The sequence below is a fragment of the Kamptonema sp. PCC 6506 genome (assembly GCF_000180455.1).
In the GTDB taxonomy this organism is placed as follows: domain Bacteria; phylum Cyanobacteriota; class Cyanobacteriia; order Cyanobacteriales; family Microcoleaceae; genus Kamptonema; species Kamptonema formosum.
Genome location: NZ_CACA01000313.1, coordinates 1 through 57,671, shown reverse-complemented (window position 1 = coordinate 57,671; position 57,671 = coordinate 1). Strand labels below are relative to the sequence as shown.

Genomic DNA, 57,671 nt, shown 5'->3' with positions numbered 1-57,671 from the left:
TTTATTATTCTCGCATACTCGAAGCTGTGCGGCACTAGGGAATGATAATTAAATAATTTATATGACTTACGTAAATTGTTTGTAACGCCGCCCTCTGGGCGGTAATTTACCACCCAGAGGGCGTTACGTAAACTATGCGTAAGTCTTATAATTAGTAAAATAGCTTTTATAGCAACTGCCAAGGTAATTATGGAGCTAAAATATTTCTGAATTTGTAGGGAGATTTAGGCAATAAATTTTATCCTAAACCACCCCTTACATAGTCTCGATTCAGATTCACAACACCCAAACCCCCCACGATCGCACCGAATTTCCTAACTTCCATTTAATTTTGAAACACCTCATCGGAAAACATTTCAGTTAGCGTCCGTAGATATGGTAAAAATACCATGACATCTTCAGGAGGTAAGCGGTCGTGGATTTCCCACAACAAAACTAGCAGCATATCCTGCACTAATTTCCAACTTACGTGCAGTCTGGGATATAACATCACGCAGAGGGGAAATAGTTCTTGCTGTGCTGGCCGAATGCTATCTTCTAGGGCACACAAACATAAGTAGCTTTGAAAAATTTCTACATCCCGAATGCTAGAAAGTTTTACCATTGTATCGCTCAGATAGCCGCTACTGCTGCGATAGCCTTGATGCTGAGAACTGACGCGATCCTGTACAACACTAGCAATCTGAGTCGTGTTTTGCAACAAATGCTGCACTGCTACCAAAGCTTTTGAGTTGCGATCGTGATTCCCTGCGGCTGCTTGGATTTCTCCGAACGGTATGTGCAGGTAATCATCGATAATTTTTAAGTAAGGTACTAACTGCAATTGCTCTGTCTGGGAAAGACTTTCTAATAAGAATTGCCCCAGATAATGAAACTCCATCGTGACAAATCCCAGGACTAGCGGATCTGCGTGGGAGTATTTGCTTCGTATTTCAATTATATCTCTGCCCACTACTACTGATAGGCGAGCAGGAGATTCTTCTTCTGCATAGGCATCAATTGCTTTGGCGTATAATTTACGAGCATCGGCAATAATTTGGGAAGGATTAATTAAGTCGGGACTGATGGCGTGACGTTCTATATCTTGACCTAGAAGAGTTTGCACTTTACCCCAAGCTATGTCGCTGGCTACTTTTAGGGTATCCGTCAGCTTGTCAACTATTCTAGCCCGATTTCCCTCAAATTCCGGTAATTGCTGAGTTTGAGGAGCTTTGAGCTGCGATCGCTTCTCGTGAGAGGCAACTGTAGTGTAATATTTTTTGGCCCAGTTAACTGCTATGGAAGAAACGTTCGACTCAGAGGATTGGTCGTTGGCAGTTATTTCGGGACGGTTGATGAGTTGAGGATGCGGTACTAAAGTTGTTATTAGCTCCCTATCTACATCATCTTTAGGTACGGATAATTTAGATTGTGAGATGTTAGTCATTAAAACCCTCGATTTTTTGTGTAAAGGAAATCCTCGACCGACTAGCTCACCCTTTAAGTTTCTTAACTTCTATTGTTTCACATTTCTTTAAGAATTTTCACCCGCCATCTTGCTACAAGTCATCGGCCATTTGGCTTATCATCGGCCATTTGGCTTATCATCTGCCATTTGGCTTAAGTGTGAATGTATTTGAAAATACAAAAAATTCTTACCTCTGCACCCTTCCGAATCTATTTACAAGTCTGAAACCGGGTTGAAGCAAACTTTGTCACTTACTCTAAGTTATAATTTTTATATCCAGCAATATCTTAAGCAAGATATTAGGATCGGATAGTTTTGGGAGATGTGTGCGTTATCGGCTGAAGATTGGAAGCCAAATTAGTAGGACTTGCTGAAATTTTTGGTAGGCAATTAAAGTTTATCGACTCGTATACTTTATAAAAGTTAACACAACTGCGGCTCAATTGTAAATAAAAAATAAAAGTTATATTTTGAGAAAAATTCTATAATAAATACCTCTGAAGATAGATCCACTGATGCGTTATATCTGAATTACTTCTAACTAATCGTAAAAGCATATCTTCAGGCTAACATCTTCAATGTCTACCTCCCACAAGGATAATTTCCTCTGAGTGAGAGTAAAAAGTCCGCCAGCTACCTCCCTAATTGCTAAGCTTCTTGTACCATTAACAAAGCGAGCGAGAGGGAGTGGTAAAGATGAGTGTGAGTAGGAATACTAAAAGCAATATTAGATTCGGGACTGACGGGTGGCGGGGGATTATTGCCGAGGACTTTACCTTCGCCAACGTGCGGAAGGTGACGCGGGCGATCGCCAGCTATCTAGAAAGTGCTTATACTAAAGATCGCCCAGTTTTAATCGGCTACGATACCCGCTTTCTTGCTGACCAGTTTGCTCGCACTGCCGCTGAAGTCCTAGCAGAGTTAGGATGGAATATCAAGGTGGCGGAGCGAGATTGTCCTACGCCAGTCATTGCTTACAGCGCCAAATATTTAAACTCTGCTGGGGCCTTAATGTTCACGGCAAGTCATAACCCTGCACCCTACTGTGGTATTAAGTATATTCCTGACTACGCAGGCCCCGCGACACCAGAAATTACCGATACGATTTCGGTGCATATTGCGGAGGCTGCTGATGGAGAGCCTTTAGGCAAAATTAGCGATAAAATCTCTACCTTTGACCCGAAACCAGATTATTTAAAATTTCTTTACACGCTGATAGATATAGAGCAAATTCGTTCTGCTAACTTGAAAGTGAAGTATGATGCTCTCTACTCAACTTCTCGCGGTTATTTGGATACAGTTTTGGAACACTGCGGGTGTGAAATCGAGACTTTCCATTGCTGGCGAGATGTGCTATTTGGCGGTGGGATGCCGGAAGCAAAGGGAGAGCAATTAGAATGCTTAGTAGAGGCTGTAAAGAAAGATGCAGCGGATTTGGGTTTGGCGACAGATGGAGATAGCGATCGCTTTGGTATAGTTGATGAGAAGGGAAATATCCTCGCTCCGAACTCAGTATTACTGCTACTAGCACGGCACTTAATTAAGAATAGGGGCAAAACGGGCGCGATCGTTCGTACAGTTGCAACTACCCACCTGCTAGACAATTTCGCTGCTAAGTACGATTTAGAAATTTACGAAACGCCAGTAGGTTTCAAATACATCGGCGCTAAAATGCGGGAAACAGCCGTACTCATTGGCGGCGAAGAATCTGGAGGTTTGAGCGTATTGGGTCATATTCCTGAGAAAGATGGCATCTTAGCTGGTATGCTGGTAGCAGAAGCGATCGCGATCGAAGGCAAACCCTTATCTCAGCTAGTAGAAGAAGCTGTCACAGAAGCAGGTGGCCCCTTATACGAAAAGCGGATCGATTTTCACCTCAATGACGCTTACAAAGCCGCAATTATCCAATACTTCACACGCAATCCCCCGACAGACATCGCCGGAGTTAAAGTTAAAAAAGTAGGATATAAAGACGGGATTAAACTGTATTTGGAAGATGGCGGGTGGGTGCTGATGCGCCCTTCCGGGACTGAACCTCTCTGGCGAGTTTATCTAGAAACCGAATCTGTGGAAAAACAAGCGCAAATTGTCCAAGAGATAGAAAATATTATCAACCAATTAGAACCAACATGAGTTTTGAGATCGAGTTATGAGTCCTGTAATTCTAAGTGTAAGATAAGTTTTTAGTATCAACTCAAAGCTGTAGAATATTCCAATTTACAAAGCAAGATCAAAACTCAAACTTCAAAACTTTATTAACCCTTTTTTATGAAAACTATTCCCCATCTTCTCATTAGTGTAGTTGTAGCTACCTCAGTAAGCGCGATCGCAATTTTATCAGTGCAGAATGCCACCCCAGTATCCTTAAACTTCCTCTTTTTCCAATCAATTGAAATTCCGGTAGGAGTAGTATTAGCTTTGAGCGCGACAGCAGGAATATTAGGCGGCGCAATCCTCCAACCTATGTGGAGCATCCCTGGGGGGAGCGGGGGAGCAGGGGGGCAGGGGAGCAGGGGAGCAGGGGAGCGGGGGAGATGGGGATAGGGGTAATTAGCAATTAGCCATTAGCAATTAGCCATTAGCAATTAGCAATTAGCAGTTACCCATTAGCAATTAGCCATTAGCCATTAGCAATTAGCCATTAGCCATATTAGCAGGCAACTTGACACTAAAAGTAGAGCCGATACCAATCTGACTTTCAACTGCAATTTTGCCCCCCATCATCTGACAAAAGCAGTGGCTAATTGCTAATCCTAAACCAGTGCCGCCGTATTTACGAGTAGTAGAAGCATCTCCTTGAGTAAAAGGTTGGAAAATCTGCTGCAATTGTTCAGAAGTCATGCCGATACCAGTGTCAGTACAATTAAAAATCAAACATTCAAAATTAGAAATTGCGGATGAATTATTATTATTGATATTCGATTGATTATCTATTATTACTTCTGCTGTCGTCATACTTTCTTCCGCATCAATAGCCGCTATTTCCCTACTCACTGCTAGAGTAATCTTGCCATTGTGGGTAAACTTGGCAGCGTTGCTCAGTAAGTTTAATAAAATTTGGCGTACTTTGGTAATATCAGCGTGCATTGTGTCGATATCGCTGTTTTTTATCACCTCTAAAATATTTCCATTTTTCTCGGCTAGCGGTTTAGCAGTAGCAGCAACATCATCAATTAAATCATCGACACTAAAAGTTTCTAAGTAAAGATCCATGCGACCGGCTTCTATTTTAGAAATATCAAGAATGTCGTTGATTAGTGAGAGTAAATGTTTACCAGAAATGTGGATTTTATGGAGATCGGGGGTGAGTTCTTGGTAGCCTAAATCTTCCGTTTCCTCTTGGAGCATTTCGCTATAACCGATGATTGCATTTAGGGGGGTTCGTAGTTCGTGGCTCATGTTGGCGAGAAAGGAACTCTTTGCCATCGAAGCTGCTTCCGCTGCTTCTTTTGCTAACTGCAAAACTGACTCAAAGTGTTTGCGATCGCTAATATCTTCAATACTGCCTTCGTAATAAAGCACGTTCCCATCTCGATCTAAGACCGATCGCACATTCTCCGAAATCCAAATAATACTACCATCAGCACGGTAAACCTGAGACTCAAACCCTGATACTGCACCTCTTTGGATTATTAGCCGGGTGAGTTCATCTCGTCTGTGGGGATCTACATAAACTTGGCTTTTGATGTCGCTGACAAGCTCTCGCAGTTCCTCTGGGGAAGAATAACCGTAAATCCTGGCGAGAGCAGGATTTGCGCTCAGAAAGTGTCCTTCTAAACTCGTTTGAAATAGACCTTCGGCTGTGTTCTCAAAAATACTGCGATATTTTTCTTCAGCACTGCGAAGAGCGGTTTCGGTACGCAGGCGATCGCTAGCTTCGATCGCTAAAGATACTAAATCTGCAATAGAAGCCGCAAAATTTTGCTCTTCCTGCGTCCAATATCGGGTTTGTTCCACTTCTTCCAAACAGAGAACTCCCATTACCACACCACCAACTCGGATCGGTGCGTCAAGCATAGAAGCAGTACCAGTAATCGCAAAGTAAGAATTAGCAAAATCCTTAGTCCGGCGATCGCTGAAGGGATCTCCGGGTGCAATTATCCGATCTTCTTCCAAAGCTTGAAAATATGCCGGGTTATCCGCTGCTACTAATGGCTCGCCGGACTTATGTAAGCCACTGCTGCGCTCAAATCGGTCAAAACATTCCATCTGCGATCGGCTTTCATTGTACAGCCATACGCTTGCTAGTTCGAGTTCAAGAGTGCAGGCAGTAGTTTCGGTAATTTCTTTGATAGCAGCATTCAAATCTCCTCGGTATAAAGCTTTATTTCGTGCTAGTTCTACCAAGGCCGAGTTTTGCCGGAGTAACTGTTTTTCTGTCTGTTGTCGTGCTGATTCTGCCAGTTTGCGATCGCTGATATCCCGCGCTACCCAAATTACTGATTCCTGTGAAAGTGGGGAAATACTAGCTGCAAACCAGACTTCGCGATCGCCGATCGTCAAGTTGTACTCAACATTGACAGTCTGCTGAGAATCTAAGCTATTCTGGATATAGCCGACAAAAGTATCAGCAAGTGCTGGTGGAAAAACTTCACCAATCGTTTTATCAACTAAATCTTCCATCGGTTTGTACGTCAGTGCTTGATTTGTCGGCGCGATTTTTAAATAGCGGCCATTCCTATCCAAAACTAGAATTAATTCGCTCATCCCTGCAAACAGCGCCCGCAGTTCCGCTTCCGCAGATTGGAGTTTAGCTGTACGTTCTATAACTCGCTGTTCTAGATCTACATTTGTCGCTTCCATAGCTGCAAATGACGAGCGTAACTGTTTAGCCATCAAGTTGAAAGACTCAGCTAATATCCCCAGTTCTTCAGCAATTGGCACCTCAACCTTTTGGTTTAATTCCCCCTGTGCCATTGCTTTTGTGGCTGCACTTAAGCGTCGAATTGGGTTAGTAATCCAGCGGGAAGTGTAAATTGAAAGCACGATTGCCACCGCCAAAGCTGCCACACAGAACAAGAAAGTAGTACGGTTATTAGCATTGATGCCGTCCATAAAATCGGCTTCGGGAATTGCCACGACGATCAGCCAATCAATTCCTTTACCATCAGCTAGGGGAGCCACAGTTAAAAATTGATTGCGAGAGTCAACATTAAATGTTATATGAATCGGTTCCTGAATCCGGTCTAAATTGCCAAATTGTTGATACAGAGACTCCGCCGCTGAACGAATCAATAGGTTATTACTGTTAGTTGCTTTTAAGCGTTTTTGTCCCTCAGCAGTCTTGACAAAAGGCAACTCTGTTGTCGAACTAGCAACAATATCACCACTGCGCTCGATAATAAAAGCTTGTCCCGATTTGCCAATTTTTAAGCCTCTGAGAAAATTGCTAATTTGCTCTAAGGTTAAGTCGATTGCCAGCACACCTTGCAATTCGTCATTTTTATTGTAGATTGGGGTGGCTGGCGTGATCCCCAGAACAGGCATCGCGGTAAATTGATAGATAGGCGACCAAGTAGATTGACGCGATCGCACGGCAGCTTTGTACCAAGGCCGAGTCCGAGGATCGTAATTGTCTGTTTTCACCAACTCAACGCGATTTCCTTGACTATCGAGGCGGTAAATTTTCCTGGCAAAATCTGTAGACTCGTCTTTAATATAGACAAGAGGAGGATTTTCTCTCTTAAGCAGTAGAAATTCGCCCGAAACACTACCATAATAGATCGTGGTCACGCGATCGCTCACTTGAGTCTGATGCCAGAAATAGCGTTCTAAGCTAGGAAAATCTTCTGGATCTAAATTTCCGGCTCGAATTGCCGCCGTATTCAATTCCAGAAATAAGTTAGATGCGTCTGCAAAGCTTTGAAAATGCTCTTGAGTGCGACCAGTAACTTCTAAACTCAAATTGGCCGCTAAATCATTAACTGCCTTCTGTCCGTTGCGAAAAGACAGCCATCCCGTCAACCCTACTGCTGCCGAGATTTGCAGCACTAGGGGCACTAAGAACACAAGACGCAGCGGCACCTTGAGCGATTTAGAAGAAATCCGACTGGTTAGAGCTTTCAAGAACATTTGTTTACAAATACCTACCGGCTTCTATATCACATTATTGCTCAGCATCAGGTTCCCATGTCAAACAATTAAAATTTGCGGTCTGTGTCAGCTTAGGTAACGCAACTTGCACGTTTTGGAGATAGCACTATCTCTCATTGTTGAGAGCGGTCAAAACTTACTTTTTCAATAGGATTTTTAATGAAGTCCAAAAATAATTTACCCACATCTGTAATGCGATCAACTTTAGCGGATTTACTGCTATTATCGCAATAATATTTACCCTCTTTGATAAATTTATCAATATTTTCAACTCGCTTGAAAACCACTATATTTGTATCTTTATAAGGATCTCGATAGCCTAAATCCATCAAATTTGTAGAAGGCAGTGGAATAGGATTGGGAAACTGTCTTTCGTATTCTTTATTCTTTTCTTTGGCTACATATACCTCTTTCAAATATATTAAACCTTTGGCTTGTAAATCTTGTAGTACCTGATTATAAAAAGGGCGTTTTACCTCAAGACCTTCTTCAATAACTTGTATGTCATTAGCATTATATTCCTGTAAATACCTGAGTAACATTAAATGCCAACTTGTAAATTCATCTAGCCAATTTAGAAACATTCTCTGTATATCTGCCTCCGGTGCATTTGGTAGTCCAGCATTTAAAACTGTGTTCCTCAATGCAGCTAATTCCTGTTCTTGGTGGTGACGCATTGCCATCTCAAAAGCCGATATTAATGTAGTCTGAAAGCTAGGACTGTTTACAGGAAAATTTTCGATTTTAGCGTTTATTTCGCTTTTTGAATCTGCCATATCGATTCCTCAAAGTGATTCAGGGTTGTGGACGCATCCATCAAACTTAATTTAACTTAACTCTTCTTTTATTGCCATTGCTGGATTTTCGTAGCGATCGCCCTCCCTTCCCTCATCCATTCAATCCAACTCAAGCGCCACTCTGGCACAAGCTATATTAAAATCTATAGTTCCACAAGCGCCACGCCTTCCAACCAGCTAAACGCCCCCAAACTAACATCGTAGTAAATCAAAAAATGACAGTCAGAGTTCGCATCGCCCCCTCTCCCACCGGCAATCTACACATCGGTACCGCCAGAACCGCCGTATTTAACTGGCTATACGCCCGCAACACTGGCGGTAAATTCATCCTGCGGATAGAAGACACAGACTTAGAGCGATCGCGCCCAGAATACACCGAGAACATCCAAACAGGCCTCACCTGGCTCGGCCTCACCTGGGATGAAGGCCCCAGTTTCCAATCCCAGCGTCTAGACTTATACCGTCAAGCAGTCCAAACCCTCTTAGACAAAGGACTGGCCTACCGCTGCTACACCAGCGCCGCAGAACTCGACCAAATGCGGGAAGAACAGAAAGCTAAAAAACAAGCCCCCCGCTACGACAATCGCCACCGTCACCTAACCCCCGAACAGCAAAGCGCCTTTGAAGCCGAAGGCAGACAACCCGTAATCCGCTTCATCATCGACGACGATCGCACCATATCCTGGCATGACATGGTACGCGGAACCGTCACCTGGAAAGGCAGCGACCTCGGCGGCGACATGGTAATCGCTAGAGCTTCCAGCGGCGGTAACATCGGTCAACCCCTTTACAACCTCGCCGTTGTCGTCGATGACATCGACATGAACATCACCCACGTCATCCGAGGCGAAGATCACATCGGCAATACTCCCAAACAAATTTTGCTCTATGAAGCCTTGGGAACCGCACTCCCCGAATTTGCCCACACGCCCCTAATTTTAAATAAAGAAGGACAAAAACTTTCTAAACGCGACGGCGTAACCTCTATTTCCGACTTTAAAGACATGGGTTACATCCCAGAAGCATTAGTCAATTACATGACGCTTCTAGGTTGGACACCCCCCGATTCCACCCAAGAAATCTTTACACTCTCAGAAGCAGCTCAACATTTTAGCTGCGATCGCGTCAACAAAGCAGGGGCGAAATTTGACTGGGACAAGCTCAACTGGCTCAACAGTCAATATCTACACAAAATGGCAGTGCCGCAACTGACAAATTTATTGATACCCTATTGGCAGTCAGCGGGGTATGACTTCGATCCAGTGAGCGATCGCCCTTGGCTCGAACAAATTACCGCTCTGATTGGCCCTAGTCTCGTCCGTCTCAAAGATGCCGTCGATATGAGCAAATTATTCTTTACCCCAACCTTGGAGTACGAAGAAGAAGCCACTGCTCAATTGCAGCAACCAGACGCAGCAGACGCATTGCAAGCGATTTTAGAAGCACTATCAAGCTGTCCGCAGTTAACATCAGCCCAAGCTCAAGAAATTACCAAAAAGGTGAGCAAAGAGAAAAACCTCAAAAAAGGGCTAATCATGCGAACTCTCCGGGCAGCTTTGACAGGGGCAATGCACGGCCCCGACCTGATAGAATCGTGGGTAATCCTTCACCAACGGGAAATGGATATCACCCGCTTGCAAGAGGGCATTAAAAGTTAAATTTTCAAGAGGCTGGTGTCGTGGCTGAAATTCCTAACCCAGAAAAACCGGAAACAGAAGTAGTTGCCGAAACTGCTACTCCCGAACAACCAGAAACAGAAGTAGTTGTCCTAACTGCTAGTCCAGAACAACCAGCAGAAGTAGTTGCCGAAACTCCTACTTCAGAACAACCAACAGAAGTTACAGCCGAAACTGCTAGCCCAGAACCGCCAGCAGTAAATTACCTCCAAACACCTGCGGCAAATCCGTTTGAAACGATTGCCAGTGCTGAAATAACTACCCCAAATCAACCTGAACAACCTGTTATAGTAGCAAAAATGTCAACCTCAAATCCACCTGAAACTGTTATCATCGTCGAAGATACTGCCGCAGACAAATCAACAACCCAGTCAACAAGCCAGTCGCAGCAGATTAAAGAACAAATCCTCTCAATTTTGTCCCACCTCCCAGATTACATCAGCGGCTTTTATCAAGAGTACAAAAGCCAGCTCACTCTTCTAGGTTTGATAATAGCCTCAATTATCGCCTTCAAAATATTTCTGGGCGTAGTGGACGCGCTAAACGATATCCCCTTCCTAGAGCCAACTTTTGAGCTAATTGGAATTGGATACTCAAGCTGGTTTATCTACCGCTATTTACTGAAGTCCTCCAATCGCCAAGAATTATCTCAAAACATCCAAATTCTCAAAGAACAAGTTTTAGGACGAAAATCCTAAATAGTTAACGGTTAACGGTTAACTGTTAACTGTTAACCGTTAACAAATACCTAATTGCTGCTACATCCCACCCATGACCAATCGGAAAAGACACAAAGGAGTATTAGTTTTAGCACTAGCAATAGCTGTGTTTATTCTGCTGAACAATGTCTTAGCGATCGCTCAAGAAAAGAACTCAACACCTATCTTTGAAGATGTCACTCTCAGCCTAGATTTTTCTCCAGATCCGATGACAATTAGAGGTCTTAGCGGTGGATTTGTAGTAGCTCAAGAAACAGCAGGCCGACAAGAAACCGTTACAGGGCCTTGCATTGGTTTTATAGATGGAAAGCCAGACCATAAGTTAGTTTTAAGGAATTTTTTCGAGTATCTGAGCATTCAAGTGAAAAGTTCTGAAGATACCACCTTAATAGTACGCGGGCCTGGTGGAACTTGGTGCAATGATGACTATGAAGGCAAAAACCCTGGTCTTGTCGGTCAATGGCTTTCTGGTAATTATGATATTTGGGTTGGTTCTTATGAAAGACATAAATATTCTCCTTACATCATCAGAATTTCTCAGAAGAATATGCAGTAGCAATGCTATTAGTTCGTCAAAAAACCCGGTTTCTTTGGTTGGGTGCGTAAGTCCTGATTAGCAACTATCCCAACAAATTTCCTACTTAGTAATAATCTCAGTAACTACCTGGCCACCATTTGCATCCCCTTGCACAACCACAGTTTCATTTTTAAGTTGTCCCGCAGCCTTGGGCCCAGTCAAATTAAACTCAGGGTCTAATTGACGATAAACCACATTTCCTATAGCATCAAAAGTCTGAGTTTTTAAATACCAAATAAAATTATCTGTATTCAATTGAGCATTACGTTTCTCCCCAATTCCAACAACATTGCCAGTTAAATAAAAGACATCTTTTTCTAAATCTCCCCGACCTTGATTCCCCCTCATCGTCACTTTTTCTTTGAGTTGAATAACAGTCACAGGCCCCGGCGAAACCACAAGTTCAGCGGGAAAATTCCAACTCATAATATTACTAGATATCTGCAACGGCGGGTCTGAAGGCAGTAATTGAGCATTTTTTGTCAAGTTAGCAATTTTGAGTTTTAAATCAACATCAGCTTGGTCAGCATAAGCTCGATCTGTAATTATTTTATTTTTGTAGCGATCGATTTGTACTGGGCGATCCCCGATCATCTTTTGCCGATCTAACAGCCAAATTAAATGCTCAGTTCGTAACTGTAAAACAGGATCTTTAATATTAGCAACCACAGACCCGAATAACTCCATCCGCTTAGCGCGACTAAAAACTCGCGCCTCCTTAGCTGAAGCTATTGCCTGTTTATGATCTCCCGTTAAATTATTACGAACAATCAGTAAATCTTCCTTTGGTCGCCACTCTAACTCATTCCCCCGTAGCACTATACCATTGCGGGGATCGGTAGCTACAATCTTGCCTTTAAGTATAATTTGATTGCTATCTTGGCGTACCTCGCCAGTCTGAGCCTCAATTTGATAAACTTCTTTGCCATCTTGAAAGAGTTTACCAGTGGGATTTTTAACATTAACTACTTTTTGGTCTTTACTGTAAGTAGCTTGCTGGGATTTTACCGTCCATAGTCGTTCCCCTTTTTCATTAGCCTGTTCGAGAGTAACATCGCTCAAAGTTAACGTGCTATTTAACTTTTCAGCAGAAGTAATATCTTCGGCTAATTTGTTTTTCTGGGTTGCTTCTTCAGTTCCACAAGCGACTATTCCCAAAAGCAAAGTAACTAAAGCTAGTGGTAGTGTTCTGGGAAATTTTGAACTTGGGATTTTAGATTTTGGATGAATCATTGTTAATTGGTAGTTGCTAGTGGTTAGTCGTTAATTGTTAGTTGTTAAGTTGTCTTTTCCACTAACTACTAACCACTAACCACTAACAATTATTATCTATCTTCATGATCGTCCATCAAGCTAATGCCAGACAAGGGACGATAAGCATAATTCGGGCGATTAGTTTTTTGGATATCTTCCTTAATCGATTCCAAATCAATATAGCGGTCTGCTACATTAATTAAACTGTCGCTCGTCATCGATCGCAAACTCACTACCTCAACTCTGACTCCGCGATAGCTGACAGCATCCACAGCATAAGCTAGATCCCCGTCACCGCTGACTAAAACTGCTGTATCGTAAGAACCCACCAAAGCCATCATATCTACAGCAATTTCTACATCCAAGTTAGCTTTTTTTGAGCCGTCTGGAAGTTGCACTAAATCCTTAGAAATCACGCGATATCCATTGCGGCGCATCCACAGTAAAAATCCTTGCTGTTTCTCATTTGTGCGGTCTACACCTGTGTAGAAAAAAGAGCGCAACAACCGCGAACCAGCAGTTAAACGGCACAACAGCTTAGTGTAATCGATTTCAATTCCTAATTGTAAAGCAGCATAAAATAGGTTAGAGCCATCGATAAAAATTGCTACTCGACCTCTATTTTCTAGAACCTGTTCTGGAGTGAAAAGGTCGTGATTGTCTAGTTTACTCAACATGATTATATGCCTCAATTTTTATGAAAGATTTAGGTAAGAGAGTGATTGGTAATGGTAATGATGATGACGTTACTCACACCGATGATAGATCCCAACTATGAAGAAACTGATTGTAAGACTTCAATGCGTTTAAAAACTGGCTGAGGTTGCCTTAAAGCTTGATTTGCTGGCAAAGCACCCCAGATAGCTTGGGTCGCAAAGGTTGCTGAATTATTAATTGCAACCTGGTCGTTAAAATCAATTGCAAAACCTAGCTGCTGATAGATAGCACTGCTGATATTGGGAATAATGGGTGATAAAAGGTAAGCTGCTAGTCTAACAGATTCCAAAACAGGATAGAGAACTTTTTCAACTGCTTCTAGTTTTCCTTGTTTGTACAGGCTCCAAGGTGCGCTAAAGTCAATAAACTTGTTCCCAGCTTGCACTAAAGCAAGTATGGCTTCGCAAGCTTGACTAAAGGCTAAATTTTCGTAAGCTTGAGCTGTGCGATCGCTCAAAGTTAGACCTATTTCCTTGAGTGGATTATCTGGTGCAATATCTTCAGCATTAACATTCGGAATCAGGCCGCCGCAATATTTGTGAGCCATGCTCAAGGTACGGTTGACCAAATTACCCAAGTCATTTGCCAAATCTGCATTCAAAGTGTCAATAAACCGAGCTTCATTAAAATCACCATCCTCTCCAAATTCAATTTCTTTTAGAAAGTAATAGCGGACTGCATCTGAACCATACTGATTGACTAATGCCACAGGATCGATGATGTTACCATCAGTTTTCCCCATTTTTCTACCATCTTTGGTCAAAAATCCGTGTCCGAATATACGACCAGGCATTGGTAAATTTGCGGACATCAGCATTGCTGGCCAGTAAACTGCATGAAAGCGCAGAATATCTTTGCCAATTAGGTGCAGATCGATCGGCCACCATTTTGATAGAGCATTCTCTAAGGTAGGTTCGCTATCAGGATCGAGCAGAGCCGTAATATACCCCAAGAGCGCATCAAACCAAACATATATAGTATGGCGATCGTCGGCAGGAACGGGTAAACCCCAGTCAAGATTTATCCTAGAAATTGAAAAGTCTTGCAATCCCGTGCTGACAAATTTCAGCACTTCGTTGCGTCGGCTTTTGGGTTGGATGAAGTCTGGTCGCTGTTCGTAAAGCTCTTGAAGTTGAGCTTGATAGCGGGAAAGGCGGAAGAAGTAATTTTCCTCGTCGCGCCACTCGACTTCTTTGCTGGTATGGATAGGACACCTTTTACCAGGAAGTAGGTCGCGTTCTTCTTTGAACTCTTCGCAAGAGACGCAATACCATCCCTGTTGCTGGCTCAAATAGATGTCGCCTGCTTCCCAAACACGCTGGAAAAATTCTTTAACTATGAACTGATGGCGGGGCGCTGTAGTGCGGCTAAAGCGGTTATATTGGATATTTAGCTGCTCCCACAGAGACTCGAAGCCAGCGGCAATTAGGTCGCAGTGAGCTTGAGGCGATCGCCCCACACTCTCAGCCGTGCGCTGAATCTTCTGACCATGTTCGTCTGTTCCCGTAATCAGCAAAACAGATTTTCCCCGCAGTCGCTCAAACCTAGCTGCTGCATCCGCTGCCATCGTTGTATAAGCGCTGCCAACGTGAGGTAAATCATTTACATAGTAAAGAGGTGTTGTTAAAGCAAAGGTGTCTTTAGTTATATCGGTCGATTTCATTGAATGCTAAAGAAGTTTCCTAAATCTCGTTTGGATCATAACTCACTATTTCCATTATACTCTAGTTGTTTTTTGTACCAGGTTGGCTGAAATTCAGAAAAAATACCCAAACCCTGTTTTTACAAAAAGATAATTATCTCTAATTTCAACTTTAATGTTTGTTCAATCTTTTTGGCTAATTCTAAAACAAATTTTAAGATTCTCGCTTCAGTGGGTCTTCGAGACTCTTGAAGTCAACCCAGGGATATTGCCTCTAGTCTTCCTCAGTGCTGAGCAATTTCTTGATCCTGAATGCTGTTTGAGTCAGTCAGCAAATAAATGCGGAATACAGCGATATAGCAACCTTCTTGGTAGTTAGGACATTCTAGTTTCCTCAAACCCTTAATTCTATTCCCTTCTCCCCCATCCTCCCCATCTCCCCCATCCTCCCCATCCCCTCCTCTCTTCCCCTAGCCCCTAGCCCCTAGCCCCTCTTATTCCCCCAGATTTCTACTTTATGACTGAGACAAGATTTGGTAAAGTAATGTTAACCTGCATGGGGATCGGATAAATCCTTATAGCGCCAGAACTGCCTTTTACCCATGTTTTTAGATAGCACGTTGCAAATTTCGCACTGGTTATTGGCTGCGTTGGGAACCCAGAGGTTTCTGTACCACGAAGACCGCATTCCGCGATCTGGTGCAGTATTGGTAGTGAGCAACCACCGTAGTTTCCTTGACCCAGTGCTGCTGACGGCCGCGATCGGTCGTCCGATTCGCTTTGCTTGCCATCACTACATGGGTCAAGTCCCGGTGATGAGGGAGGTGGTGACAACATTTGGGGCTTTCCCTTTGGAGGAGCCAACCCATCGCCAGCAGCATTTTTTTAAACAAGCTACAACTCTGCTGCAAGCTGGGGAGATGGTGGGGGTGTTTCCAGAGGGAGCAGAGCCGATGGTGAAATTTACCCCGCCAAATAAATTAGGCAAGTTTCAGCGAGGATTTGCTCACTTAGCACTGCGGGCTCCGGTGCAGGATTTGGCAGTTTTGCCAGTGGCGATCGCTTCTTACCAAGAGCAGTCTATCCGCTCAACAGTACCGCTGAGGCTTTTGAGCCTGTTCGATCCTTCAGAACCCCTGTTTAATCAATCAGGCTGGCATCCACTGATAATTTACCAGCGAACTAACGTTTTAATCGGTCGGCCTTACTGGATCACCCCTTCTGTGCAGCAGCAATACCAGGGAAAACAGGCGAAAAAAGTTGTTACTGAACTAACAGAACACTGTCAAGGAGAAATAGCACACTTACTAAGCAGAGGTTGTTTGTAAATGGCTAATTGCTAATGGCTAATTGCTAATTGCTAATGGCTAATTGCTAATTGCTAATGGCTAATTGCTAATTGCTAATTGCTAATTGCTAATTGCTAATTACCCATCTTCCCCGCTCCCCTGCCCCCCATCTCCCCTGCCCCCCTGCTCCCCCGCTCCCCTGCTCCCCCGCTCCCCTGCCCCCCATCTCCCCTGCTCCCCTGCTCCCATCTCCCCCGCTCCTTCATTTGAGTTTAATCATGCTAGATGCGAAGAACCACATTCGTCTCCTTACGCCGAAACTGCCTAGAGTTGAGTATCCATTGTTTGTATTTCTGCCCGGAATGGATGGTAGCGGTCAATTGCTGCGATCGCAAATTCCCAAATTAGTAGAGGGCTTTGACATCCGTTGTCTAGCCATCCCCCCTACTGACATGGCGAGTTGGGACGTACTTGTGAGCGAGACCATAGCCTTGATTGAAGCAGAAAAGGCAGCGGGAAATCATCGGTCTGTTTACCTGTGTGGTGAGTCATTTGGGGGGTGCTTGGCGATGAAAGTCATATTAGAGGCTCCTCACCTTTTTGAGCGGCTAATTTTAGTTAATCCCGCGTCTTCATTTAGACAGCAGCCTTGGATGGAGTGGGGCTCGTACCTGACCCAGTGGTTGCCCGCAAACATTTATCCTTTATCGATATTAGGGCTGCTGCCAGTTTTAGCATCTTTAGGAAAGATTGGGAGGAGCGAGCGCCAAGCCTTGCTAGAAGCGATGCAGGCAGTGCCTCAGAGAACGACTATTTGGCGACTGGCTTTAGTGCGATCGTTCGATGTAGGGGAAAACCAGTTACGTAGTATTAAACAACCAACGCTGGTAATTGCTAGCGGAGCCGACCGACTTTTGCCATCTTTAGCAGAAGCGAAACTTTTAGTCAAACGAATACCAAATGCCGAGATGATCGTGCTGCCAATGAGCGGACACGCCTGCTTGCTGGAAACCGACGTTGACCTCTACGCCATTATTAAAGAACACAATTTGCTGTTACAGCGGGACGAAGAACAACTGGCAGCAGTTGGTAGTTGAAGGAAGAAGGAAGAGGGAAGAAGGAAGGAAAAAGAATTTTGAATTGTCTTCTACTCAAGACTTAAAACTTCAAACTCAAAACTTTTATCTTCTCCTTCCCCTGGTGCTAATTTCGTTTCAGCCACTTTTGAGCGTTGAGCCGCTGGACAACGCCGAACACCATCAAGTCCAACGTAATCTTACGTTCGTCAATTAAGAAAGGTTCCAAGGTACTGGTTTTAGTGCCGTTTTCCGCACAAGAAAAAGCTCTTTGAGCTTGGATATCTTCTTTAGGGAAATAGAGATTGAATTGCCGCTGACCTCCTTGGAACTTGCCAATAATTTGCCAGCATTCTTCTGCTGCATTCAAACCTGCGATCGCAAATTTTTGCTTAGCGAAAGTCAGGTCTAAATCCTTAACTCCCTGTTTGTCCAAAGCGGTCTGTAAAGCTGGCAAATAGTCTTGCTGAATAAAATCTGCAAAAGGCTTATCTTCCAAAGCAGGAGCCTTCTCCTTCTTCGGAGGCTTAGCTGCGGCGGCTTTATCAGCCGCAGGTTTAGCGGCTGGCTTTTTCGCCTCTGTATTTTTCGCCTCTGGCTGAGGCTTGTCGGTACTGGGAATGTCACTTGTCTCTGGTTGGTCAGAACTCGGAGCGTGTTCTTGAGCAATTTCAGGAGTCCCCGCTTCCCCAGCGTTAGGATTTTTTACTTCTTCTGCCATTGATGCTACCTATCAAAGAATTCCGTTTTCAACAATAATTCTGGGTTCTCTTTTGCAGAGGTACGAGCGATCGCACCTCTACATTTTAAAGCTGCTTGGGCTATTTTAAATCTCAGCTACAGCGCGTTCAATCAAGCGGCGAGCAAGAGTTTGGACACCAGTGTGTTCGTAGTAGTTAGTAGTCATATCCAGGAAAGCACCCACATAGTCTACCTTGTCATCAGAAATTTCTACAAAAGTCTGCAAATGACCGAGTACGTTTTGGGGAGTCAAACCGCGTTCGTTCACAAAATTGCTCATCCAGCCAGAAACCGAGGAGAAGCTTTCGCCAATAAAACCTAGCTTGCCTGCGGGAGAACCCCCTGGAATCATATCGCCCATTTGCTTAAAGGCTTGATTTTCTGCTAAATCCTTGGGTGAGAGCCTTTCAATCCAGGACTGAGTGGCCATGATAAAGTTGGGGCCTAGAGGAATTAAACCATCAAAGCAAACCAAAGCTGCCATTCGCATCAGAGACTCGCCACCGTAGTCACCTAAAGAGCCGACAAAATCGCCGATGCTATCGCCAGGGATGCCGTTAATTTGGCAGAAAGCCAAAAGTTCGGTGACTAATTTTAAGGATAGGTCAATAGTTTGGGCTTTTTCAGGTTTGGGGGTGAGGTTGCCAAGCAATCCCAAGAAAGGAACATTTTGGGAAACTTTATTTGCTAAGGCTGCTGCACCCAGCGCACTACCTGCACTGTCGATAGTTTGGTAGAGCCATAGAGCCCGTTGGTATCCCTGGGATTTGTCGTTATAAAGGTAGATGGCGCGATCGCCTATTTGCTGGATTAGTTCTTCGTCAGTTTCGCCTGTGACTGTGCGGATTGTGTTTTCAAAGCCAACTAAATTATCCCATTGACCAGGAACCACAAAGTCAAGCGCTCGCAGCGCTTTAACGGTCATGTTGTCTTTGGGAAGTTGATCTACTAATTCAAAGATGGTTTTGCTCATAACAGACAGGCTCCTTATTTTTGAGCGGATTTAACACTCTCACCCCACTCAGGCTGTGCCGCAAGTTCTGCCAAAGGGAAATGAGATTCTTGAGAGATAGGCGAACAAGGCGCAATGGCGCAAGCCTTAAAGCCTTTAGGCACTTGCCAGAAATCCAGGTTGTAATTACTTATGAAATGAATAGTAGATGAGTAAGCCTCAGAAGGCTCAGTTTCAAAGGGTTGGAGGTTTTGCCAACCTGTATCTCATTAGTGTGTCAATATCAAATGTAGAGACTGCGATCGCCCTTCTACAAGGTAGGCAGCCTTATTTGAGGTTGGCAAGGCCGCTGAGATTGAATTTTTCGAGCCAATCTTCGCGATCGCTAGCACTAAAAGAGGGAGTTTTGGACTGAACTTTCACCTGGTAGCGGTTGGCTACTAGGACAGCGGTAGTCGTAGATCCTTGTTTAACAGCAGGATAGCCGCCTATTTTCTGGGTACTCTTCTCAAATTTGGTTGCCGCACTGGGATTGCCAGCGATGTCATTAATAGACAGCATTGCCACATCTTTGCCACCTTGTTTCAACTTCGCTTCAGCAAAACCTGCTTTTTCCTGAGCGAAAGTGCGAGTGTAGCCACCGCCGTTAGGGGGGAAGAAGCGATTTAATTTGCCTCCAGCTACGGGTTTGTTGGGAAGTTTCTGGGCATTAGTTGTTTGAGTAGGTTGTTGGGCTTTTGTCTGCGTTGTTTTAGGTTTTTGGGTACTTTCTTGCTGAGCTTTGTCCCAGCGGGTGGGGGCTTTATCCCCGCACGCCGTCACAAACAGCATCATCGCGATTAGAAAGGGAGCTAGGATTCTACGCATAGGGGGGAATTTCATCGTTATTTCCTCAAGAATTGAGTTTATGGTAACAATTGTGACTTAATAGTTGCTTATCTGTCCTCTACAGCCGATTTCTAAGTCATTCCCAGCTAAGGGAGGAAGCTTAGTAGGCAACTTCACGGCAGTAAAGTTCGATTACGCAATTATTTCCCGTTTTGTTGGTGGGCGGCGACTCGGAGCTGGCGCGATCGCACAAGAGAGGATATTTTCTTTAGCTAAGGGCAAGATTAGCGGCGATCGACTCGTACCAAATCCGGGTTAGTCATCCCCTTTATTAGTAATAATCCGTCATTGCGAGCGAAGCGAAGCAATCGCAGAGGCTAGGCGATTGCTTCGCTTCGCTCGCAATGACAATAAAGGGGGTAGTAAAGCCGGATTTGTTATCAGAAGGGGAAAAGTCTGCTGGTATCGCGCCCTCTCAACTCGAAAACTTCCTCTACCTTAGCTTTCCAGAAAAAAATCCCCCGCTTGTAACAGAGGATTTTTTTCAAAAGATGAGTTAAAGCTGAGCGGATTTTAACTCTAAGATGCTTACGAGGATTATGCCTCGCTTTCTATGTAGATAAAAAGTAGACCCATAGCTACCAATGGAAAAAGCCAAGTGATTGCTGGAATCAAGATCCAAGGTAAGAAAGAAGCTGCGTAGGAACCTGTCATGTTTAATTCTCCAAATCTAAAGTATTACAGTCTGGGAACAGGGATATTACTTAGAAGTCAGTAAAAGCTCTCACTGCTCAAAATTCTTAACAAAAGTCGGGATTGGAGAGTAATAATTCCTGCCCCAACCCCACCATTGTGAGGCAAAGGGTTTAGTTAACCAAGCCCCGGAAGATGGCATCTACGCCCTTGAAATTTTCCAGAAGGAAGTAGGCTACGAAAGCGCCGGCTGCACCACCGATGAAAAACCCAGCGGTTAGTTGGCTCCAGCCTTCAGCATTTTTTAAGGCTTCAGGAGTTTGAGGATTAGCGCTTGGGTAGCCACTGTCCTCTTTGAAAGAGACTAAGCCGTAGGCAGACATACCGGCAGTGCCTAGCAGCACTAGGACGAGGGCTGTAATTAATCCGCCCAAATTAGCTGCTTCTGGATAATCCCGCAAAGGGCCGAAGACGATCTCCGGGCCCACGAGGAAGTAACCGTGTGCCAAACCAATCTCTAGACCCCGAACGATGGGGGAGAGATTTTTGCGGTAGGCGGGTAGGTTGCCGATGAAAGTTTTGGTGAAATCAGAAGCACTGATGGGGGTGGCTAGATGACCCACGAATGGATCGCCGTTAAAGGGTTTAATGAGCTCTGCGTCTCTGGGATCGGCCATACTTTTTTTTCCTCACTTATTCAAAATTGCGATCGCAACTTAAGGTCATATTTTAAGCAGGGAGGGGTTGCGTAATTGCAGAATTGGCTGCCAGCTTTAGAAAAGTTCACTTTTGGTTGTCAGCCACAGCATTTTTATGGTTTTGACGATACCAGGATGCGAGGCGGTCTGGCGACACTCCCAAGAAATAGGCAATTATGACGATCTGGTTAATGAGGGTGGTTTTGAGAATGCCGAGTTTTTGCCAGCGACGGGCGGAGGTGAGAACATGGAGGGGAGAGAGCGCAATTTTTCCTTGGTGCTGTAATCGTCGGATCAGTTCAAAGTCTTCCATTATTGGCTGGTTGGGAAAGCCGCCGAGTTGTTGAAAGGTAGTGGTTTTAAGAAAAATAGCTTGGTCGCCGTAGGGCATTTGGAAGTAGCGCGATCGCAGATTTACCATTTTTTCAACCAGTCGCAGACCCGGAGTTTTGCCATCTATTTTCAATTGGAAGGCCCCGGCAATGATTCCAGGTTGGGCTAGGATTTGTCTTACCCAAGTATCGAACCCAACAGGTAAAAGAGTATCGGCGTGGAGAAATAGTAGGATGTCGCCGTTAGCGGTGGCTGCACCGGCATTCATTTGAATGGCGCGGCCTACTGGGGCGGAGATAATTTTAACACCGGAGGCTGCCTCAATACTGCTGTCTGTGCTCCCGCCGTCTACGACGATGATTTCTATGTCAACTGCATTTTGAGCAGATTTGATGGTTTGCGCGATCGCTTTGGCTTCATTTAATACTGGGATGATGATAGAAATTTTTACAGGTGGTGAATCTGGCATGGCTCTCCCAGATGCTTGGAGTCAAGAGTAGTGGTTGATACAAATTTAGTGGATAACAAAGGCTGAAAACCTTGATGCGGCTAGATTATAACCTTGTATTATCGCTACAATTACGGTAGCGCCTCGATTTTGACATTATTTACAAAAATATTACTATAGATATAATGAAGATAGTAGGAAAGGTAAAGGTAAATTGATTCTTGATGAAGTTAAACGAATAGCTGTTTTTCAAGCGATTGCGAGAGTTAGAGAGCAAATCATTTGGAAACCTGGAAAAGCAACTCGTCATCTGAGCAAAAGGATTAGCCGAGGTCATTTGCCCGATGATACTACCCTTGAGCAATATAATACCATTATCACTTTTGTTGCTAACAATTCTAATACTAATGTTTATATCTATGTGTATGGAGAAACAATTTATCCGACCCTGGTAGCTAATGTGGAGAATATAATTTGGTTAGTAATGATTGGCTTGGATGGAGTTTTAGAAACTGCCTTTCCTCCCCGTAACCCCGAAGGCCATTTAGCTAAATCAGAGTTTGTTTATTTAGGTTCAGTTAAGGAGTTAGAAATATGAATTCTCTCTTAAAAAGTTATTGCGTGAGTGTCGAGTTTCCTGATGTTAGTGGTGCGGAGCATTTAGAAATGCTGGAAATTCGCGATCGCCTGACAGAAATTGAATCTCGACTCAGTGATGAAGAAAAAACATTACTGGCAAAAGCAGATAGCCAATTAGTTGAGAAAGCCTATGATTTTTATCAAGAATTATCGCGCTTTGTCAATTTAACAGAGAAACGAAAAGCTCAACTTATTTCTCCTCAACGTTGGTGGTGGTATTTAGATGTTATTCAGGCTGTGAAAAGATTTTTGGCAAGCGATTATCCGGCCGCCGTGTGGGTGCGAGAAAGTCATAGTCCTTTAGCTGTTAAAGTGCAACAGCGACTAGAAACTGAGGGATTACCTCAGATTGTGGCACATTTAGAACAATGCTTGAGCATTACCGATGGAGATGTCAGGATTGGTACTGCACGAAATTTTTTGGCTGGTGGTGTAACTACTGCCAATAATCGCGATTTAAGTGACAATAATGATGCAATTGAGTTACTGGATTTGACAGAAAGCTTGTTAGAGAAATTAGAAGAGTTTCATCAATCAAATTTTTAATCTGGGGACAAAGTAGTATACAAATTATTTTTAATTTTCCGATCGTTTTTTGAGGGTATAATTTATATGGGAAAAGGATTTGGCGATTTCAATAAAAAACACGGCAAAAATTACCAAAAATTTTTAGATAAATTATTACAAATCGTAATCGATAGCAAAAGCAACCCAGGAGCAGTTAACTCTTTTTTAAAAGCAAACTTGGATAAATTAGATGATAACTTTGCTTTTTTATTGCAAAAATGGGAAAAGAAAAAGTTGTCCTTTGTACCCTCAGAAATGGCACGAGATGTGGCAGTATATATTGTCAATATCAGTAACTTAATTAAAGATTTTCCTCTAGGCAACAAGACACTTAAATTAAAAATAGCAAAGGCAGGCTATGAGATAGCTTCGACTGTTCTTACCCGTGAAGCTTTCCCACAAGAATGGGCTGTAACCGAAAGGAATTTAGGCACTGTTTACCTCGACCATATTAGTAGTGAACGAGCACAAAATTTAGAGAGGGCAATTGCTTGCTTCAAAAATGCTCTGGATGTTGAAGTATGCGAGACGTTTCCAGAAGAATGGGCCGCAACTCAAATTAATTTGGGAGCTACCTATAGAAAGCGAATTTACGGCGACCGAGCAAATAACATGGAGCAAGCAATCATAGCTTGTCAAAATGCTTTACAAGTCCTAACTAAAGATACGTTTCCTCGATATTGGGCATTAGCTCATAATAATTTGGGTAATGCCTATTCCAACCGGATTAGCGGCAGCCGTAACAAAAACTTAAAGTTGGCAATTGTATCTTACGAATCTGCTTTGCAAGTTTTCACTGTTGAGGCATACCCTGAAGATTGGGCGATGACTCAAAATAATCTGTCTCTTGTTTACAATGAGTGGACTGAAGGCAACCGCGCTGAGAACCTAGAAGTCGCAATTACTGGTTATCAATCAGCCTTGCAAATCTACACCTATGAAGAATTTCCTGTAGATTGGGCTATGCTGCAAAATAATTTAGGTAATGCTTACTGCGACAGAGTTAGTGGCGATAAATTAGAACATTTAGAACAGGCAATAGCTGCTTATCAATCAACCTTGCAAGTTTATACTCGTGAAGCATTCCCTAAAGATTGGGCTGAGACTCAAAACAATCTAGCTACAGTTTACACTACTAAGGGTCAGATTAATAAGGCTATTAAATCTTACCGCCTAGCTTTAGAAATAGATACTCCAACCGCTTTTCCTGTAGAATGCTTCAGAGACGGATGTAATCTGGGCATTACAGCATTTATTTTTGGGTTCTGGGAACAAGCAATTGAAGGCTATTCTGCTGCGATCGAAGCACTAGAAATTAGTCGTAGTTGGACAACTTCTGATTCCCGTCGTCAAGAAATAGTAGCAGAAGCAATTGATATCTATGAAAAAATGGTGCAAGCCTGCATCAATGCTGCTCAAATGGATAAAGCGATTGAAACTGTCGAACGCTCTCGTTCCAAACGTATCGTAGATTTGATGGCAAGTAATGACCTCTACTCTGGCGGCGAAATCCCTTCGGAAGTGCAAGAATTATTGCAGCAATATGAAGCTTTACAAAAGCAAATTGACTCTGAACGATTCCGTAATGGTTCTGAGAGCAACCGAGAATTAATGGAATCGGGAAGCCTTACCAAGAATCGCGCTGCTTTTCAAGCTTACAATGAAGCGATCGCTATCCTAGAAACCCAAAAAGATCAAGTCTTTGAACAAATCAGAGGGTTAGACCCCGTACTCGCTGGCGAAATTCAAGTTAGCCCCCTTGAATTCGCCAAGATGCAGAAACTTATCGATCGACCAACCACTGCTATCCTGAGTTTCTACACAACTACCGACAACACTTATATCTTTGTCCTACGACAAAATCAGTCAACTCCCTCTCTCCATACCTGTATGGGAGAAGGAATAGAAATATTGCAAAACTGGATTGAGCAAAACTGGTTGCAGCCATATCTTAACGATAAAGGCACTTGGCAGTCTCAGCTTAATGATTTCTTGGCTGAACTAGCTCAACGTTTACAAATCAATAACCTGATTGACCAATATCTCCAAGGCATCGAAGAACTGATTTTAGTACCTCACTTGCTGTTGCACCAAATTCCTCTTGCAGCTTTACCGATTCAAGACACTGAACACTCCTATTTGGGTGACAAATTTCTGATTCGCTATGCCCCCAGTTGCCAAGTTTTAGAATTCTGCCAAGAACGCGAAAACCGACACCCAAGTGGAGATTCTCTCAACTACGGTATCGTTGAAGATGCCACAGAAGACTTAGCCTGCGCCAGTTTTGAAGCAGAGCAAATTGCTAATCTATTCAATATCCCTGAAAGTCAGCGTTTGAAAGGTCGCAGCCAAGCTACAAAAAGCAACTACCGTCAGTTAGCTTTACAAGTTCAGTTACTTCACTCCTGCCACCATGCCCAATCTCGTCTTGATAAACCACTAGAATCAAAACTGATACTGGCAGATGAGACATTGACACTGGGAGAACTGCTGACTCCAGGTTGGCGACTTCCGAACCTCTGGGATGTATTTCTCTCCTGTTGCGAGACAAATTTGGGAGTTCCTGAATCTTTGGCTGATGAAATTCTGACCCTATCGACAGGCTTTTTGTGTGCGGGTGCGAGAAGTGTTATCAGTACGCTGTGGTCAGTGAATGACTTGGCTACAGCCCTGTTTTCTATTTTCTACTATCAGGAACGACAACAAGGTAGAAGCCGCCCAGAAGCTTTGCAACAAGCACAGAAAAAATTGCGATCGCTCACCCAAGAAGATATCAAACCATTATCCTTAGAGGTACAAGCGAAGCGCCAAGCTGCTAGAAAACAGCGCAATCAATACCCGCCTAGTTCAGCAGACTATTTAAAATGGGATGGTGAATACCGCAAGTACGCCGGAGTAACACTTCAAATTGAGGAAGTCAGAAATTCTATCGACGCTCAACCCTTTTTACATCCTCATTACTGGGCAGCTTTTACCTGTTCTGGTTTGCGTTAATCCTATCTATCACTATATTTACCTAATGTATCCGTAAGATTGCCGTTGACTAAAAATAGAACTATAAAATTGCCACTGATATGCGATTTTGTCATAGATTAATGCTGGGGGGTAAAATAGAAAGATCCTCCGGCCGGTCAATATCAGCGAGTGGGGAAAGATAAGCAATGGCTAAATTGAGATTCTGTGCGATCGCGACACTTTGACCCAAAACCTCAGCCGTTCCCCAGTTAATACCCATGAAAATTTCCGGTACAAACCTCCGCAAACCAATCAGATAATAACCTCCATCTAAAGCTGGGCCCAGCACCAAGTCTTGACCTTCAAGTTCCTCAAAAGCTAGGGCAATTAATTGAGAGTTCAAACCTGGACAATCAGTACCAATAAGCACAACTTTCTCAACACCAGAATTAAAAGACATCTCAAACGCAGCCGCCATTTTTATACCCAAATCACCTGTCACCTGATTTTGGTAAAAAATATCATTTCCCAGCCATGCTTCCATGAGTTCCTCGCTACCTCCTGTGAAGTTAACTTCTACAAAAAGTTGGCGAGTATTTTTGAGTTGCTTAGCTTGGGAAATAGTGCCTTCAGTCAGTTGTTGATGAAGTTTTGCCGCACCTTCTTTTCCTAGCACTGGAATCAGCCGAGTTTTAGTCTTTCCCGCTTCGGGATAGCGGGTAAAAACGATCAACTTTTCTTTCATTATTGATTAAAAGTCCAGAGATTTTACATACTCATTTCTAACATCCGCTGAATTGGTCGTAAAGCTGCTGCTTGGATATCACCAGCTAAGGTAATCTCAGGAGTGCGATTTTTCATAGCCAGATACAATTTTTCTAAAGTATTTAATCTCATGTGCGGACATTCATTGCAAGCACAATTATTAGTCGGAGGAGCAGGAATGAATTGTTTTTCGGGAGATTCTTTCTGCATTTGGTGAATAATTCCCGGTTCAGTCGCAACAATGAAAGTTTCACTGAGACTCGATTGAGAATACTTGAGCAATGCCGTTGTCGAACCAATATAATTAGCATGGCGTAAAACTGGCGGTTCGCATTCTGGATGAGCAATTACTTCGGCTTCGGGATGTTCGATTTTGAGCTGTACTATCTTCTTTTCTGAGAAGATTTCGTGAACCATGCACGCCCCTTGCCAGAGTACCATATCTCTACCAGTTTGTTTGGCAACGTAGCGACCGAGATTGCGATCTGGGCCAAAAATAATCGGTTGATTTTTGGGAATTTGGTTGACAATTTTGACAGAATTAGAACTTGTACAAATAATGTCGCTCATTGCCTTAATTGCGGCAGTGCAATTGATATAAGAAATTACTAAATGGTCGGGATGTTCGGCTTTAAAGGCTGCAAAAGCATCGGGAGGGCAACTATCAGCTAGGGAACAACCTGCATTTAAATCAGGGAGTAATACGAGTTTATTCGGGTTAAGAATTTTGGCTGTTTCTGCCATGAAGTGAACGCCGGCAAAGACGATGACATCGGCGTTAGTATTAGCCGCTTTGCGGGCCAGTTCGAGGGAGTCGCCGATGTAGTCTGCTATGTCTTGAATGTCGGGATCTTGGTAATAATGAGCGAGGATGACGGCGTTTAGTTCTTGTTTGAGGGTTTTAATGGCTGCAAACAAGTCGTGAGGTAGTCTGGGAATGAGAGTATTTGGCTGAGTTGCGGCGATGGTAAACACAGTAGTAACCTTTAGGGGTGAGTTGGGGCTGAATAAAGTGTATTTGAATTATAGTTGAATTCACCAAAAATGGCTGTGAGGCTAAAAAAATTAAAATTGATATTTTTCAATTTTTAATTTCTAATTTTTAATTCTCTTCCTTACCGGGGGAGTACAAAAATTGCTCTGGGTTTCCTATGCTGGATTAATAAGGGGATTAATAAGGGGCTAGAGAGCGATCGCAATATGGTGAATCAGATGAATGAAGCTAAGGTTATCAAAATTGTGGTAGTGGGGGACGTTCACGATCGGTGGGAAGCTGAGGATGGGCTTGCTCTGAAGCATCTAGGTGTTGATTTGGTGTTGTTTGTGGGAGATTTTGGGAATGAGTCGGTGGAGGTAGTACAGGCGATCGCATCTTTGGATATTCCCAAGGCGGCGGTTTTTGGCAATCACGATGCTTGGTACACGGCGACGGAGTGGGGTAGAAGTCAGTGCCCTTACGATCGCCAGCAGGAAAATCGGGTGCAGCAGCAGTTAGATTTAATGGGAGAAGCTCATGTTGGGTATGGAAAGCGAGACTTTCCAGAGTTGGGTGTGACGGTGGTAGGGGGTCGGCCTTTTACTTGGGGAGGGCCCGATTGGAAGTATCCAGATTTTTACAGTGAGTGGTTTGGGGTGGAGAATTTTGCAGAGTCTACGCGGCGGATTGCTGCGGCTGCGGCTGAGGCGGATTGTGAAAGCCTGATTTTTTTGGGCCACACTGGGCCAACTGGTTTGGGGGATGCGCCGGAAGATCCCTGTGGGAGAGATTGGAAGCCGTTGGGGGGGATTTTGGCGATCCAGATTTTGGAGATGCGATCGCGCAAACTCGCGCTGCTGGGAAGCAGATTCCGCTGGTGACATTTGGTCATATGCACCACAACCTGCGCCACACAAAGAAGGTTTTGCGGAAGTCGGTAGAGGTAAGCGCTGAGGAGACGGTGTATTTGAATGCGGCGAGAGTACCCCGAATTGTGGAAGAGGGAAGGAGGCGACTGCGGAATTTTTCGGTGGTGTTGCTGGAAGGGGGGATAGTGTCGGAGGTTTCTCTGGTTTGGGTTGGGGATGATTTCGCTGTGGCCTTGGAACAGATTTTATATCGGCGGATCGATCCGATGGTGCAGGTTGTTTGTTAATGGTGAGGTGTTCTGATATGATAAAGTGGATGCGCCTGGAGAGGTGGCAGAGTGGTCGAATGCGCTTGACTTGAAATCAAGTGAACTGAAAGGTTCCGTGGGTTCAAATCCCACCCTCTCCGTTTTTGGGTTAATGCTTGGTTTGTCGCGATCGCTAGCTGGTGAGATTTCACCCGATTTTAATGTGTACCATAATCAGAGAAAGGTGAGCGATCGCTCTTTTGCGTAAACTAAGGGCGATCGCTATCTACTATCGTAAGCGATCGCCTCTTTTTAAGACCTAATTTCTCGCCAACTTCTAGCTAATAAACCATAAAACCATTCCTGACACTCCTGAACTTCGACTTTATCATTAGGAGAGGAAACTAATCCTAAAATTCCTGTATCTAAAAAAACAATCATTCTGATTCAGGGTAATAGAGTTTATGTCCAGAGGGTCTAGCCTCGTCAACAATTTTTTTGAACGTCTCTAAAAATTCCTGTCTAGCCTTAGCTTCTTCATGTGTAATCTTTTCTTCTAACCAGCGTTTTAGCAAAACCATAGCCCCTTGGTTTTTTTGCAATTGTTCTTCGGGCGTTTGACCAAAATGGGGCATATCAATTTGCTTAACGAATTGTTCTTTGATAGTCATAATTACTTTCAACTAAAAACTTAACCACAAACTTAACATTGTTTTGTCAACTTTGTCAACTTCCCTTTCTACGATCCAATAAAGACCGATCGCACCTATATCTGACACTCAACTACCTTTGATTAGCTTGGTGCAATTGCTTAGTTTCCGCCAATATTTTCTGAAAATCTTCCTCACTTAACTGCTTAACATAATTAATCTTCACTTCCTCTAAGAAATCTGACAACAGCAATTGAATTTCCTGCAAAGTTTGCTGTTGTTGTAATTCGCTTCCCAAAGCCTTACCAAAATGCTGCACTAGCTGATTAGAAAGTTGAGTACCTACAGGATCGTCTGCGGCCGCTTTAAACGCTTCGTAGGCATTTTGAGGCCCAAATGCTGCTAATTTAGATAGCTCCCCAACTAACTGTTCCGCTAGCTTTTCTGGTAAATTTCCTAATCCTGGTACTTGCTGCAATCCTTGATAAACCGGGGATTGTTTAAGCGTACTTTCTATACTATGCCGCAGCAGTGCTTCTAAATCTGGCTGAAGTTGAGGAAGAACTTTGTAAACAGTTACTTGCACTAAGCGAGTAGCAATCGTCTCTATTTCATTAATATCATTAATATCCTTATAACGCTGTTTCTGGGATTCAAATAACTGTTGCGCCAACTCCCCAGAACGAATCGCTCCTTGCATCTGATTGATAATTTGAATCACCACAACTTCCGTAAGTTCCTGTGCAAAACTACCAACAAAAAGCCGGGTGATTGCAGTTTGTAAAGGTTCAAGATCGGGCAACTTTGCTTGATTCAAGCGCATTATAACTGGAATAACGCGCAGCAGCCGCCAGAAAGGAAGTAACAGCAAAATATCGTACCACCGCCAAAGCATTGCTTCTCGCCATGTCAAACCGGGATAGCGGCGACTGAGGAAAAATGTTCTTCCTATAAACTCTAAACCAAATATTAGGATAAACCAGCGGTCTATCTTCCAAAACTGTTCAATAACTTCGCCATTTTCCCCAATACCACGATAATAATTGGTTGCAATTAAAGGTGTTATTTCTCTTTTGAACCATTGGATTTCCTGTGGCCAACCCCTTGTATTTAAATACTCACTGCTCCAAAATCTTCTGAATGCTTCTTTGGAAGAGTCTTCTGGATTAGGAATCCGATTCCGCATTCGATTTTTGATCTTTTCCAGAGTTCCACTCTTGTTGGCTACTGCAAAAGGATTTTGATTAACCATTTCTACGCTTTCGCTACGAAGTTGCTCTAATAAGCTGCTTACTTCAGAAGAGTTAGTTCCTGTTTGCAAGATTTGAGCTTCTAAGGCATTAACAGTGTTTAAATATTTCTGGGTTTCTCTATTAGGTTCAATTCCTTTATAGGGATCGTAAATTTGAGTAATCGCGGGAAATTGGCGGAAGTAGAAATCCCGCCAAGAGATATAACTAAAGTCAAATAATACTAAGCTGAAATCTACTAAGGCGATCAGCGCCATCGTACTGTCGAACCAGCGGAATTTTGCAGATTTTTTTTTGATAGCGTTTTTTTTATAGGGCATCAGTAACTGTGTCATATTACGTCCGATCGCATAGTTTTTGTAAGACTTAACCCCAGATATAGCAATCCCCTTGGCGGTTATGAGGCTATCGACTACTGAAACCATTGCTAAAGATTCTTTTATATCTTTAGCATAGCTGCCTTTGTCTATAAATACACCCAAGGAATAAAAATTAAATCATATACGTTTTGTATGTTATTGATCTAGAATACTCCAGCCCAACAACATACTTTTAAGTAAATTATTTAATTTTTATTTCTCAACTAAAACCAGAGCTAGATCCTACCATCCGGTTTGACCTTCTACAGACAATATTTGCGTCCGATCGCCCACTAAAACCTCTGGTTTATTTCCAGCCCAATATTGATAGTCTAATAATAACTGGTGCATTAAGCGTTGTTTAACTGTCAACAATACACTTTTAAGCAAGCCGTTCCCCGTTGCTTCTAAAATCGGTTGTGGTGTTAACCAAAAAGGCGGCGGTAATTCTACCTGTACCTCTAAATCTGCTTTTCCGATCAGATATGTTGCTCCCTTGTTTTGATAGGGAGAAAGTTGCCCTTTTAGATTCAGTGCAAAACGCTGGTTAATGTATTCTACTCCCCGAATTTGACAGCCTATAGATTTTAAATTAATTGCTCCGTCTGGCTGGGCCCACACTTTTAAGTCTACAGTGGGTTGAATGCTTACCATCATAAAGTCCAAAGGTCGCATCTTTAGCCGGAAAGAATCCTCGCTCAGTTGTTCCAGGCGACTCCGATCTACGAGAGCATTCACCAGACGCTTGGGTTGACGCAAGTAATGCTGAATGGGAACCTGCTGCTGGGGAACGGGAATTTCAACGGATTGAGAAGCATTAAATCGTATGTGCATGAGAGGATGTAAAAGTAGAGGTTTTGTCCGGCGCTCTTAATAAAGCTTAACACTCATTAAGATAACTTAGACTAGATACTGAGCAGTGTTAATTTCGCCAAACTAAGCGATAAAGGGTTTTCGGGTAATTAGCAATCTCATCATCATAATTTCTGATTGATGAATTTTAAGTAAAGAGTTGTAACGCTGTATTGCACTGTATGACTATATCCGTCGCACATCTCGGCCCCGCAGGTACTAATGCAGAAACGGCTGCTCTAGCTTATATCAGGTGGTTGAGTCAGTCGGGAGCTGAATGCCTATTATGTCCTTATTCAACCATTTCGCAGGCAATAGAAGCATCGGCCACAGGGGGGGCTCAGTTAGCAGTTGTCCCAGTGGAAAACTCTATAGAAGGTAGCGTGACAGTAACACTAGATACCTTGTGGCGGTTAGATATTCTCCGAATTCAACACGCTTTAGTAATGCCTATTTCCCACGCACTTGTATCCCGTGCTGAAAGTTTTAGCGAGATTAAAACAGTATACTCTCACCCGCAAGCGTTAGCTCAATGTCAGAAATGGTTGGAAAAGTTTATCCCCTTGGCGCATTTAATTTCTGCGAGTTCAACTACAGTAGCATTCGCTCGCCTTGACGATCGCACTGCTGCGGTGATTTCCTCTGTACGAGCGGCTGAGCTTTACAATTTACCAGTTTTAGCTCATCCGATTAACGATCATCCTGATAACTATACCCGATTTTGGGTACTAAGTAGGGGCGATAAATCAGTACCGGGTATTCACCCTTCATCTAATTGTTCTCATACATCCTTAGCTTTTAGCGTACCAGCGAATGTGCCGGGAACGCTGCTAAAACCCTTGCAAGTTTTTGCCAGTCGAGGGATTAATTTGAGTCGGATTGAATCTCGCCCTACTAAGCGATCGCTTGGTGAATATGTTTTCTTTATGGACTTAGAATGTAATATTGAGGATGCCGAAGCCAAATCTGCTATGCAAGAGTTGGCTACCTACACTGAAACTCTTAAAATTTTTGGCAGTTACAGCATTGCATCAATTAACTAGAGTGAATGATAACGCCGCCGTCCCTATGGTCAAGATACCGTCAAGATAGCGGCGTTACATTTATCAGGAATTTTACTCTAGACAACTGTAAGATATCGTGTTGTCTTTTAACTTTATCTTTATGTGGCTAATAGCCCAAGGTATCCCCAATCTCCCGGATCTCACTCATCCCAATGAATTGATAGAATTTGGCAACCAAATTCTCAAATTATCATTTAAGTTAGGCCTTCTCGTCGGTGCGTTAGGGATTGCGATCGCACTTATGAGTTTTGCCCTCCGTAGCAAAGAACCCGATTTCACAAACTTCGTCGGCGAGTGGGTTGTCCGTTACTCAGTTTTGTTACGGGGTTTGCAACACTCGATCTTAATTTTGCTGCTACTCGTGGGCGGATTTTTTCTTTCTGCTACTCTCAGCAATCGTTATCACCATTGGGAACAAGCAAGAGTAACAAAGGTTGCGGATAGTGTCGCTGGCGATCGCTTAGAACAATCTGCTCCACAAATCCGCTACGTCATCGAAGAACCCTATAGTTATGATACCCAAGTTGAGGGTAAAATAGTTAGAGTGCAAGCCACACGAAAAGTTAATCGCTTCATGACTCTAGCTGGTTCTCAAATTAACGTCAACTTAAATCAAACAACTGACCCCTCAACGACAAGAGCGATCTATCAGGCCAATTTTAATGCTGACTACCAAATTGTCAATAAGTTGGGAGAGACTCAAGATTTTTTCTTTGAAGTACAGCCGCCTTATGGCTACAAATTATTGCAAAATTTAAAAGTTGAGAGAGATGGCAATCGTTTAATACCTGTAAATCCGGGTGATTATGGTTTTCCCCTGCGACTTGCTGCGGGGGAAGAAACCAAATTTAAAGTTACTTATCAAGCTCAAGGTGGGCCGCGCTGGGTTTACAATGCTAGTGGGCAATTGCTTTCTAATTTTAGCTTGAGCGCTCTAGCAGATTTTCCTAATGCTGATTTTGCGAGCGGGATTGTTCCTACTGAAAGTAAAGTTGAGGGTAGGGGAACTCGGTTTACCTGGAAATTTGATGACAATGTTTCTGTTCTCAATCCTTTTGGGGTTTTTACCTCTGTTGGCCCGATTCGGAATACTGGGATTTTACCTCGATTGTTGTTATTAGCACCTGCACTATTTTTGTGGTGGTTGGGATTGCTTTATTTGTCTGTGCCAATGAGTTTAAGAGATGTGGCGATATCGGCTGGTATTTTCTTTGCTTGTATCCTCTCTTTAACATATCTGAGCCGGGTTATGGATGCTAAACTTGCTTGGAGTGCAATTTCGCTGATTTTATTAGCAATGGTTTGGGGATTGGGCAAGATTAATCACGCCAGATTTGCGGCGGTGATTGCGACTATTGCCGGAGGGATTTTGCCCGTTTTAGGTTTGTTAGTTCCTTATAGTGGTATCACTCTTAGTTTGGCTGCTTTGTTATCTGTTGTTTGGTTGGCTGTTCGGCATTGGTATGGGTTATATCAGCAAGCTTGAATGTTTAAGAAGAAGGAAGAAGGAAGAAGGAAGAAGGAAGAAGAGGAAGAAAAATTTACTTAAGAACAATCGGTAGCATCAGTCTTGTCATTGCGAACAAAGTGAAGCAATCCCAAGGGATTGAGATTGCTTCACTGCGTTCGCAATGACACCCTACACCAAGTACGATCTTACCAATTACCAATCAGATGACCAATTAACTATTAACAGTTAACAGTTAACAGTTAACAGTTAACAATTCCTATAAACCTAAATGATGCCGCAATGACTGGCGCATTACATCTACTGGAATCGGTTGCTGTAACCAGATTTCTAACGCTGCGGCTCCCTGTTGTACTAACATTTCTAAGCCGTCAATGGCGATCGCACCTCTTTCCTGTGCTTGTTTGAGAAACAGAGTAGGATTGGGAGTATAAATCAAGTCGTAGGCGATCGCACCTTCTGACAATCGCTCGATCGCACTCAGAGCGACAGGTGACTCATCTCCACGCGGATACATCCCGATTGGTGTCGCATTTACCAGTAAATCTGCTTTTGAGATTAGCATTGGCAGCTCTTCCCAAGTATGAGTCAGCAAATTTACAGCCAGGGGCGAATTTACCCAACTTTGCTGAAATTCAGTTAATTTCTGTTCGCTACGACCAACAACATGAATCTCCGCACACCCTAACTCAGCGCACCCAGCCACAACCGCTCTCGCAGCGCCACCGCTACCTAAAATTACGGCTACTTTTTGACTCCAATCCTGTTTGGTACCAGTTTTTAAGGATAGCGATCGCAGTGGCGCGAGAAATCCTCGAACATCAGTATTTGTACCACCCCAACCATTTGCAGTACGGTAGACAGTATTGACTGCACCAACTGCGATCGCCACTGGCGAAACTTCAGAAAGTAAAGGTAAGATCCCTTGTTTGTGAGGAATCGTGATGCTAAATCCCAAAAGGCCAACCGCCGCAAATCCTGAAATGGCAACGTTTAAATCTTCTGGTTTCACAGGAAAAGCCAGGTAAACGATATCCAACCCTAGATGGGAAAGAGCCGCATTGTGCATCACTGGGGACAGTGAGTGTTCAATAGGATGACCTATTACTCCTAGTAGCTTAGTTGTACCTTTAATCATTTTTTTCAGCAAAAATACATCGGGAGAAGTGCCGGAAAATAACTATTACTTCTTGCAGGTCATTGTACAAGTTTTTAGAGTCTAAATTTAACCAGATTTTTTATAAAAACTTTTGTAAACCTATTGACTTATGGATCTCGTTCATCATAATATAGTAAGTATATTGTTCTAACTAAATGCTGTCAAAAGTAATTAGGGAACTTGCAGCGGACAATAGTCCGCTGCAATCGATTCAAGGGTAAATGAAAGAATTAAGTGATATGAAATCCAGTAGCATCGTTAATACTTCGTTGCTGCCCAAAATTAGAAGGGGCTAGGGACTAGGGAAAAATTGGGAACTCTTGACTGGGGGAGATGGGGGGAGATGGGTAATAGCCATTACCTATTAGCTATTACCAATTACCTATTAGCTATTACCAATTACCTATTACCCATTACCCATTACCCTAAACTTTAAATTCTTTCGCATCAGCCAAAATGGGGTTAATCTCAAACCAATAATCCTCCCCATAACGGTATTCAAACACCCAAAGACTGCGTAATAGAGTTTGGTATTTTGTTTCACCAGTCACGATTTTGATAGCCGCTACTTGCCGCAGCAATTCCCACTCATCAGCCTCAATTGCTAAAGTTAACTGATGCCGCCGCTGAATAATGACATTTTCTAAAGTCCTCCGCGAGATCGGCGGCTCTTCTCTCTGAAGACAACTGTAGAGCAACTGAAGCAAATTGCGAACGTGACCCCCACTAACACGGCACAGTCTATCTAGAGTTTCAGGACTCTCAAAAACCTTGGGAATTAAAGCCGAACGCTGCTGAGATTCCACAGTAGGAAAAGCACGAGCTAGTACCATTTGCCGTAGCAATTCGATACCCTCTTCGCATAGGCTACCATCCCGTAACTGCACCGGCACCATTGGCAATACCTTTGGATCTACTCCGAATCGATTTGTTAACTGCAACAAATCATTAGAGAAAATTAACCCCAAGGGAATTGTATAAACTACGTGACAATTCAATCTTTTTAACTGTTCGCCCCGGTCTACAAACAGATATTCGGGCTGAAGTCGTCCGCTCGGTTTTGGAGACCCATGTATGCGATCGAGATTATCGATAATGACAACAAGTCCTTTTTTCCTTGCTCTTTGAGTTGCTTGGCAGCCGGTTCTAGTAGCTCCTTATTAAGAGCTTCTAAAATTACATTAGTTCGCGGTTCTAGATATTGCCTCAACTCAGAGCGAAGATTGGGAGCATCTTTAGCTTTGGCAGTAATTTTGCCAATTCCCAATGCTAGAGAAAATTCGCCATCAGTACCCGCAGTCATTTGACCAACTCCGGGTAAGTTAGCTTCCGCTTTTACATCTATCTGAGTTTGAAAAACGTCTGCTACGCCTCTGAGTAAAGCTTTAAAACCAGTGGCTTGCAGTTTAATTTTTCTCTTTTCAAGGCTTTCGCTGACCTGACGAGCAACGCTCAATAAAATGTCGGTGATATCGACATCCGCCATGTCTAAGTCTTTGCTAGACTCAAAGTAGACTACGTGAAATCCCTGCTGTTCTAATTCTGCGTGTAATCGCAGCAATTCAGTGGATTTACCAGAGCCTATGTGTCCAGTAAATAGTTGGCAAGTTGCCTCGTTGGGAGAGAGGCGGACGATTGTTCTCTCCAATTCCTCAATTATTTTGCCGCCGCGTACAGAGGAGAAATCGATGTAATATTGTCGATCCTCGGCTTTCGCCACTTGCAGGGTATAGCTGGGGTTGCACGCGCTATAAAATCTATCTAAATCTAATTCCATTCCTGTTAACTCAGATAAAAGATTATGCTCTGATACTTTATTCGTTCACTTATTGTACTAAACAGAAAAGATCTAGAAATTGATGCTCGGATCGCTCACTCGATCTACAATCTTAATTTGCACCCTAAAACTCAGCTTGTTGGCATTCACGCCTCTACTATGAACTATTCTTAGCCACCCTGAAAGTGTTTTCTGACCGTCAATTATTTATCACAAAATATTAGCTAGAGGATGTGGGGTTATACCCCTCAAAAATTATCTAGGCATTAGCAAAGTATGACAGAGCGAGATATTCTCTCAAATCCCTTTGATTGCACATCAAATCGGTAGAGATAAAGCAATAGTGTGTCCTTACCGCTCCATGAAACCTACTCAAATCTACCTACGGCAGATTTGATGTTCACTTCCTGCTTCTACCAAGGGAGTCGACTCCTTCTTGTCCACAGGCGTAACTTCAGACTGAGCTAGTCTTACTTTTTCTGAACAACGAGATAAATTAATTGCCGCGTTTAAATCTCGATTAATTAACAAATTGCAGCCGCCGCAATTAAACACTCGTTCCTTTAATGGCATTGACTGAACATGACCACAATTTGAGCAGGTTTTAGAAGAAGGAAACCATCTATCTACTAGCTCAACCTTCGTGCCATACATTTCGGTTTTATACGTCAACTGACGGCGAAATTCATAGAAACCACAATCGGAAATAGCCGCCGCTAACTTATGATTAGCAATCATCCCACTCACGTTCAAATCTTCGATGCGAATGTGAGCATATTTTTGACTAATTTCGGTCGTAGTTTTCTGTAAGAAATCGCGGCGCACATTGGCAGTTTTCGCGTGAATCTTAGCGATTCTACGATAGTGTATAATAGCATTTTTAGACGCTCTCACGCCTAATTTCCTATTGCCTAATTGTTTCTTTCGATTTCTCCACTGTGCCTTACTCAGCTTGGTTTTCGCTTGAGTGAGTGGACGGGGAGACTCGTAAGAATTACCATCAGAAATAGTAGCGAATGTTGATACTCCTAAGTCAATTCCCACTGGTTCAGTAACGGGATGAAACATTGGTGGGATTTTTTCGGCTTTAATAGCAAAGGATACATACCATTTATCCGCCGTGCGAGAAATAGTAAATGTCTGCGCTACGCAAGGGAATGGGATGGATTCTTTAAGTCGAAATTTTCCCAGGGTAGGAATTTTAATTGATTTGTTAGCTGCCAATAAAACCGAGTGATTCCAATCAGCAGCATCTACGGTGAACGAATCACCATCTTTTTTCCTTTTGAATTTAGGGAACTCTCCTAATCCTTTAAAGAAACGAGACAAAGCCTCACTAAAATGCCGGAATGTCATTTTATAAACCCTAGAAGATAGGGTGTTAGTCCATTGATATTCCGGCATTTTCTTGACATGATTGGTGAAAATTCTTTCGATTGCCGCCACTTTTTTACTGCTACCACCTGGGAGACTTTTCACTTCTTGGTAAAGATTCAATGCGTAGTTGTAGCAAAATCTAGCATAACCAGAATGTCGCGCCATCAAGGTACGTTCCTTATTATTCAGTTTGAGTTCGAGTTTGATGGCGTACATAATCTAAATTACAGTTGGGTATTTCTCCTCATTTAGTCATCATAGAGCAGTTTTTAGGTAGATTTGAGCGGATTTAGGTAGATTTTTGTCAACAGTTGTTACCCCTTACCATGTTCAATGTTTAATTGAGAGGACTTTGATATTACTCTTAAGGTAACACTGGCATCACTAAGCGGTTTAAAAGTAGAAGCCGAAGTAGAAGCCGATCGCGCCTTCCTTAAGATAGATGACGGAGGAGTAGCGGCAATGTTCTCGGATCGGGCGGCTGATTTGAGTGCGGATAGCCGAAATTAAAAAGGATCGGGGTCGATCCGACTCATGTACTGCTTGACATTAAATATGTTTAAAAAATAATAAAAAAGGGCAGGTAAAATTACCTGCCCTCACCCAATTTAAGATTCTAAATTGAATCCTATCTAAAACCTTAAATCGCCTCAGCTTCTGTCAATCAAAGCCACAGGTTCAAAACTGGGCACCACTAAATCATCATTCTGCTTAGTCAACTGGTTATACAACCGTTCCGTATTCGGGAAGTTAGCAGCAGGTAACGTCGGAAAGCGGCGATAAGGAACCGTATCCTCCCCAAACACTTCTGCATATTCCACGCTGTTCACCATTGCGCCGATAAAACCCTTAATGCCTTGGCTAGCAAGGATTTGGTTGTAAACTCGAATTTCTGCCTGATTGCGAGGAGCACGACCTAAGAAATGCTTCGTACCCAACTCAATCACCTTAGTATTGGGATAAGGCGCGTAAAACTGCTTGATATACAGATTCGAGCAACCTAAAGCCTCAATAAACTCCTTAAGGTTGATTTCATTGTTACCAAGCTTGCTTTCCAGCGCTGTGAATTCATTCTTCACAATGTAGGGATTCAAATCGCGCTCGAAAATCTGACGGTAAGCAGCTTGAATTAAAGTATTCAAAGCCACTTTGTCAGTAACAGTCGTCAGCTTGAATACCTTAGTTTGCTCGCGCCGCTTGTTCACCCCTTGGGAAATCCGAGACTGAAGTTCGATATCGCCTCGTGCCATCGACACAGTACCAAGTTCCACAAAGCGCGGGGTTTCTTCAACCTCGACTTTCAGATTCTTATCTGCAATCGAACCAACTCTCATCGTCCGTTGAGACAAACCGGCGGGAGTCAGATAACGCTCATAAGGTACTGTATCTTCCCCGAAGGCTTCGTTATACTCCAAGCTGTCGATAATTGCATCAACCAGAGCATAAAAACCCTTCTTGGAACAGATGTCAAAGTAAGCATTCATCTCGGAGCGACCGTAGGTAGGACGGCCCAAAAGTCTACGGTGAATATACTCGATCGCTTTACAAACATAAAGCGAAGTCCAGTACATTTTACGGAAGACATCGGACTTAGCCAACATCCGAATAAACTCCCGCATGGTGATGTCGCCGTTTTCCAGCTTGATTTCAGCCACTTTTTGGCGTTGGCCATCGAACACATCGCGACCGAACACTTGCAAATAAGCTGCCCGAATCACTGCTTGAGTTGAACTTTCCGTAAAGGAAACGCTGGTTCCCCCTGGGTTTGCCGTAGCAGTGCTCGTGCGGAAACCTTTCTTAGGAGCAATGTAGCCCCCTGGAATTTGGTCGAGTTTGAACACCTTGGGCCCCAGAGTTCCGGGAGCTTTGCCCCGTGCTGCGGGGTTGCTTAATTGGTTGTCAATGCCTGGGCCTTGACGAATTAAGATGCGGCGGGTGTCCTTACCAAAAGGAGCGGGTCGATTTTTGGGGTTGCGAGTTTCTTTGGGGAAAATCGCGCCGAACTGAATTTCTAGCGGGTCATTACCCACACCGTAAACGTGCTGGTCGCGCAGGGGTTGGTTGTAGTCCGCAAACAGGGTGATGAATTGCGGAACTTTGCGGAATGGTGCGCTGTAGTTGAACAGGTCAATCTGCGGCCCCCAGTTGCGACATTCCTGCGCTTCTTGACCTAGACCTCTGAGGTAAGGGACGGTTTCTTCGCCGAAGTAGTCGGAGTATTCTTGGGAGTCTACCATTGCGTCTACTAGAGCTCGCAAACCACCTTTAGAAACGATCGCGAAGTATTTGCTGAATTCTTCGCGGGAACTCAGACCCCGACCGAGGAAGTGGCGGGCTGCCAGTTCTACGGCGCGGGAATTGACGAAGCGATCGTAGAATTGCTTGCGGTACAGGGGAGAATTACCGATGCGGCGAATAAACTCTTTCATCGAGATTTCGCCGTTTTTGACTTTGGATTCGAGGTCGGAAACGCTTTGACTGTAAGCACGGGTGATGTCGCGCTCGAACACCTGGCGGTAAGCGGCTCTGACTATTTCTTGCTTTTCTGAACTCGAAAGACCAGTCTTCATTACAAATTTCTGCCTGCGCTCGGCTGCAATGAAGTAAATTTGGGGCAGTTGTAGACCTTGCTGGTCGTTGCTTTCCCGTTGGCGGATTTTGTCGGAAGGTGTGGGGGCTTTGAATTCGGTGATGGCTACGTCGAAGTATTGCCCGACGATCGCGATCGCTTCTTGATCCTTAGTGAAATACCCCAAGGCTGCTGCCTTCATTTCTTGCATTGCCACAATCGTCGCCGCCGTTGAACAGGCGTTTTCGATGATTTCCCGCAATCCCCGCACGTTGACCGCGATGATATTGGGGTCGCCAGCAACGATCGCGTAAGTGATGTAACGCAAGAACCATGATAAATCCCGTAGGGATTTCGTCATGTTGCCAGGGCCGTAGCGAGATACATTGATCGGCTGGAATCCTGATGGAATTGGGCCGCTACCACCGGAAAATAGCGAACCCAAGCCCCCAAACAATCCGTTGCCACCACCGCTTTCAACATAGGTGACATTTCCCAACTTCATGCCGTCGCCGACACTTTTGCCTGCACCGACTCCTGCAAGCTCTTTTACTTGTTCTGCTGGCTTCTCTAAGAATGCCAAGGGGGAACCCCCCACAAAAATCCGGTTTGCCGCACGAGACACTATCAATTCGGAGTTTTTCGTCAGCGCTTCGGAGATCGCTATGCGCTTTGCACCAGAACTAAAATAGCTTTGTAGTTCCTTCAGTTCTCCCAGTCCTAGAAATCGGTCTTGCTGTTCTGCTTGCGAAATCGTTGCGACTGGTACAGTTTGATATAGTTGCGGACGCGCAACTGAGCTTCCACCGCTTGCCTTAACAGTCATTTGATCTTGTTCGCTCCATTAGAGAGTGGTTACAGTTTTTGCCCAGACTAATTTTCTGGTTCAAGAAGGTTGAAGGTCAAAGTAGGTATTTTTGCCTTTTACTTTTTTCTGTCCCCTTGCTTGAGGTTTTAGCCTAATCACTTATTTCTCAGATTAAAATGTTTCGGGATCATCTCCCTAATTTCTTAAAAAGCCTGCCGACACTTATTTTATAGATTTAACAGGGCATATCTGAGAAATAATGATAAGTTTTATTAACGGTTAACGGTTAACTGTTAACGGTTAACTGTTAACTGGGGCTTCTCCCCCGCTCCCCTGCTCCCCCGCTCCCCCACTCCACATTCTCTAATGCTTTATGGAAACAACACCAGATGTTAGTGCTGCCGTTGGGCGGCTTTACGATACTTACCCCTTCCCACCAGAGCCTTTATTGGACGAACCGCCACCTGGGTACAATTGGCGTTGGTTTTGGCCTGCTGCCTATAGCTTTTGCACGGGTCAGAAACCTGACAAACAAGATATTCGTATTTTAGATGCTGGATGTGGCAGTGGGGTCAGTACAGAATATTTAGTTCATCTCAACCCGGAAGCGTCTGTGGTGGGAATTGACCTCAGCAGCGGTACTTTGGAGGTGGCGAAAGAGCGCTGTCGCCGCTCTGGTGCGGAACGGGTAGCGTTTCATCACCTTAGCCTCTACGATGCTGGACAGTTAGAGGGCGAGTTTGATTTGATTAATTGCGTGGGAGTGCTCCACCATTTACCCGATCCGATCCGGGGCATTCAAGCTTTGGCCCCTAAGTTAAGAAATGGTGGCCTAATGCACATTTTTGTGTATTCGGAGTTGGGTCGCTGGGAAATTCAATTGATGCAAAAGGCGATCGCTCTGCTTCAAGGCGATCGACGTGGAGATTACCGCGATGGTGTTAAAGTCGGTCGTCAATTGTTTGCATCTTTACCAGAAAATAACCGTCTTGTCAAGTATGAAAAGCAACGTTGGGCGATGGAAAATCAGCGGGACGAGTGCTTTGCGGATATGTACGTCCACCCGCAGGAAATTGACTACAACATTGAGACGCTGTTTGAATTAATTGATGCGTCTGGCTTAGAGTTTCTGGGTTTCTCGAATCCGGGGTACTGGCAGTTAGAAAGGCTGTTAGGGAAAGAATCAGGGTTGCTGGAAAGGGCGCAAGATTTGACAGAACGCGATCGTTATCGGCTAATTGAGCTCTTAGACCCGGAACTAAGCCATTACGAGTTTTTCTTGGGGCGATCGCCCTTACCAAAGGCTGATTGGTCAGACGATCGCATTTTACTAGGGGCGATTCCTGAACGTAGTGCCTGTATGTTCGGCTGGCCGAGTGAGAAAGTTTTGGACTATAACTATGAAATGGTTGATTTGTCAACAGTAGAATTTGAGTTTTTGCAAGCTTGCGAGGGAAGCCGAAGCGTAGGGGAAATTTTGGCGGATGTGGATTTAGAAGTGGAGGGAGTGCGATCGCTTGTATCAAAACAGTTGATTTGGCTGATTCCGGGGTAGTAGAGTGTTAAAAACATTCTAGGATGGGGTTAAAATTACGTTATTCTCTTTAGTCCGCGTCGGCGGACTTCTTTTTAGTCGTTTACTTTGTCAGGAGAATAATGCTGATTACTGCCAATACAATGCCCATATAACCGGGCATTGATAGAGCTTTCTGGTGTAGCAAATACACACCAAATAGATTATTGAGAATTATACCAAGACTGCCCATAATAGCTGCAACTCGACCAATTTCGGTGGAACTCCAAAGGTAGATTTGACCGCTAATACCTATAAATCGAGTTACAGTAAAAAGCCAGAAAGAAAAATGGGATAAACTAGCTGTGCTAAATCCAATACTTTTCAGATAGCCCGCGAAAGGAATCTCGCCGAATAGAAATATAATTTGGGTAATTATCGCGACCCATAGAACTTGAGACATAGTGACCTCTTACGTTTGATTTTTTGACATGACGATTCTTGATAAGGTTAAAAAACAATTCTCAAGATGTAAAATAAAATGCCTAAAGAAAAAATGGAAAGGGCAACTTTTGGAAATTGTTGCCCCAACCAAATCACTAAAACCCCTTCAGTAAAGTGACTAGAGTTCTATTTCTTATTTTTGCGTATCTGAACATCAGCATCAGCCGCAGCCTTTGCAGAATCATAGGTTTTTCCAGTTCCCCGACCTACAATTTGACCATTTTGTTTGTACTCGCGGACTTTATCTCCGTAGATGTTGGTGTATTCACGAGAATTGGTTGTCATGGTTTTCTCCTCGATCAGAATAGATATTTATGACGGATTAACTTTTTCAAGTTATCCATGAATTCACAATAACTTAGTTATTTGGCTTTGTATAGTTCAGCTTTTTACGAAAAAATAGATCAAATTAGTTCATTTTGGATCAAAGATCAAAAATAAGTTCAGTTTCAGCTCAATAGTGGTTCTTTGTGGATGATTGATGGATTTAGTAATTTAAGCCGTGCTATCATTCTGGCAAGGTCAAACTTTTTAATCAGGAGAGGTCAGCTTATGCCAGTTACATCTAAAATAGGACGGGAATTACTCGAAAAAGCCTATAAAGGTAAGGGATGGACTCAAGAGAGATGGGCACAGGAAAGTTACTGCTCTCTTGCTACTATTAAACGTATTTTAGGAAAAGTAAACGGCCCAAAAGACGTAGGTGAGAATATTTTAAGTCAAGCGTGTAGCGCCGTAGGTATTAACTGGCGAAATGTGGTGGACTGTGGCGATGACCCGCTCATACAAGAGGTACGGGAGAAGTACGGCAAGTATTTGAACCTTCATCACGGCACAATCAAGTGCTTGGACATGAGTTACCCAATCCGCTTAGATGATGTATTTGTCGAAGTCAATGTTTTAGAGAGATTGACTCGGAATTTGCGACTAACGCAGGAAGAATTAATCGAACAAGCTCACCAGCAAGACTTTGAACGGTTTGGATTTGGGCGAATTCAAGAAGCAGGGCTTTTGGGTTTGGAAGCACTGGAAAGGTTTTCTTGGTTGGTGGTTTTGGGCAAACCTGGTTCTGGGAAAACAACGTTTTTGTGTCGCGTTGCCATTCTCAATCTTCATCGGCAATTTTTGCCGGATTATGTATCAGTTTTTGTGCGTCTTTCAGACTTTGCAGCCGCACCTAATCAACCTTCTTTGGAAGACTATATTATTCAGCATTGGCAATCCCAAGACATTCCTCCAGAGACGGCACAACAGTTATTAAAAAAGGGACGGGTATTGGTATTGTTGGATGGGCTAGATGAGGTGAAAGAGGTAGATAGTCAGCGAGTTGTTCGATGTGTCCAACAGTTTACGGAGAAATTTATCGACAACTATTTTGTTCTGACTTGTCGTATTGCTGCACGGGAATACAGTTTTCCATCTTTTACTGAGGTGGAGGTAGCTGATTTTAAGTTACCCCAAATTCAAGATTTTGCCAGTAAGTGGTTTAACTCCCACGAAACTCGCAAGTCAGCCACAGACTTTATCACACATCTCCAAGCTAATCCTAGAATGCAACAATTAGCTACTTCTCCCCTGTTGTTGACCCTACTTTGTCTAGTATTTGAAGATTCTGGTCAATTTATGGAGAGTCGTGCTGATCTCTACAAACAAGGAATTGAGTTATTATTATTTAAGTGGAATAGTAAGCAGCACAATCTTCAGAGAGAACGAGTTTATAGTGGTTTAAATTATCGTCGAATTCAAGAGTTATTGGCAGAAATTGCCAAAGAGACATTTGAAAAAGATGAACGTTTTTTTCGGGAGAGAAACCTGGAATCATGGATTAGTGATTTTATCCGTAATTTGCCCGAAGCTAAAAGCGATCTAGAGGCTTTGAGAGTAGAGAGTAACAAGGTGCTAAAGTCCATTGCAGAATATGGGCTGCTGGTTGAGCGAGCTCAAAGCTTTTGGTCATTTTCTCACTTAACTTTCCATGAGTATTTGACTGCCCAAGCGATCGTTACTAACTGCAATTATAAATCTATAGACGATCCGGTTCTAAATGAGTTAGCAAATCATCTAACAAAACGTCAATGGCGAGAAGTTTTCTTGTTGGTTGTAGATCTACTAACTGATGCCAGTTGTCTGTTGCAAATAATGAAACAAAAAGTTGATTTTTTAGTTGAGCCTGAAAATATATTACAAGAGATGTTTAACTGTCTCTATCAAAAGTCTTGCTCTGTCAAGACTAAGTACAAGCCTGCGGGTATTCGTGCTTTCTACTTAGATGGGATAATTGAGAATTATGGCGGTTATATTTGTGCAATAGATAAATCGCTTGACTATGATTTATCTATTGATAGTGCATTAAGCAGTATACTGGGTACATTGTTGTATGAACAAAACCTTCACCAAGATTTCGGTCAGGGGGTTAATATTAGTCTAGATCGTGTTATTGAGCCTCTTTTTGAAGTGGATATACCACCAGCAATGGATTATACTCCAGTACGCGATCTCTTTCATTTATGGCAATCTGCCGAACGCAGGAAAGATGTCAAAGCGAGGCTCAGTATTGCTATTGAAAAAGCTGGCGATCCTCGCCAAGGAAATCAAGCCTTAAAACAAGCATTAGAACAACTTCAGACTCAATTCCCTGAAAATTTAGATGAAACCAATCCGGCTTGGTTAAATTCGCAAAAACGCAAAAATTTAGCTGAAAAATTAAGACAAATAATGATTGAATATCGAGGGATTGGCCACGATTGGCAAGGTCAGTTTACACAGAAGCAAAGGGAATTACTTAAGAAGTATTACAATGCAACAGAACTGTTAGCCAATAGTTTGTTTAAGACTAATTGTGTTGTCTCTCCTGAAGTTCGTCAAGAAATTGAAAATACTCTCTTGCTACCTATTTCTGAAATTAGGTTTAGAGATTCAAGATGCTGAATAGCATGAGTTCGATGGAGTCCAATCGTCTGAACTAGGGATTGGGTAGGCGATCGCCAGAACTCAGATAGGTAGGGTCACATTACCGGAACTTTAGACAAATTCTAGATTGTTTGTTAAAGGGCGATCGCCAAGCAGAGGATATCGTGAGCGCACAGACTACTAGCTTTGAGCGATTTTCCAGTGTCTACCGCCTCCTGACCCTCACCCCCTCTCCGCGATCGCATTAATTAATTCTTTTTTAAGTAATGTTGCAGCACCATGATATGATGCTCAATGGACTTGCAGAGCCAAGCCATTTACCTGCATTAGTTTCACCCCTCAAGCGTGAACTCGCCAAACACACCAACGGAACCCATACCTGCAACAGGGGATATTCCTGAAACTGGTTCTGCCTCATCAGAGCCAGCCAAAGATCCCATGCAAGACTTCTATCAACTCCAACAGGATCTGTTGCTGTACAGCCTTGCCTTGACGGGGATAATTTTTATCTCAGTGTGGATTTTTTATAACCTCAACATTGCTCTAAATTACTTGATTGGGGCGTGCACAGGTGTGGTTTACTTGAGAATGTTGGCTAAAAACGTTGAGCGGCTTGGCAGGGAGAACCAACGCCTGAGTAAGACAAGGCTGGTTCTGTTCATGGGGTTGATTATACTAGCAACTCAATGGAATCAGCTACAGATTTTGCCCATTTTCTTGGGATTTCTGACTTATAAAGCTGCGATCGTCTTCTATATGCTGCAATCCGTTTTCATTCCTGACCATAAATAGGTCAGGCAACCTGCCAAACATCCACTTGAGTGAATTTCTCTTGAATGGAAATGCTAAATGTTTTAAACGCCTGGAATGCTCTTCCCCTCGCTGAGTTGGAAGTTGGCAAGCATTTATACTGGCACATAGGCAATCTCAAAGTTCACGGACAGGTGTTTCTCACCTCCTGGATTGTGATTGGTCTTCTCCTAGTAGCTTCCATTGCTGCAACTCGCAACATCCAGAGAGTTCCGAGTGGAATGCAAAATTTCATGGAGTACGCCTTTGAATTCGTGCGAGACTTGGCTAAGAATCAACTCGGCGAAAAAGAGTACCGTCCTTGGGTGCCATTTATCGGCACTTTATTTCTGTTCATTTTTGTATCCAATTGGTCGGGCGCGTTAGTTCCCTGGAAACTAATTAAGCTACCAGAGGGTGAACTAGCGGCACCAACAAACGATATCAATACGACTGTGGCACTTGCCTTGTTGACTTCTCTAGCATATTTTTATGCGGGGTTCAGCAGGCGCGGTTTAGGATACTTCAAGAAGTACATCGAGCCTACCCCAGTTTTGTTGCCGATCGCTATTTTGGAAGATTTTACCAAGCCTCTTTCCCTGAGCTTCCGTCTATTTGGTAACATTTTAGCGGATGAATTAGTGGTGGCAGTGCTGGTACTGCTGGTTCCCTTGTTTGTCCCTCTGCCCGTGATGCTTTTAGGTTTATTTACCAGTGCTATTCAAGCCTTGGTATTTGCCACCTTGGCAGGAGCCTATATCCACGAGGCAATGGAAGGACATGGTGAAGAGCATCATGAGGAACATTCTTAGGAAATGTGAAAGATGAAGGATAAATAATAACTTCACTCCTCATATTTCAAATAGCACCAATTTGTAATCTTTCAGTTGTTCATTTTGTACTTTAGGTAAGGAAAACTATCATGAACCCCATCGTTGCTGCTGCTTCTGTAATCGCTGCCGGTTTAGCTATTGGTTTAGGCGCGATTGGCCCTGGTATTGGACAAGGTAATGCCTCTGGTCAAGCTGTAGAAGGTATTGCCCGTCAACCAGAAGCAGAAGGCAAAATTCGCGGTACTCTCCTTTTGAGTTTAGCTTTCATGGAATCCCTTACCATTTACGGTCTGGTGATTGCACTGGTGCTGCTATTTGCTAATCCCTTCGCCTAATATCAACGGCGCGTAATAAGGGGCGGAAAGTAATCTGCCCCTGCACAAAGGAGGAAATTTCGTGTTTGATTTTGATGCAACTTTGCCGTTGATGGCGTTGCAATTCTTAGTTTTGACTGTAGTGCTGAATGCAGTTTTCTATAAGCCCTTGACTAAGACTTTGGACGAGCGAGATGATTACATCCGCAACACTCAAAAGGGAGCGCAGGAACGCTTGGCGAAAGCTGAGAAAATGGCTCACGAGTACGAGCAAAAACTAGGTGAAAGCCGCAAACAATCTCAAGCGATTATTGTGGCCGCTCAAGCAGATGCTCAGAAAATTGCGTCGGAAAAAGTTGCTGGGGCGCAAAAAGAAGCTCAAGTTTCGCGAGAACAAGCGGCGAAAGAAATAGATCGGCAAAAGCAAGAGGCAATGCGATCGCTAGAGCAAGAAGTAGACGCTCTCAGTCGCCAGATTTTAGAAAAGCTATTAGGCCCAGCGTTGGCCAAATAGCCTTGCCCAATCAGCAGCGCATTTATGGAAGAATATCATGGGGACTGTTTTATTGCTAGCCGCAGAAGCTAGTCACGAAGGTGGTTTCGGTCTAAATTTCGATATTTTAGGAACCAACCTGATTAACCTGATCATTGTGATTGGAGTGGTGGTTTACTTCGGGCGCGGCTTTTTAGGGAAAATCCTAAGCGAGCGGCGTGCCGCCATCGAAGAGGCAATTAATGATGCCGAAAAACGCCAAAAAGATGCCGCAGCAGCTTTAGCAGAACAACAGCAGAAATTGACTCAAGCGCAAGCGGAAGCTGAGCGGATTCGAGCTGTTGCTGAAGAAAATGCTACGGCGGCGAAAGCAGCCATCCTCGCTCAAGCGGCGCAAGATGTTGAACGCATGAAAGCAGACGCGGGTAGAGAGTTGGAGGCGGAGAGAGAAAGAGCGATCGCTCAACTCAGAGCCGTCGTTGCATCTATGGCCTTAGAAAGAGTTGAAAATCAACTCAAAACTAGCTTAGATGACAGCGCTCAAAACCAACTAATCGACCGTAGCATTGCTTTATTGGGAGGCAGGTAGTGAGTACAGTTAACGCAGAAATCGTACAGCCTTACGCATCAGCATTGATGTCCGTGGCTCAGTCAAACAATCTCACTGAGGAATTTGGCCAAGATGTGCGTGCCTTGCTAAGCCTCTTGGACAGTTCCGCTGAACTGCGCCAGGTTTTAGGAAATCCTCTAGTTAAGCCAGATGTCAAAAAAAGAGTATTAGAGCAGGTAGCGGGTGATGGAATTAGCCCCTTCGTGCGAAACTTTTTGAGACTATTGGTAGATAAGGGAAGGATTTATTTCCTAGAGGGAATTGGCAAAGAATATCTAGCAAAACTCCGCGAATTAAATCAAACTGTTTTGGCGGAAGTAACTTCGGCTGTGCCGCTTTCAGAAGCGCAACAGCAGACAGTTAAGGAGAAAGTTCAAGCGATGACAGGCGCTAGTCAAGTTGAGCTTGAATCAAAACTTGATAGCGAGTTAATTGGCGGTGTCATCATCAAAGTAGGCTCTCAAGTAATTGATGCTAGCCTGCGCGGACAACTTCGCCGTCTAGGAATTCGTTTGAGTGCAGGGTAGTTAATTGTTAACTGTTAACGGTTAACGGTTAACTGTTAACTGTTGACTGTCATCAATTACCAATTACCAATTACCAATTACCAATTACCTTAACAGTTAACTATTAACAGTTAACCGTTAACCACTAACAACTAACCACTAAAAAATTAAAATGGCAGCAATCAGACCTGACGAAATCAGCAGTATTATTCGGCAGCAAATTGAGCAGTACGACCAAGATGTTAAAGTTTCTAACGTGGGTACTGTGCTGCAAGTAGGCGACGGTATTGCCCGGATTTATGGCTTAGATAAAGCCATGTCTGGGGAATTGTTAGAGTTTGCCGACGGCACTGTAGGTTTGGCTCTTAACTTAGAAGAAGATAACGTCGGTGCAGTGTTAATGGGACAAGGCCTCGGCATCCAAGAAGGTTCGGCGGTTACTGCTACTGGCAGAATTGCTCAAGTCCCTGTGGGTGAAGCGATGCTGGGACGGGTAGTAGATGCCTTGGCTCGTCCGATTGACGGCAAAGGTGAAATCAAGTGTAGTGAAACTCGCTTGATTGAATCGCCGGCTCCTGGTATTGTTTCTCGTCGCTCTGTTTATGAGCCGATGCAGACTGGAATTACTGCTATTGATGCGATGATCCCAGTGGGACGCGGCCAACGGGAACTGATTATTGGTGACAGACAAACCGGCAAAACTGCGATCGCAGTTGATACGATTATTAACCAAAAAAGCGAAAATGTAGTTTGCGTTTACGTCGCAATTGGTCAAAAAGCTTCCACTGTAGCCAACGTCGTCAATACCCTGCAAGAAAAGGGCGCGATGGACTACACAATCGTCGTAGCTGCTAACGCTAGCGACCCCGCAACATTGCAATATTTGGCTCCTTACACTGGTGCAAGTTTAGCTGAATATTTCATGTACAAAGGTAAGCACACCCTGATCATTTATGATGACCTTTCCAAACAGGCCCAAGCTTATCGTCAAATGTCGCTGCTGCTACGTCGCCCACCAGGACGCGAAGCTTATCCTGGGGATGTATTCTACTTACACTCTCGCTTGTTAGAAAGAGCAGCAAAACTGAGCAATGATTTAGGCGAAGGTAGTATGACTGCTTTGCCAATTATTGAAACCCAAGCCGGTGACGTTTCTGCTTACATTCCTACAAATGTAATTTCGATTACTGACGGTCAAATCTTCCTTTCTTCTGACTTATTTAACTCCGGTTTGCGTCCGGCTGTAAACCCTGGTATTTCGGTATCGCGGGTGGGTTCAGCGGCTCAAACTAAGGCAATGAAAAAAGTTGCTGGTAAAGTGAAGTTGGAGTTAGCGCAGTACGATGATTTGGCTGCGTTCTCTCAGTTTGCTTCTGATTTGGATAAAGCTACTCAAAATCAGTTGGCGCGGGGTCAACGTTTGCGGGAATTGCTGAAACAACCGCAAAATTCGCCTCTGCCAATGAACGAGCAAGTGGCTATTATCTATGCTGGGATTAATGGTTATTTAGATGAAATTCCAGTTGATAAGGTGAATAAGTTTGCCTCTGGTTTGCGCGATTATTTACGGACTAGCAAGCCTCGTTACGGTGAGATTGTTCAGGGCGAAAAGCAACTGAGCGATGAGGCTGAGAAGTTGCTCAAAGAAGGGATTGCTGAGTATACGCAAACTTTCTTAGTTTCTGCATAAATTACAGTTAACGGTTAACGGTTAACAGTTAACTGTTAACTGTTAATCGTTAAATGTTGAGATTTAAGTTGAATTTTTTCGGAAGGTAAAAGGATAAATTTATGGCAAATCTAAAAGCTATTCGCGAGCGGATTAAGTCTGTCAAAAACACTAGAAAGATTACTGAAGCGATGCGTTTGGTGGCTGCTGCTAAGGTGCGCCGGGCTCAGGAACAGGTGATTGCTACTCGGCCTTTTGCGGATCGTTTGGCGCAAGTTTTATACGGTTTGCAGGCACGTTTGCGGTTTGAAGACGCTGATTTACCCTTGTTGAAGAAACGGGATATTAAGTCGGTTGGCTTGTTAGTAATTTCTGGCGATCGCGGTTTGTGCGGCGGCTACAATAGCAGTATTATCAAACGGGCTGAGATTCGGGCTAGAGAATTGAAGGCGGAAGGGGTTGATTACAAGTTTATACTGGTGGGACGCAAGGCAATCCAGTATTTTCAGCGCCGCAATGCGCCAATTTCTGCTACTTTTGCTAATTTAGATCAGATTCCTACAGCAGCAGAAGCATCTCAAGTTGCTGATGAGTTACTGTCTTTATTCCTATCGGGAACTGTGGATAGGATTGAGTTAATTTACACTAAGTTTGTGTCCTTGATTAGTTCGCGTCCAGTGATTCAAACTTTGTTACCTCTAGATCCCCAGGGTTTAGAAGTACAAGATGATGAAATTTTCCGCTTAACTTCTGTTGGCGGACAATTTCAAGTATCGCGGGAAAAGGTAACGAATCCGGTGAAAAGTTTGCCCAGAGATATGATTTTTGAGCAAGATCCCGTGCAAATTTTGGATGCTTTGTTACCGCTTTATTTGAATAACCAATTGTTGCGAGCTCTGCAAGAATCGGCGGCGAGTGAGTTGGCGGCGCGGATGACAGCGATGAATAATGCTAGTGAGAATGCTAGCGATTTGATTGGGACTTTAACGCTCTCTTATAATAAGGCGCGGCAGGCGGCAATTACTCAGGAAATTCTGGAGGTTTGCGGCGGCGCTGAGGCGTTAAGAGGTTAGGTTTTAAGTTGACAATTTGTGATTTTTATGCTATGCGTCTGGGGTAACTCAGGCGCTTTTTTTGCTGTTTTCATCAGCAATATCCATAGCTAAATCCTCACGACTTACTCCCATTGTTAAGTAGAAGGAAGAAGGAAGAAGGAAGAAGGAAGAATGTTTATACAGTCAGCTTTTTAGCCATCCCGATCTGATGTTTAATTAGGTGGATTTACTTATTCAGTTTACGCAAGAGGAGCAAAGCGCTTTAAAAACAAAGCAGGCAAAATAATTGGAATCCCTGCACCGATACAAATGAGAGCTTGGATAAAACTAAGCGGTTGGGTAGTAAATAGCGGGTTTATGAAAGTCAACTGGCTAAAGAAAACTTGAAATATAAACACACAAACCACACCGATCGCAGGAATATAAGCAATTTCTTGAGTGCGATCTTTTAAATAGGCAAACAAAGATGGAATAAATTGGCTAATACTTAATAAGTAAAAGGTTTCTGCGGAAACGAGGGTATGGACTGCCATTGTCCGAGCCAAATTGATATTACCTGTGGTTTGCGAAGCCCATTCAAAAATGCCAAGTACAGCAATGAGATTGAAGATGGAAATAATCAGGATGCGCCACAGTAATTTCTTGGTTAATAGGGGTTCATTGGGACGGCGGGGCGATCGCTTCATAGTCTCAGCCGATTTGGGCTCAAATGCTAGAGTGGCACTCAGGGCGACGGAACTCACCATGTTTACCCAGAGAATCTGCACGGGCAAAATTGGCAAGGTTGTACCAGCCAAGATTCCCACCAATATGGTCAGCGCCTCTCCACCATTGACGGGTAGGATAAACCCAATGGTTTTCAACAGGTTGCCATAAACGGTGCGTCCTTCTTCTACGGCGGCTTCAATGGAGGCAAAGTTATCATCGGTCAACACCATATCTGCTGCTTCTTTGGCAACTTCCGTACCTGTAATCCCCATCGCTATGCCAATATCCGCCTGCTTTAGTGCTGGGGCATCATTGACCCCATCTCCAGTCATGGCAACAATTTCGCCCTTGGACTGTAAGGCTTCTACCAGTCGCAGCTTCTGTTCAGGCGCAACCCGCGCAAACACATTACTAGCTTCGACGGCATTCGCCAGTTCTCGATCGTCCATTTCTGCCAGTTGCTTCCCAGTGAACACTAGGGCATCTTCCTCTTGGCTGAGTCCCATTTTACGGGCGATCGCGGCGGCAGTTAGAGCATGATCGCCCGCGATCATCTTGACTTGAATTCCCACAGACTGACAGACTCGCACGGCGGCGATCGCTTCGGCTCTGGGTGGGTCGATCATGCCTTGGAGTCCCAGAAAGACTAGATTGTTGTCAATATCTTCGCGATCGATCCCTTGCTTTTGGGCAGAGATTTCTTTCTTAGCAAATGCCAGAACCCTTAAACCTTGGGATGCCATCCGATCGACAACTTGCTCAATTTCCTCTCGATTTAAGTCGATGTTTTGACTATCTGCATCAATTTGGTGATGACATTGCTTGAGAATAGACTCTGCCGAACCTTTAACATAAATCGTGTGGCGATCGGCTAGTTCTCTTTGCTGATGCAAGGTTGCCATATATTGAAACTGCGACTCAAAAGGAATTGTATCTAGTCGCGGTTGTTCCTGCTCTAGTTCTTGCAGTGTCAACCCTGCCTTTTGCGCCGAGACAATCAGTGCCCCTTCGGTGGGATCGCCTGCTACAGATAACTGCTCCTCTTGTTCTTGGAGGTGAGAGTCGTTGCACAATAAGCCACACTGCAAGCATTCCTGCAATATGGGAAATTGACTTACCTCTACAGGGCGATCGTTTTGTAAAATCGAGCCCTCCTCTAGGTAGCCCACCCCACTAACAGTGTAGGAACTCCCCCCAGCATAGATAGCTTGGACGGTCATCTGATTTTCGGTGAGAGTGCCTGTTTTATCCGAACAGATTACCGTCGTACTACCGAGGGTTTCGACGGCGGGCAGTTTGCGGATAATCGCGTGTTGCTTGGCCATCCGCTCCACCCCCAGCGCTAGCGTCACTGTCACCACGGCTGGAAGTCCTTCGGGAATGGCACTCACGGCTAGGGCAACTGCCGTCTTAAACCCGTCTGTCCAGGTTCCTCCTTTGCCCATCACCACAGCAAACATGAATGCTGACAACCCTAGAATGACGTACAGCAGACTCTTACTAAATTGCTCAATCTTGCGAGTAAGTGGCGTTTCCAGCGCAGTGCTTTGATCCATCAGTTGCGAAATTCGCCCAGTTTCGGTCTGGTTGGCGATCGCTACCACAATTCCTTTTGCCTGCCCAAATGTCACCAAGCTTCCGGCATAGGCCATGTTGCTGCGATCGGCTAAAACCGTTTCAGCGGCTAGGGGTTCGGTTGCTTTTTGGACGGGAACGGATTCCCCTGTCAATGCCGATTCACTCACCTGCAAGTCACGCACATTGACTAACCGCACGTCAGCAGGCACTTTGTCACCGGATGTCAGTAATACCAGATCGCCAGGAACCAGTTCGCGGGAGTTGAGGCGCACCTTTTGCCCATCTCGAATCATGGTGGCTTCAGTGGTGACAGATTTGGCTAGGGCGGCGATCGCATTTTCGGCTTTTGATTCTTGGACAAAGCCAATTACGGCGTTAATCAACATCACGCCCAGAATCACCCCCGCATCCACCCAGTCCTTTAGCAGCAGGGTGACGATGCCAGCAACTAACAAAATATAAATTAACGGTTGGTTGAATTCCATCAGGAAACGGATGATGGGACTTTTCCCTGCTTTCCCTTTGATTTCATTGAAACCATAAAGTTTCTGACGTTCAGACACCTCTGCTTCTGACAATCCCGCTTCTAAATCTATCCTCAGATATTTCGCAGCATCGGCCGCAGATTGCTTGTGCCATTGCTGCTCAGTGAGATTCTCAATAGTAGAAGATGTCATGCTTAGAGGCTTGAATGAATTTAACCGGATTATGTTAACCTCTGTTTGGCACAAATTAAAACTATCTTTTGAGAGAAGGGACTAGGACGACCTTTACCTTTGAGTCGAATTCTACTACCTGGTTTTGCGCCTGCGGGAATGCGGACGTTAATTGTTTCGTCGTCGAGTTGCAGCCGTTTCTGGACACCATTGGCATCACTGACCTCTTAATTGGGGGTTATTTCGCGGTGGGTAGTAAGATCAAATCCGGCAACACCGGAATGAATATATTTTTAAGAATGCGATCGCGAACCGTAACAACGATCGCGATTGGGAATTCCTACTCCTAATTGTGAAAGGGATCTATCAAGGCAAATTCATTAAACAATCGATCGCACCAATCCACCCTCGACTCGCAAGGCTGCCCCATTAATTGCAGAGGCTAAAGGACTAGCAACAAATGCAACTAATGCAGCAACTTCAGAAGTTGAAGCAAATCGTTGAATCAGAGAAGATGGACGAGTCTTAGTAAAGAATTCTTTCTCAACTTGTTCGGCTGAAATATTTTGTTCTTTGGCAAGTCCCTCGATGAAAGTTTCCACTCCTTCGGAACGGGTTGGGCCTGGCAATACGGTATTTACTGTGACTTGACTGCCTGCCGTTGTTTCAGCTAAACCACGAGCCAATGCTATTTGTGCAGTCTTGGTAACGCCATAGTGAATCATTTCAACGGGAATATTCAAGCCAGATTCACTAGAGATAAAAATAATGCGTCCCCAATCTTTTTTGAGCATTAAAGGTAAGTAATGACGCGAGAGCCTGACACCGCTCATTACGTTTACTTCGATAAAGTTCATCCACTCTTCATCGGAGATCTCTTCAAATGCTTTAGCGCCATAAATTCCCAAGTTGTTAACCAGAATGTTGACTTCTGGCACTTGTTGAAATAACAATTCAGCTCCAGCTTGGGTTCCCAAATCGGCAGTAATTCCCTGAAGTTTGGCGTTGGGGACGCTTTGCTGAATGCTTTTAAGGGCATTGTTTACGCGCTCTTGGGTTCTGCCATTGACAATGACAGTGGCTCCTTCCTGGGCAAGTGTCGTAGCGATCGCTAGTCCAATTCCGGCGGTGGAACCGCTAACCAATGCAATCCGATCTGATAGTTGAAGATCCATACTTTTTTAACTAGGGGCTAGGGGAA

The 57,671-nt window shown here is 43.8% G+C and carries 50 protein-coding genes, 1 tRNA gene and 2 pseudogenes (1 of these 53 running past the window's edge); 27 read left to right on the top strand and 26 right to left on the bottom strand.

The genetic code is table 11. The features are described 5' to 3' along the window. Window positions 1-38 carry the 3' portion of a magnesium protoporphyrin IX methyltransferase gene (gene bchM, locus OSCI_RS19710; RefSeq protein ID WP_007356869.1) on the top strand. 649 nt of this gene lie to the left of the window's left edge, so only the last 38 of its 687 coding nucleotides appear in the window; its start codon lies off the left edge, out of view; it ends in the stop codon at window positions 36-38. Between the two features lie 287 nt (window positions 39-325). On the opposite strand, the gene OSCI_RS19705 is transcribed toward bchM, so the two are convergent. Further along, window positions 326-1,426 (bottom strand): hypothetical protein, encoded by a 1,101-nt coding sequence (locus OSCI_RS19705; RefSeq protein WP_007356868.1) that lies wholly within the window; start codon window positions 1,424-1,426, stop codon window positions 326-328. A gap of 717 nt (window positions 1,427-2,143) precedes the next feature. On the opposite strand from OSCI_RS19705, the gene OSCI_RS19700 reads away from it, so the two are divergent. Continuing rightward, complete coding sequence (locus OSCI_RS19700; protein WP_007356867.1) at window positions 2,144-3,580, top strand: phosphoglucomutase/phosphomannomutase family protein; 1,437 nt, start codon at window positions 2,144-2,146, stop codon at window positions 3,578-3,580. Window positions 3,581-3,715: 135 nt separating this feature from the next. Then, a complete protein-coding gene (locus OSCI_RS19695) occupies window positions 3,716-3,991 on the top strand; it encodes a lipopolysaccharide assembly protein LapA domain-containing protein (protein WP_007356866.1) in 276 nt (91 codons plus the stop codon). Window positions 3,992-4,081: 90 nt separating this feature from the next. Here OSCI_RS19695 and OSCI_RS19690 read toward each other — a convergent pair whose 3' ends face one another. Continuing rightward, window positions 4,082-7,519, bottom strand: a complete 3,438-nt coding sequence (locus tag OSCI_RS19690; RefSeq protein WP_007356865.1) for a PAS domain S-box protein — start codon at window positions 7,517-7,519, stop codon at window positions 4,082-4,084. 134 nt (window positions 7,520-7,653) lie between these two features. Beyond that, window positions 7,654-8,316 (bottom strand): hypothetical protein, encoded by a 663-nt coding sequence (locus OSCI_RS19685; RefSeq protein ID WP_007356864.1) that lies wholly within the window; start codon window positions 8,314-8,316, stop codon window positions 7,654-7,656. Between the two features lie 236 nt (window positions 8,317-8,552). Between OSCI_RS19685 and gltX the strand changes: the two genes are divergently transcribed. From gltX to OSCI_RS19670, 3 genes are all read left to right on the top strand, one after another. Next, window positions 8,553-9,995, top strand: coding sequence for a glutamate--tRNA ligase (gltX, locus tag OSCI_RS19680; RefSeq protein WP_007356863.1), 1,443 nt, complete (start codon window positions 8,553-8,555; stop codon window positions 9,993-9,995). Window positions 9,996-10,015: 20 nt separating this feature from the next. After that, the gene (locus OSCI_RS19675) at window positions 10,016-10,711 is read left to right on the top strand and encodes a CAAD domain-containing protein (protein WP_007356862.1); all 696 of its coding nucleotides are present in this window, start codon (window positions 10,016-10,018) and stop codon (window positions 10,709-10,711) included. A gap of 73 nt (window positions 10,712-10,784) precedes the next feature. Beyond that, window positions 10,785-11,288, top strand: a complete 504-nt coding sequence (locus OSCI_RS19670; protein ID WP_007356861.1) for a hypothetical protein — start codon at window positions 10,785-10,787, stop codon at window positions 11,286-11,288. A gap of 81 nt (window positions 11,289-11,369) precedes the next feature. On the opposite strand, the gene lptC is transcribed toward OSCI_RS19670, so the two are convergent. The 3 genes from lptC to metG form a co-directional block, all read right to left on the bottom strand. Continuing rightward, the gene (gene lptC / locus OSCI_RS19665; RefSeq protein ID WP_007356860.1) at window positions 11,370-12,542 is read right to left on the bottom strand and encodes an LPS export ABC transporter periplasmic protein LptC; all 1,173 of its coding nucleotides are present in this window, start codon (window positions 12,540-12,542) and stop codon (window positions 11,370-11,372) included. A 92-nt stretch (window positions 12,543-12,634) separates the two neighbouring features. After that, window positions 12,635-13,240 carry an NYN domain-containing protein gene (locus OSCI_RS19660; RefSeq protein ID WP_007356859.1) on the bottom strand — a complete coding sequence of 202 codons (606 nt, stop codon included), beginning with the start codon at window positions 13,238-13,240 and terminating at the stop codon, window positions 12,635-12,637. Between the two features lie 95 nt (window positions 13,241-13,335). Beyond that, window positions 13,336-14,943 (bottom strand): methionine--tRNA ligase, encoded by a 1,608-nt coding sequence (gene metG / locus OSCI_RS19655; protein WP_007356858.1) that lies wholly within the window; start codon window positions 14,941-14,943, stop codon window positions 13,336-13,338. Window positions 14,944-15,524: 581 nt separating this feature from the next. Between metG and OSCI_RS19650 the strand changes: the two genes are divergently transcribed. Both OSCI_RS19650 and OSCI_RS19645 read left to right on the top strand, forming a co-directional pair. Next, window positions 15,525-16,250 (top strand): lysophospholipid acyltransferase family protein, encoded by a 726-nt coding sequence (locus OSCI_RS19650; protein ID WP_007356857.1) that lies wholly within the window; start codon window positions 15,525-15,527, stop codon window positions 16,248-16,250. Between the two features lie 239 nt (window positions 16,251-16,489). Beyond that, window positions 16,490-17,308, top strand: a complete 819-nt coding sequence (locus tag OSCI_RS19645; protein ID WP_007356856.1) for an alpha/beta fold hydrolase — start codon at window positions 16,490-16,492, stop codon at window positions 17,306-17,308. 106 nt (window positions 17,309-17,414) lie between these two features. Here the strand turns inward: OSCI_RS19645 and OSCI_RS19640 are convergent, their stop codons facing one another. The 3 genes from OSCI_RS19640 to OSCI_RS19630 form a co-directional block, all read right to left on the bottom strand. Continuing rightward, window positions 17,415-18,008 carry a DUF2996 domain-containing protein gene (locus OSCI_RS19640; protein WP_007356855.1) on the bottom strand — a complete coding sequence of 198 codons (594 nt, stop codon included), beginning with the start codon at window positions 18,006-18,008 and terminating at the stop codon, window positions 17,415-17,417. A 105-nt stretch (window positions 18,009-18,113) separates the two neighbouring features. Further along, complete coding sequence (locus OSCI_RS19635; protein WP_007356854.1) at window positions 18,114-19,001, bottom strand: hypothetical protein; 888 nt, start codon at window positions 18,999-19,001, stop codon at window positions 18,114-18,116. A gap of 306 nt (window positions 19,002-19,307) precedes the next feature. Next, window positions 19,308-19,862, bottom strand: a complete 555-nt coding sequence (locus OSCI_RS19630; RefSeq protein ID WP_007356852.1) for a hypothetical protein — start codon at window positions 19,860-19,862, stop codon at window positions 19,308-19,310. A gap of 49 nt (window positions 19,863-19,911) precedes the next feature. On the opposite strand from OSCI_RS19630, the gene OSCI_RS30215 reads away from it, so the two are divergent. Next, window positions 19,912-20,127 carry a hypothetical protein gene (locus OSCI_RS30215; protein WP_007356851.1) on the top strand — a complete coding sequence of 72 codons (216 nt, stop codon included), beginning with the start codon at window positions 19,912-19,914 and terminating at the stop codon, window positions 20,125-20,127. Between the two features lie 278 nt (window positions 20,128-20,405). On the opposite strand, the gene OSCI_RS19625 is transcribed toward OSCI_RS30215, so the two are convergent. From OSCI_RS19625 to OSCI_RS19615, 3 genes are all read right to left on the bottom strand, one after another. After that, entirely contained in the window at window positions 20,406-20,522 is a 117-nt protein-coding gene (locus tag OSCI_RS19625; RefSeq protein ID WP_019486933.1) for a photosystem I reaction center subunit VIII, read from the bottom strand. A 152-nt stretch (window positions 20,523-20,674) separates the two neighbouring features. Further along, window positions 20,675-21,178 (bottom strand): photosystem I reaction center protein subunit XI, encoded by a 504-nt coding sequence (locus OSCI_RS19620; RefSeq protein WP_007356850.1) that lies wholly within the window; start codon window positions 21,176-21,178, stop codon window positions 20,675-20,677. A gap of 106 nt (window positions 21,179-21,284) precedes the next feature. After that, on the bottom strand, window positions 21,285-22,001 hold the full coding sequence (locus tag OSCI_RS19615; protein ID WP_007356849.1) for a TIGR04283 family arsenosugar biosynthesis glycosyltransferase: 717 nt from the start codon (window positions 21,999-22,001) through the stop codon (window positions 21,285-21,287). Window positions 22,002-22,194: 193 nt separating this feature from the next. On the opposite strand from OSCI_RS19615, the gene OSCI_RS19610 reads away from it, so the two are divergent. From OSCI_RS19610 to OSCI_RS19600, 3 genes are all read left to right on the top strand, one after another. After that, window positions 22,195-22,578, top strand: a complete 384-nt coding sequence (locus OSCI_RS19610) for a hypothetical protein (protein ID WP_007356848.1) — start codon at window positions 22,195-22,197, stop codon at window positions 22,576-22,578. Further along, window positions 22,575-23,165: a hypothetical protein gene (locus OSCI_RS19605; protein ID WP_007356847.1), complete on the top strand. Its 591-nt coding sequence runs from the start codon at window positions 22,575-22,577 to the stop codon at window positions 23,163-23,165. The genes OSCI_RS19610 and OSCI_RS19605 overlap by 4 nt, the downstream gene beginning before the upstream one ends. Before the next feature lie 66 nt (window positions 23,166-23,231). Beyond that, entirely contained in the window at window positions 23,232-26,180 is a 2,949-nt protein-coding gene (locus tag OSCI_RS19600) for a CHAT domain-containing protein (protein WP_007356846.1), read from the top strand. Between the two features lie 91 nt (window positions 26,181-26,271). Here the strand turns inward: OSCI_RS19600 and OSCI_RS19595 are convergent, their stop codons facing one another. Beyond that, the gene (locus OSCI_RS19595) at window positions 26,272-26,886 is read right to left on the bottom strand and encodes a TIGR04282 family arsenosugar biosynthesis glycosyltransferase (protein WP_007356845.1); all 615 of its coding nucleotides are present in this window, start codon (window positions 26,884-26,886) and stop codon (window positions 26,272-26,274) included. Window positions 26,887-26,909: 23 nt separating this feature from the next. Continuing rightward, entirely contained in the window at window positions 26,910-27,881 is a 972-nt protein-coding gene (gene nadA, locus OSCI_RS19590) for a quinolinate synthase NadA (RefSeq protein ID WP_007356844.1), read from the bottom strand. Window positions 27,882-28,118: 237 nt separating this feature from the next. On the opposite strand from nadA, the pseudogene OSCI_RS19585 reads away from it, so the two are divergent. The 3 genes and pseudogenes from OSCI_RS19585 to OSCI_RS32070 all read left to right on the top strand — a co-directional run bounded on the left by OSCI_RS19585 (window position 28,119) and on the right by OSCI_RS32070 (window position 29,267). Continuing rightward, window positions 28,119-29,038 (top strand): annotated as a pseudogene (locus OSCI_RS19585) (TIGR04168 family protein). Between the two features lie 37 nt (window positions 29,039-29,075). Then, window positions 29,076-29,160 (top strand) — tRNA-Ser (locus tag OSCI_RS19580). Beyond that, on the top strand, window positions 29,136-29,267 hold the full coding sequence (locus OSCI_RS32070) for a hypothetical protein (protein ID WP_267880125.1): 132 nt from the start codon (window positions 29,136-29,138) through the stop codon (window positions 29,265-29,267). The genes OSCI_RS19580 and OSCI_RS32070 overlap by 25 nt, the downstream gene beginning before the upstream one ends. Window positions 29,268-29,311: 44 nt before the next feature. Here OSCI_RS32070 and OSCI_RS32065 read toward each other — a convergent pair whose 3' ends face one another. From OSCI_RS32065 to OSCI_RS19565, 4 genes are all read right to left on the bottom strand, one after another. Beyond that, the gene (locus OSCI_RS32065; RefSeq protein ID WP_007356841.1) at window positions 29,312-29,440 is read right to left on the bottom strand and encodes a hypothetical protein; all 129 of its coding nucleotides are present in this window, start codon (window positions 29,438-29,440) and stop codon (window positions 29,312-29,314) included. After that, window positions 29,437-29,670: a hypothetical protein gene (locus OSCI_RS19575; protein WP_007356840.1), complete on the bottom strand. Its 234-nt coding sequence runs from the start codon at window positions 29,668-29,670 to the stop codon at window positions 29,437-29,439. The genes OSCI_RS32065 and OSCI_RS19575 overlap by 4 nt, the downstream gene beginning before the upstream one ends. 112 nt (window positions 29,671-29,782) lie before the next feature. Then, window positions 29,783-31,324, bottom strand: a complete 1,542-nt coding sequence (locus OSCI_RS19570) for a hypothetical protein (RefSeq protein WP_019486931.1) — start codon at window positions 31,322-31,324, stop codon at window positions 29,783-29,785. Window positions 31,325-31,501: 177 nt separating this feature from the next. After that, a complete protein-coding gene (locus OSCI_RS19565; RefSeq protein ID WP_007356838.1) occupies window positions 31,502-32,092 on the bottom strand; it encodes a DUF1997 domain-containing protein in 591 nt (196 codons plus the stop codon). Between the two features lie 200 nt (window positions 32,093-32,292). Here OSCI_RS19565 and pheA point away from each other — a divergent pair, with 200 nt between their 5' ends. Next, window positions 32,293-33,153 (top strand): prephenate dehydratase, encoded by an 861-nt coding sequence (gene pheA / locus OSCI_RS19560; protein WP_007356837.1) that lies wholly within the window; start codon window positions 32,293-32,295, stop codon window positions 33,151-33,153. Window positions 33,154-33,274: 121 nt separating this feature from the next. Further along, entirely contained in the window at window positions 33,275-34,660 is a 1,386-nt protein-coding gene (locus OSCI_RS19555; protein WP_007356836.1) for a hypothetical protein, read from the top strand. Window positions 34,661-34,901: 241 nt separating this feature from the next. Here the strand turns inward: OSCI_RS19555 and OSCI_RS19550 are convergent, their stop codons facing one another. The 4 genes and pseudogenes from OSCI_RS19550 to OSCI_RS19535 form a co-directional block, all read right to left on the bottom strand. Next, entirely contained in the window at window positions 34,902-35,780 is an 879-nt protein-coding gene (locus OSCI_RS19550; RefSeq protein ID WP_007356835.1) for a shikimate dehydrogenase, read from the bottom strand. 446 nt (window positions 35,781-36,226) lie between these two features. After that, window positions 36,227-37,578 (bottom strand): annotated as a pseudogene (locus tag OSCI_RS19545) (P-loop NTPase fold protein). A gap of 378 nt (window positions 37,579-37,956) precedes the next feature. After that, a complete protein-coding gene (locus OSCI_RS19540; protein WP_007356834.1) occupies window positions 37,957-39,171 on the bottom strand; it encodes an RNA-guided endonuclease InsQ/TnpB family protein in 1,215 nt (404 codons plus the stop codon). 434 nt (window positions 39,172-39,605) lie between these two features. Next, complete coding sequence (locus OSCI_RS19535; protein WP_007356833.1) at window positions 39,606-42,350, bottom strand: phycobilisome rod-core linker polypeptide; 2,745 nt, start codon at window positions 42,348-42,350, stop codon at window positions 39,606-39,608. A gap of 355 nt (window positions 42,351-42,705) precedes the next feature. Between OSCI_RS19535 and OSCI_RS19530 the strand changes: the two genes are divergently transcribed. After that, complete coding sequence (locus OSCI_RS19530) at window positions 42,706-43,887, top strand: class I SAM-dependent methyltransferase (RefSeq protein ID WP_007356832.1); 1,182 nt, start codon at window positions 42,706-42,708, stop codon at window positions 43,885-43,887. An 82-nt stretch (window positions 43,888-43,969) separates the two neighbouring features. Here the strand turns inward: OSCI_RS19530 and OSCI_RS19525 are convergent, their stop codons facing one another. Next, a complete protein-coding gene (locus tag OSCI_RS19525) occupies window positions 43,970-44,308 on the bottom strand; it encodes a hypothetical protein (protein ID WP_007356831.1) in 339 nt (112 codons plus the stop codon). A 167-nt stretch (window positions 44,309-44,475) separates the two neighbouring features. Beyond that, window positions 44,476-44,634, bottom strand: a complete 159-nt coding sequence (locus tag OSCI_RS30860; RefSeq protein ID WP_007356830.1) for a hypothetical protein — start codon at window positions 44,632-44,634, stop codon at window positions 44,476-44,478. Window positions 44,635-44,901: 267 nt separating this feature from the next. Between OSCI_RS30860 and OSCI_RS19520 the strand changes: the two genes are divergently transcribed. The 9 genes from OSCI_RS19520 to OSCI_RS19480 all read left to right on the top strand — a co-directional run bounded on the left by OSCI_RS19520 (window position 44,902) and on the right by OSCI_RS19480 (window position 53,546). After that, complete coding sequence (locus tag OSCI_RS19520; protein ID WP_007356829.1) at window positions 44,902-47,277, top strand: NACHT domain-containing protein; 2,376 nt, start codon at window positions 44,902-44,904, stop codon at window positions 47,275-47,277. Window positions 47,278-47,604: 327 nt separating this feature from the next. Continuing rightward, window positions 47,605-48,051, top strand: coding sequence for an ATP synthase subunit I (locus tag OSCI_RS19515; RefSeq protein WP_007356828.1), 447 nt, complete (start codon window positions 47,605-47,607; stop codon window positions 48,049-48,051). A 44-nt stretch (window positions 48,052-48,095) separates the two neighbouring features. Further along, window positions 48,096-48,860, top strand: a complete 765-nt coding sequence (atpB, locus tag OSCI_RS19510; RefSeq protein ID WP_007356827.1) for a F0F1 ATP synthase subunit A — start codon at window positions 48,096-48,098, stop codon at window positions 48,858-48,860. A 110-nt stretch (window positions 48,861-48,970) separates the two neighbouring features. Continuing rightward, the gene (gene atpE, locus OSCI_RS19505; protein WP_007356826.1) at window positions 48,971-49,216 is read left to right on the top strand and encodes an ATP synthase F0 subunit C; all 246 of its coding nucleotides are present in this window, start codon (window positions 48,971-48,973) and stop codon (window positions 49,214-49,216) included. Window positions 49,217-49,277: 61 nt separating this feature from the next. After that, a complete protein-coding gene (locus OSCI_RS19500) occupies window positions 49,278-49,709 on the top strand; it encodes a F0F1 ATP synthase subunit B' (RefSeq protein ID WP_007356825.1) in 432 nt (143 codons plus the stop codon). 37 nt (window positions 49,710-49,746) lie between these two features. Then, complete coding sequence (locus OSCI_RS19495; RefSeq protein ID WP_007356824.1) at window positions 49,747-50,277, top strand: F0F1 ATP synthase subunit B; 531 nt, start codon at window positions 49,747-49,749, stop codon at window positions 50,275-50,277. Continuing rightward, window positions 50,277-50,825 (top strand): ATP synthase F1 subunit delta, encoded by a 549-nt coding sequence (gene atpH, locus OSCI_RS19490; RefSeq protein ID WP_007356823.1) that lies wholly within the window; start codon window positions 50,277-50,279, stop codon window positions 50,823-50,825. The genes OSCI_RS19495 and atpH overlap by 1 nt, the downstream gene beginning before the upstream one ends. Before the next feature lie 151 nt (window positions 50,826-50,976). Continuing rightward, window positions 50,977-52,494: a F0F1 ATP synthase subunit alpha gene (gene atpA / locus OSCI_RS19485; RefSeq protein WP_007356822.1), complete on the top strand. Its 1,518-nt coding sequence runs from the start codon at window positions 50,977-50,979 to the stop codon at window positions 52,492-52,494. Window positions 52,495-52,595: 101 nt separating this feature from the next. Further along, window positions 52,596-53,546, top strand: coding sequence for a F0F1 ATP synthase subunit gamma (locus tag OSCI_RS19480; RefSeq protein WP_007356821.1), 951 nt, complete (start codon window positions 52,596-52,598; stop codon window positions 53,544-53,546). A gap of 221 nt (window positions 53,547-53,767) precedes the next feature. Here the strand turns inward: OSCI_RS19480 and OSCI_RS19475 are convergent, their stop codons facing one another. Continuing rightward, entirely contained in the window at window positions 53,768-56,491 is a 2,724-nt protein-coding gene (locus tag OSCI_RS19475) for a cation-translocating P-type ATPase (RefSeq protein ID WP_007356820.1), read from the bottom strand. Window positions 56,492-56,850: 359 nt separating this feature from the next. Next, window positions 56,851-57,645: an SDR family NAD(P)-dependent oxidoreductase gene (locus OSCI_RS19470; protein ID WP_007356819.1), complete on the bottom strand. Its 795-nt coding sequence runs from the start codon at window positions 57,643-57,645 to the stop codon at window positions 56,851-56,853. Window positions 57,646-57,671 lie beyond the last annotated feature (26 nt).

Excerpts from the sequence above, each read along its gene's own strand:
- OSCI_RS19620 (WP_007356850.1), bottom strand. The coding sequence starts at position 21,178 with ATGGCCGATCCCAGAGACGCAGAGCTCATTAAACCCTTTAACGGCGAT.
- OSCI_RS19565 (WP_007356838.1), bottom strand. The coding sequence starts at position 32,092 with ATGCACATACGATTTAATGCTTCTCAATCCGTTGAAATTCCCGTTCCC.
- pheA (WP_007356837.1), top strand. The coding sequence starts at position 32,293 with ATGACTATATCCGTCGCACATCTCGGCCCCGCAGGTACTAATGCAGAA.
- OSCI_RS19700 (WP_007356867.1), top strand. The coding sequence starts at position 2,144 with ATGAGTGTGAGTAGGAATACTAAAAGCAATATTAGATTCGGGACTGAC.
- OSCI_RS19660 (WP_007356859.1), bottom strand. The coding sequence starts at position 13,240 with ATGTTGAGTAAACTAGACAATCACGACCTTTTCACTCCAGAACAGGTT.
- OSCI_RS19575 (WP_007356840.1), bottom strand. The coding sequence starts at position 29,670 with ATGACTATCAAAGAACAATTCGTTAAGCAAATTGATATGCCCCATTTT.
- OSCI_RS19530 (WP_007356832.1), top strand. The coding sequence starts at position 42,706 with ATGGAAACAACACCAGATGTTAGTGCTGCCGTTGGGCGGCTTTACGAT.
- OSCI_RS19690 (WP_007356865.1), bottom strand. The coding sequence starts at position 7,519 with ATGTTCTTGAAAGCTCTAACCAGTCGGATTTCTTCTAAATCGCTCAAG.
- OSCI_RS19615 (WP_007356849.1), bottom strand. The coding sequence starts at position 22,001 with ATGCCAGATTCACCACCTGTAAAAATTTCTATCATCATCCCAGTATTA.
- OSCI_RS19670 (WP_007356861.1), top strand. The coding sequence starts at position 10,785 with ATGACCAATCGGAAAAGACACAAAGGAGTATTAGTTTTAGCACTAGCA.
- OSCI_RS19705 (WP_007356868.1), bottom strand. The coding sequence starts at position 1,426 with ATGACTAACATCTCACAATCTAAATTATCCGTACCTAAAGATGATGTA.
- OSCI_RS19470 (WP_007356819.1), bottom strand. The coding sequence starts at position 57,645 with ATGGATCTTCAACTATCAGATCGGATTGCATTGGTTAGCGGTTCCACC.
- OSCI_RS19595 (WP_007356845.1), bottom strand. The coding sequence starts at position 26,886 with ATGAAAGAAAAGTTGATCGTTTTTACCCGCTATCCCGAAGCGGGAAAG.
- OSCI_RS19630 (WP_007356852.1), bottom strand. The coding sequence starts at position 19,862 with ATGAAATTCCCCCCTATGCGTAGAATCCTAGCTCCCTTTCTAATCGCG.
- OSCI_RS19555 (WP_007356836.1), top strand. The coding sequence starts at position 33,275 with ATGTGGCTAATAGCCCAAGGTATCCCCAATCTCCCGGATCTCACTCAT.
- OSCI_RS19640 (WP_007356855.1), bottom strand. The coding sequence starts at position 18,008 with ATGGCAGAAGAAGTAAAAAATCCTAACGCTGGGGAAGCGGGGACTCCT.
- OSCI_RS19645 (WP_007356856.1), top strand. The coding sequence starts at position 16,490 with ATGCTAGATGCGAAGAACCACATTCGTCTCCTTACGCCGAAACTGCCT.
- lptC (WP_007356860.1), bottom strand. The coding sequence starts at position 12,542 with ATGATTCATCCAAAATCTAAAATCCCAAGTTCAAAATTTCCCAGAACA.
- OSCI_RS32065 (WP_007356841.1), bottom strand. The coding sequence starts at position 29,440 with ATGATTGTTTTTTTAGATACAGGAATTTTAGGATTAGTTTCCTCTCCT.
- metG (WP_007356858.1), bottom strand. The coding sequence starts at position 14,943 with ATGAAATCGACCGATATAACTAAAGACACCTTTGCTTTAACAACACCT.
- OSCI_RS19475 (WP_007356820.1), bottom strand. The coding sequence starts at position 56,491 with ATGACATCTTCTACTATTGAGAATCTCACTGAGCAGCAATGGCACAAG.
- atpB (WP_007356827.1), top strand. The coding sequence starts at position 48,096 with ATGGAAATGCTAAATGTTTTAAACGCCTGGAATGCTCTTCCCCTCGCT.
- OSCI_RS19600 (WP_007356846.1), top strand. The coding sequence starts at position 23,232 with ATGGGAAAAGGATTTGGCGATTTCAATAAAAAACACGGCAAAAATTAC.
- atpE (WP_007356826.1), top strand. The coding sequence starts at position 48,971 with ATGAACCCCATCGTTGCTGCTGCTTCTGTAATCGCTGCCGGTTTAGCT.
- OSCI_RS19635 (WP_007356854.1), bottom strand. The coding sequence starts at position 19,001 with ATGAGCAAAACCATCTTTGAATTAGTAGATCAACTTCCCAAAGACAAC.
- OSCI_RS19540 (WP_007356834.1), bottom strand. The coding sequence starts at position 39,171 with ATGTACGCCATCAAACTCGAACTCAAACTGAATAATAAGGAACGTACC.
- OSCI_RS19525 (WP_007356831.1), bottom strand. The coding sequence starts at position 44,308 with ATGTCTCAAGTTCTATGGGTCGCGATAATTACCCAAATTATATTTCTA.
- OSCI_RS19520 (WP_007356829.1), top strand. The coding sequence starts at position 44,902 with ATGCCAGTTACATCTAAAATAGGACGGGAATTACTCGAAAAAGCCTAT.
- OSCI_RS19605 (WP_007356847.1), top strand. The coding sequence starts at position 22,575 with ATGAATTCTCTCTTAAAAAGTTATTGCGTGAGTGTCGAGTTTCCTGAT.
- OSCI_RS19625 (WP_019486933.1), bottom strand. The coding sequence starts at position 20,522 with ATGACAGGTTCCTACGCAGCTTCTTTCTTACCTTGGATCTTGATTCCA.
- atpA (WP_007356822.1), top strand. The coding sequence starts at position 50,977 with ATGGCAGCAATCAGACCTGACGAAATCAGCAGTATTATTCGGCAGCAA.
- OSCI_RS19650 (WP_007356857.1), top strand. The coding sequence starts at position 15,525 with ATGTTTTTAGATAGCACGTTGCAAATTTCGCACTGGTTATTGGCTGCG.
- OSCI_RS19535 (WP_007356833.1), bottom strand. The coding sequence starts at position 42,350 with ATGACTGTTAAGGCAAGCGGTGGAAGCTCAGTTGCGCGTCCGCAACTA.
- OSCI_RS19480 (WP_007356821.1), top strand. The coding sequence starts at position 52,596 with ATGGCAAATCTAAAAGCTATTCGCGAGCGGATTAAGTCTGTCAAAAAC.
- OSCI_RS19695 (WP_007356866.1), top strand. The coding sequence starts at position 3,716 with ATGAAAACTATTCCCCATCTTCTCATTAGTGTAGTTGTAGCTACCTCA.
- OSCI_RS19570 (WP_019486931.1), bottom strand. The coding sequence starts at position 31,324 with ATGGTTTCAGTAGTCGATAGCCTCATAACCGCCAAGGGGATTGCTATA.
- OSCI_RS19550 (WP_007356835.1), bottom strand. The coding sequence starts at position 35,780 with ATGATTAAAGGTACAACTAAGCTACTAGGAGTAATAGGTCATCCTATT.
- OSCI_RS19685 (WP_007356864.1), bottom strand. The coding sequence starts at position 8,316 with ATGGCAGATTCAAAAAGCGAAATAAACGCTAAAATCGAAAATTTTCCT.
- OSCI_RS30860 (WP_007356830.1), bottom strand. The coding sequence starts at position 44,634 with ATGACAACCAATTCTCGTGAATACACCAACATCTACGGAGATAAAGTC.
- OSCI_RS19495 (WP_007356824.1), top strand. The coding sequence starts at position 49,747 with ATGGGGACTGTTTTATTGCTAGCCGCAGAAGCTAGTCACGAAGGTGGT.
- gltX (WP_007356863.1), top strand. The coding sequence starts at position 8,553 with ATGACAGTCAGAGTTCGCATCGCCCCCTCTCCCACCGGCAATCTACAC.